Below are 50,455 nucleotides of genomic sequence, written 5' to 3'. Positions count from 1 at the left end.
TAGCCAGCTCAGATGCCGGAACCACTTCCTCGCCGGCGGCAACAGCGGTAAGGCTGCCTTCAATATATTGTTTCTTCCACTTGAACAACAGGCTGGGCTGAATACTATGCAGACGAGCCACATGAGACAGGGTCATACCTGGCTCCATAGCCTGTTGAATAATGGCGATCTTTTCCTGCGGAGTCTTACGTTTACGGCGCTCCTGTCCCAACAGTATTCCAGTCATCTCAAAATTAGAACCAGTATTAGACATATGTTTAAGCCTATCTCTTATTTTAAGATACATCTACTGTCTGGTGTTTCTTGGGGCCGCAGCAAGTGACGCCAGGAATAGCCATAATAAGCGGTGAGTAATCGGTCATAAAATCTATTATCTGAGCGGAGAATAACCGCTAGTGTAGCCATCTTTTACGCGCTTTGGCTAGCTGTTGTCGGCATCCTGCCTTGCATCGCGCAATCGCCTTCTTTAGACTAGGCGCGTCATTGCGCAGGGCATCATTGTCATGCCAGCCACGCTGTATCAATCTGAGATAAAACCATGTCTTATCAGTGTCCTCTCTGCCATCAACCGCTTGCTTATGCCAATCAACAGTGGCGCTGTGAACATAATCATCAATTCGATTGTGCCAAAGAGGGCTATGTCAATTTAATGCCGGTACAGCACAAGCGTTCTAAACAACCTGGTGACAGTGCCGAGATGATGCAGGCACGCCGCGCATTTCTTGATGCTGGCTATTATCAGCCTTTGCAGCAACGTGTGGCAGAACTATTAGCGACAGCCCTGCCTAACGAGGCCCAGGCGTTGCTGGATATTGGCTGTGGTGAAGGTTATTACACCTCCGCAGTAGCGGAGCGGCTAACTCAACAGGGTAGGGTGAAGGTGTATGGGCTGGATGTAGCCAAAGTGGCTATTCGCTCGGCGGCAAAACGCTATCCTGCCGTCGCGTTTTGTGTAGCCTCCAGCCATCGTTTGCCGTTTGCCGATCACTCTCTTGATGCGGTATTACGGATCTATGCTCCGTGTAAAGCCTCAGAACTGGCACGTGTCGTCAAGCCGGGTGGCGTAGTGGTAACGGTATCACCTGGGCCGCGGCATCTCTATCAGTTGAAAGGGATGGTCTATCAAGATATCAAGTTACACGCCGAACATCGGGAGCAACTGCCGGGTTTTAGCTGTGAATTGGCTGAAGCATTACGCTTTCCGATGGTATTGCCGGGGGCTCAGGCAGCTAATTTACTACAGATGACCCCCTTTGCCTGGCGTGCAGCCCCCGATGTACAGCGTAGCCTGGCGGATTCGGCGGCATTCCATTGTGAGACGGATTTTGCTATTTGCCTGCACCGCCGAACTGAGAGCAATCCGCAGCCAGAAACGGTGGATTAAGAGAGAAAGCCCATGTGATCCAGCAGTATATGGGTTCCGATACCAATCAGCACAATCCCGCCAAGGATTTCTGCCCGTTTACCTAGCAGTGGGCCAATATAACGACCAATCATCATCCCCAGGGTGGCCATAATCAGGGTGGCACAACCGATTGCCATGGCGGTATGGATAATGTTGACTTGCAGGAATGCCAGCCCGACGCCCACCGCCATCGCATCCAGACTGGTGGCGATAGCGGTGACAACCAACAACCAGAAGCCGTGGCGCTTGACCTTGTGCTCCTGTTCTAGCTGGCTTTTCGACCCTTCCACGATCATGCGAATACCCAGGATTAACAGCAGACCAAAAGCGACCCAGTGGTCCCATTCCATAATATATTGGCTGGCAAATAGACCGAAGCCCCAACCAATAAGGGGGGTAATGGCTTCAATAACGCCAAAGATCAGACCGGTACGGAGGGCTTCACGGAAACGAGGTTTATGTAGTGCGGCACCTTTGCCGATCGACGCCGCAAATGCGTCCATAGACATGCCAAAAGCCAAAATAAGCGTTGCAGAAAGGTTCATGCGGAAAAGTCTCGGTTGGGTAGCGCCATAGACACGTAAGCCATCCCCCAACCTACCGATGGTGTTACGTGTTTATGGTCTTGCCAACCTTTCGGCTGCCCGCACCACGTTTCAAACGAAACGAGCATGTTGATACGGGCGTTTCTCGCTATAAACAGCCAGAAACCGGCTACTCCCCAATAAGCGCGCTACTTTACCATACTCTTTTTACCACCGCCAACTTGATTCAGCCGCAGTAATTGCTGGTAATCAGCTGATATTAACCACGAAATGTTCGAACAGTAACCATAACGATACTTTGGTTAATCAAACATCAATAACCGTGCTGTTTTAACTTTCTAACTGATTATCAATAAAGAAATGGTATATCTTTTCCAAGTCATCTAATTGGATGACCTGTATCAGTAACCGTCGTTGTTCGAGATCGATGACTAAAACACCATCCTCCGACAGGTTCATCGCTTTGATACGCTGATAATCGATAAATGCGTTGGCATAGAAGAACCCTTGCGGTTTAAACAGCAGCTTCGGCCAGCGAATAAAAGAGATATAGATGGCAATCAATGCCAGGGAGATTAACAGATAGGTGGTCACCTGCGTCCCCTCGGTGACAATGTTGCGGTAGAGCAGAATCGCCAGCAAACCGACAAATATCACACAGTCCAGACGGTTACGGCGTTTTAATGCTATTTTTAGCAATGTTTTGCCTTTCAGCAGATTCATACCGAATTCGTCATACAGGGCATACAACAACATCAGAATAATGAACAACAGTAGTACGCCATCAGTCAGTGACATCTCAGACTCCATAAATAAAAAAACCGGGGGTTAACCCCGGTTGTCAATCATGGTGATTAAAGACCTAACAAACCAATCCAGTAACCGAAGATACCGATTGCGAAGAAGCCCATAATGATCCACAACGCATTAACCTTCTTGCGTAGCAGCCACATACAGCCAAAGGTTAACAGTAGCGGTACCAGGCCAGGCATCAGTTGATCAAGGATGGTTTGTACTGTGGTGATGTTAGTCTGCCCGGTTTGGTCGGTGATTTTTGACACCACCAACGGGATATTCACATGCGTCCACTTATTAACCAGTGCTCCCATAACAAACAGGCCGAGGATGGACGCCCCTTCCGTCAATTTTTGCAGGAAACCACCACCCATATCACTAACGATATCGATACCTTTACGGTAGCCATAAGCCACACCGTAATAACGCACCATCAGGCGAACCAGGTTAAATAAAACGAAGAACAGTAACGGGCCGAGCAGGCTGCCACTCATGGCAATACCCGCACCGAGAGCGGCAAAAACCGGCCGTGCCGTACCCCAGAAAATAGGGTCACCCACACCGGCCAGTGGGCCCATCAAGCCTACTTTGATACCGTTGATGGCGGCATCATCAATAGGAGCACCGTTAGCACGCTCTTCTTCCATTGCCATCGTCACACCGAGAACTGGCGCGGCAACGAACGGTTGGGTGTTAAAAAACTCCAGATGGCGTTTGATGGCTTGCTTACGCTCATCGTTGTTTTCTGGGTATAGCCGGCGGATCACCGGCACCATAGAGAAGCAGAATCCCAAGGCTTGCATACGCTCGAAGTTCCATGAACCCTGGAATAGGTTCGAGCGGATAAATACGCCACGAATATCAGCAGGCGTCAGTTTCTTTTGAGCTGTTGAATCAACCATTTCTTTCACCTATTCCTAGTCCAGTTCGTTATCGAGGTCGTTATTGGCGGGACCCGCTTGGACAGCCTGAGACTTGTTGTATTTCGGGCTGAGCTGGATATAGAGTACGGCCATCACCACGCCAATCACACCCAGTGCGACCAGGTTAAAGTCAGTAAAGGCAGCGGTAACGAAGCCCAAGTAGAAGAATGGCATCAGATAACCGGCACGCATCATGTTGATGACCATCGCGTAACCGACTACCACGATCATACCACCGGCAATATTCAGGCCGCCGGTAACCACTTCTGGGATAGAGTCAAGCAGGGCTTGAACAACGTCAGTGCCAACAGTGAGTGCAACAATCACTGCCGGAATCGCAATACGCATGGCTTGCATAAACAGGGCAGAGATATGCAGCCAAGTGATGGCCCGCAGGCTACCACGTTCTGCTGCACCGTCGGCGGCGTGTTGGAAAGCCACGGTGATGGTACGAACGATGATGGTCAACACCTGGCCTGCTGCTGCCAATGGGATGGCCAAAGCGATACCGGCACCGATATTTTGACCACCGGCAATAACCAGAATAGTCGAAATAATCGAAGCCAAGGCAGCATCGGGTGCCACTGCAGCACCGATATTCATCCAGCCCAGGGCGATCATCTCCAGCGTACCACCAATGATGATCCCGGTTTTCATATCACCAAGAACCAGACCGATCAGCGTACAGGCCACCAATGGACGGTGGAACTGAAACTCATCCAGGATAGACTCCATCCCGGCAATACATGCCACAAGAAACACCAGCACAATCTGAAGAGTAGTAATCTCCATTGCACTTCTCCTATAACCAAAGAGCTCTGAGTAAATAATTAACGACAAGCGCCATTAATTGAGTTTGTTAATCAGGTCCATCATTTTCAACTGGCTGTCCGAGGACACTTTACGGACTTCCAGTTCGATACCGCGATCGTTTAATTTCTTAAACGCCTCGATGTCTTTCTCATCAATGGAAACCGCGTTATTCACTTGAGTTTTCCCTTGACGAAATGCCATGCCACCGATATTGACTGACTTGATATCGACACCACCTTCCACTAAACGACACACGTCGGTAGGGTTGGTGAATAAAAACATCACCCGCTCACCGGCATATTTAGGGTTGTTCCAAACGCGAATCGCTTTTTCCACATCCACCACGTGCGCCGTCACTCCTGGAGGGGCAACCTGAGTCAAGAGCGTTTTACGCACATGGTCAGCGGCCACTTCATCACTGACGACGATGATACGGCTAACATTGGTTTCTTTGGTCCAGCGAGTGGCGACCTGCCCGTGAATCAGGCGATCGTCAATACGAGCCAAACCAATGATCATATGGTCTTCAGGGCCGAGAGGGCGCTGTGGTTGTGGGGCTTTTTTCTGTACAGGGGCAGGGGTACTGGGTTCTTCGATGGGTTTTTTCAGTGCTCTAACGCCGCCACGCCCGGTTTCCAATGCCAGGGCGACCAGCTCGTCAAAGCTGGGGTTATCATCCCGAGCCATAAAAGTTTCCACCAGCATCGGAATATTGACCCCGGTGATCACTTCATAGTGCTCTTTATCAACGGCGATACGGCTGGCGGCATTAAACGGACTCCCGCCCCAGGTATCGACTAGAAACAGGACGCCATTACTGGTATCGAGCTCGCTGATTTTCCCATTATATTTCTCAATTAACGTTTCAGCATTCTCACCGGGAACGAAATCTATATAGGCGGTATTATGCTGCTCGCCCAATAGCATTTCTGCTGTTTTTAGCAGTTGTTCTGCTGCAGTCCCGTGTGTGCCGATGATAATAGCTATTGCCACTCGCTACCTCCTTGATGAACTTAAAGCATGAATTACGCTTTTCACATTATCATGCTAGTCGTTACGACTGTGCTACAGATACATTATGGTAGAAAAACTCATTTCGTGTAGTTTCAAAAACCTATCAGAGCCCGCTCTCGTTAACGTGATTTATTTTATGGCATGAAAAAAATAAATTATGTGACATTGCTCAGCTATTGATAGAAGGATTAAGCCTTTAGGATTATATACCTACCGCCTACCATCCAGAGAGGCTAGTCACATTGTACTTTGATTGCCAAACCCCCACGTGAGGTTTCACGGTATTTGGCGTTCATATCTTTGCCGGTTTCATACATTGTCTCGATCACTTTATCCAGCGACACACGGGGTTCACTGGTGCGTCGCAGCGCCATACGGGCAGAGTTAATGGCTTTCACAGCAGCGATTGCATTGCGCTCAATACACGGGACTTGCACCTGACCGGCGACGGGATCACAGGTCAAACCCAGATTATGTTCCATACCAATTTCTGCAGCGATGCAAACTTGCTCTGGGCTGCCCCCCAGCAGTTCAGCCAAACCGGCTGCCGCCATTGAGCAAGCGACGCCCACTTCACCCTGACAACCCACTTCGGCACCCGAAATAGAGGCATTCATTTTATACAAGGTGCCGATGGCCCCTGACGCCATAAAGTAACGCAGCGCGATATCTGGGCTGACGGACTCGATAAAGTGATCGTAATACGCCAGCACTGCCGGCACTATGCCGCAAGCCCCATTGGTGGGGGCGGTGACTACCCGCCCACCGGCGGCGTTCTCTTCATTGACCGCCAGGGCAAACATATTGACCCAATCGATCACATTCATCGGGTCATTAGAGAGCTTGTCGGAAGAGACCAGCAAGCGGCGCAAGGCCGCAGCGCGACGAGGAACGCGCAGTGGGCCGGGTAGCAGACCTTCGGTGTTCAACCCGCGATCAATACAGGCGAGCATGGTTTGCCAGATAGTTTTGAAATAGGTATCGATATCCTGCTTGCTGCGTAGCGCCAACTCGTTCTGCAGCACCATCCCGGACAGCGAGAGGCCGCTGGCATGGCAGTGGGCCAGCATCTCACTGGCTGAATGGAACGGGAAAGGCACCGCAACTTCATCAGTTTCGGTTTTACCGAAGTGTTCTTCATCAACAATAAACCCACCGCCGATGGAGTAGTAAGTTTTGCTATAAATCAGTTGGTCGCCAGCAAAGGCGTGGAACTGCAGACCGTTTTCATGCAGTGGCAGGTTGTCACTACGGAACACCATGCCACTGTCCTGCGGGAAGTCCACTTCATGCAAACCGTTGGCCAGCATCAGGCGTTGGCGCTGCTTAACGTCCTGAACAAAACCGGGGATGCTATCAATATCGACAGTGTCCGGTTGGTTACCCGCCAGGCCAAGCAGAATGGCAATATCGGTATGGTGACCTTTGCCCGTTAACGAAAGTGAGCCATAAACATCAACGGTGATGCGTGTCACCGTGGCCATCAAGCCATGCTTAACCAGCTCGTCAACAAACTGTTTGCCGGCTTTCATTGGCCCGACGGTGTGAGAACTGGATGGACCGATGCCGATCTTGAACATGTCGAAAATGCTAATCATGTTAAAACTCCTATAGCGGCCTGTTGTTATGGTTATTTTGGTCAAAAACGATCGGCTAAGTTGATCGCATAAGTTGATCGCATAAGTTGATCGCAGTGCTTTTACATGCGGACCTGTTGGGCTAGACGGCGAATAATGGCGGCGGTAAGCCCCCAGATAAATTGGCTGTGATACCAAGAGAGATAAACCCGATGCGGGTGTCCTCCGCGCTGAATATCCAATGGATAATAACGAGAAAGCATCAGCGCCTGTTGGAGTGGTATTTCAAACACCGTGGCGACTTCATCTTGATTGGCGTGAAATTGGATATCCGGCGGTAGCAGGCCGATAACCGGGGTGACTTGAAAACCGGTACTACTATCAAGCGGTGCCAACTGACCGAGTATTTGTACTTTGTGCGGGGGAATAGCCACTTCTTCTTCCGCTTCACGTAATGCGGTGATAATCGGCGAGTGGTCGTCAATATCGGTTTTGCCCCCAGGGAAGGCGACCTGGCCTGCATGTTTACGCAAAGTATCAGCCCGACGAGTGAGCAACAACGTGGGTTCTGGCCGGCGAATAATCGGGATCAGTACGGCGGCGGGGCGTACCTGTTGATACCGTGATGACGCCTGTTCCTCCGGCAGTTGTAACTGAAAGCGGCGAATAAAATCAGCCAGTGGCAGCGGATTATCCTGATAGCTCATGAAACGGTAAACTCCCCCAGCAGTGGCAAGATACGGCCTACTTTATCAAAGGTTTCCTGATATTCCGCCTGTTCTTGGCTATCAGCAACAATACCGCCACCCGCAGAGCAGAATAGGCGGCCATGTTCAGTGAACAGTGTGCGAATGGTAATATTACTGTCCATGGTGCCACAGAAACTAATATAGCCAATACTGCCGCAATAGGCATTGCGTCGCTGTGGCTCCAGCTCTTCAATGATCTCCATGGCGCGCACTTTTGGCGCACCGGTGATAGACCCCCCCGGGAAGCAGGCGCGCAGTAACTCGCTGGCGGAAGTGCTCTCCGGTAAGGTGGCGGTGATGGTACTGACCAGATGGTGCACCGCTGGGAAGGGTTCTACCACGAACAGTTCAGGAACCCGTACCGTACCGGGCTGTGCTACCCGGCCGATATCATTACGCAGCAGATCAACGATCATCAGGTTTTCTGCCCGGTCTTTGGCGGAGTTAGCCAACTTTTGTTTCTGCTCTGCGTCCTGTGCGGCATCTGCCAGGCGTGGCAGGGTGCCTTTGATCGGGCGGGTCTGGATTTGCTGGTTGGCCAACCACAGAAAGCGTTCCGGTGACACGCTGAGTACTGCATTTTGCGGCAAACGCAGAAAAGCCGAGAAGGGCGCGCGGTTGCTAGCACTTAACTGGCAGAAAGCTTGCCACTCATCCCCTTGATAAGGGGCGGAAAAGCGTTGCGTCAGATTGATCTGATAACAATCACCACTCAGCAGATAAGCCTGGATGCGGCGAAACTTTTCACCATATTGCTGACGCGTCATATTGGCTTGCCAACGCCCGGTCAAGGAGAACGGCTCGGCAGCGTAACCGGGCTGCTGACTGAGCCACTGCCAACGCTGTTCCACATCACCATAGCTGAGCAGCGTCAATTTTTGCTGATGATGATCGGCGATTAAGGCCCAGTCATAAATACCTACCGCCATATCTGGCAAGGTGATATCCGCCTGTGCCCTTTGTGGCAGTGTTTCGATGCGTCGCCCCAAATCGTAACCGAATAGCCCTAAGGCTCCACCTTGAAACGGTAGCTCGCTATTCGCCGCGACAGTTATGCCCAGAGCATCGAGCTGCTGTTGCAGTAGTTTAAACGGGTCTTCTGGTGAGCAAATAGTGCCGTTTGGCTGCTGGATCTGGGTCACGGCACCCTGCGTGGTTAATGTCACCCGCGGGTCGGCCACCAAAATATCAAAACGGTTATGTGAGTGTTCGGCAAACCCGGAGTGAAGCAACATTGCCCATGGCTGTTGTGCTAATGGTGCAAACAGCGTTAGCAACGCTTCGCGGTGATAGGGCAACGATTTAAGATTAGGGGTGCTGACACTCATGGTATTCACTTTATCTGGCTAGTGGAAACGGTGTTATGGGTTAAGGTTGAGAACTAAATTCAGGCAAATGGCTGTTGGACTGCATCTTGTCTCAACTTGGGTATATAATCCATACCTATATTTTACTGGGGAGCAGCAGATGTTCGCAGGAATGCCATCTTTAAGTCACCAACAGCAGCAAGAAGCGGCTGAACGAATCCATGACCTGATGGAGCAAGGTATGAGCAGTGGCGAAGCCATTGCCATCGTGGCGCAAGAAATCCGCGAAGCCCATAAAGATGACCGGGTTACCCATCTGTTTGATGATGAACCGGATCAGCCAACAGTCAGTGACTATCTTGAAGAAGATGATGATACTGGCGAGGAGCATGACGACGATTAAATGGTCGTGATTTAATGGTATTGGGGGCGACATCCCGCCCCCAAATATCCCCGCATTATTCAAACCAAAGCGCAGGGGATAGTGATCACCACTTATGGCAATACTTTGATTTCCGCCGCTGCCTGTTTCGCTAGGGCTATTGCTTGTTCAATCTCAGGTGCGGTGGCCAGTGCCACCCCCAGGCGACGTGTGCCGTTGATTTCCGGCTTACCGAATAATCGCACCTGGTTGTAACCGCTGAGTGCGCGATTCAAACCCGTGAAACGGACATTATTGCTGTTAAGCTCCGGTAGAATTACGGCCGAAGCCGAAGGCCCGAACTGCCGGATGGTGTTAATCGGCAAGCCAAGGAAAGCACGGACGTGCAGTGCAAACTCTGAAAGATCCTGCGAAATAAGCGTGACCATGCCGGTATCATGTGGGCGAGGGGAAACCTCACTAAAAATCACCTCATCACCACAAACAAACAGCTCAACGCCAAACAGACCAAAGCCACCTAATGCCCGCACGATATTCTCGGCGATGGCTTGGGCACGACTCAAGGCCAGTGGAGACATTTGCTGAGGTTGCCAAGATTCCCGGTAGTCTCCCTCTTCCTGACGGTGGCCAATGGGGGCGCAGAAGTAGATGCCATCAATGGCATTAATGGTCAACAAGGTGATTTCGAAATCAAAAGTGACCAGCCCTTCAACAATCACCCGCCCACCACCAGCGCGGCCGCCTTGTTGCGCATACTCCCAGGCTGCACTCAATTGTTGTTGATCACGAATCAGCGTTTGCCCTTTGCCGGATGAGCTCATCACGGGTTTGACGATGCAGGGGTAACCTATTTCCGAGACCGCCTGCTGGAATTCCTCTTCATTACTGGCAAAACGGTAGCTGGAGGTTGGCAGGTTAAGGGTTTCGGCCGCCAGGCGACGGATACCTTCACGATTCATGGTGAGGCGAGTGGCCTCGGCACAGGGCACCACACGATGGCCAAGCTGTTCCAGTTCAACCAGCATATTGGTGGCGATAGCTTCAATTTCAGGCACGATATAATCGGGACGCTCTTGCTCGATCACCGCTTTCAATGCTTCTCCATCCAGCATATTAATAACATGACTGCGGTGTGCCACATGCATTGCGGGTGCGTTGGGGTAACGATCAACCGCGATCACTTCCAATCCTAAACGTTGGCATTCAATGGCCACCTCTTTGCCTAACTCGCCAGAACCGAGCAACATCACACGGGTGGCCGCAGGGCACAGGGCAGTTCCAATTGTTAACATAGTTTGGTACCTGGTTTTCTGTTGGGATTAATGAGAGTTGGAGCGCCGTCAGTATATACGAAAACGATTGCAAACCTGGTCTGAGCACATAACTGGCGATTTTGCACCGTCACGGAGAGATAACCCAGGGTATCAATCTGGAAATGACCTTAAATCTGTTATCATTAATACTCGAACCGCTGCTGACCATCACAGCGCCACTTTTTCACTGACTATAAGAGTTATTGCCGTGAGCACAGCTTCCTTTTCTTCCTTGCCATTACCCGCCGAACAGTTAGCCAACCTAAATGAACTGGGGTATGCCGAAATGACGCCGGTACAGGCCGCAGCCTTGCCCGCCATCCTGCAAGGGCAGGATGTGCGCGCCCAAGCCAAAACGGGCAGCGGTAAAACGGCTGCATTTGGTATTGGGGTGCTGGATAAAATCAATATTCCGCTGGTGGCGACGCAGGCGCTGATCTTATGCCCGACGCGTGAGTTGGCCGACCAGGTCAGTAAAGAGTTGCGCCGCCTGGCCCGTTTTGCACAGAACATCAAAATATTGACCTTGTGCGGCGGACAACCGCTGGGGCCTCAGTTGGATTCGTTGGTTCACGCGCCGCATATTGTGGTGGGTACACCGGGGCGGGTGCAGGAGCATTTGCGCAAGAAAACCCTGATACTGGATGCCATGCAGGTACTGGTGTTGGATGAAGCGGACCGCATGCTGGATATGGGGTTTGCCGACGAAATTGATCAAGTGATCAGCTATACCCCGGCGTCACGGCAAACACTGCTGTTTTCTGCCACTTACCCGTTGGGTATTGAGCGAATCAGTGCCCGGGTGCAGCGCACGCCATTCGACGTAGTGGTGGACGAGAGCGAGGAACTCACCAGCATTGAGCAACGTTTTTACGAAACCACCCGTGACCAACGGCTGGCACACTTGGTTGCGGTAATCCGACACTATCAACCCGCCTCTTGCGTGGTGTTCTGCAATACCAAACGGGATTGCCAGAGCGTCTATGAGGCGCTTGATGCCTATAATATCAATGCATTGGCACTGCATGGTGACTTGGAGCAGCGCGACAGAGACCAAATGTTGGTGCGTTTTGCCAACCGCAGTTGCCGGGTATTGGTAGCGACGGATGTGGCTGCCCGTGGTCTGGATATCAAAGAACTGGAACTGGTGGTTAACTACGAACTGTCATTTGACCCCGAGGTGCATGTTCACCGTATTGGCCGTACCGGCCGGGCAGGCTTAAGTGGCCAGGCGATTAGCCTGTGTACCCCGCAGGAAATGGTGCGAGTGCATGCCCTGGAGGAGTTTTTGTCCATGGCGGTCACCTGGGGCCAGGTGTCTGAGTTAAAGGGTGCTGCTGACGCTGCCCTTGAAGCGGAAATGGTCACCTTGTGCATTGATGGTGGGCGCAAAGCCAAAATCCGCCCGGGTGATATTCTTGGCGCGTTAACTGGGGATGCTGGTTTAACTGCCGCAGAAGTGGGCAAGATTGACCTGTTCCCGGTACACGCTTATGTGGCCATCCGCAAGGCCAGTGCCCGCAAAGCGTTACAACAACTGCAGCAGGGGAAAATCAAAGGTAAAAGCTGCAAAGTGCGGTTGTTGAAATAAAAGTGCGGTTGTTGAAATAGGCGCCGGGTTGGCATGATAAGCGCTATATACAAGTACAATCAAGTTACAGGTAGGCGGCAATCGAATGAATCCCTAGGAGCATAGATAACTATGTGACTAGGGTGAATGAGAGCAGCCAACAACGCTGTAGCTTGATTGGCGAAGAGTATGCGGGATGATTAAACCATGATAACACCACCAAAAGCACAAAAACGGCCTTACCCCATTACGGTCCATGGCGACACCCGCGTGGATAATTATTACTGGTTACGTGACGACCAACGGGAGGATGCTGAGGTTCTGGAATATTTGCAGGCTGAAAACGCCTATACCGCCGCACAGTTAAAACCGCAGCAAGCCCTGCGTGAAACGCTGTACCAAGAAATGGTGGCGCGAATTCCGCAGCAGGAACACTCCGTACCCTACGTAAAACGCGGTTTCCGCTACCAGACCCGCTATGAGCCTGGCAATGAATATGCGGTTTATCTGCGTCAGCCAGAGGCCACTAGCGAGCACTGGGAGACATTGTTAGATGGCAACCAGCGGGCGGTAGGCCACGAGTTTTATACCCTGGGTGGCTTGGAAGTCAGCCCGGACAATCAACGCCTGGCGGTGGCGGAGGATTTTTTATCACGGCGGCAATACGACATCCGCTTTAAACTGCTGAGTAACGCTAGCTGGGCAGAAGAGGTGTTAGCGAATACCGCAGGCAATTTTGAGTGGGCCAATGATTCAACCAGCGTGTTTTATGTGCGTAACCATGGGCAAACACTGCGCTCTTACCAGGTCTACCGCCATGTTATCGGCACGGATCCGCAGCAAGATGTTCTGGTCTATGAAGAGTTGGACGATACCTTCGATGTCAGCCTAGGGAAAACCACCTCTGAACGCTTTATCCTGATCTACATCAACAGCACCACCACCTCAGAAGTTTTGTTGCTGGATGCCGATTGCGCCGACGCGCCACCGCAGCTGTTTGTCGCTCGCCGTAAAGATCATGAATATGCCGTTGATCATTACCACCACCATTTTTACATTCGCTCCAATAAACAGGGCAAAAATTTTGGCCTTTATCAGAGCGATGTTCCTGCAGAGGATACCTGGCAGACGCTGATTGCCCCGCGTGCTGAAGTAATGCTTGAAGGGTTCAGTCTATTCCGCGACTGGCTGGTGGTGGAGGAGCGTACGGCGGGGTTAACGCAGTTGCGGCAAATCCATTGGCACAGTGGTGAAGATAAACCCATCACCTTTGACGATCCCGCTTACATGACTTGGTTAGAGTACAACCCCGATCCTGAAACAGCGCTGCTACGTTATGGTTATTCCTCTATGACCACACCCACCACCATTTATCAGTTGGACTTGGATAGTGGTCAGCGGCAGCAGTTAAAACAGCAGGAAGTGAAAAATTTCACCGCGCAAGATTACCGCAGTGAACGACTGTGGGTGACGGTGCGTGATGGGGTAGCCGTACCGGTATCATTGGTTTACCGTGTTGATCGTTTTACCCATGGGGCAAACCCGTTGCTGGTGTATGGCTACGGCTCTTACGGTTACAGTATCGACCCGACATTCAGTGCCAGCCGTTTAAGCTTGCTGGATCGTGGTTTTGTCTTTGCGTTGGCACATATCCGTGGTGGTGCGGAGTTAGGCCAGTGCTGGTATGAAGATGGCAAACTGTTTAACAAGAAAAACACCTTCAACGATTTTATTGATGTCACCAAAAACCTGGTAGAACGGGGATATGGCGATGCTAAGCAAGTGTTTGCCATGGGGGGCAGTGCAGGGGGATTGTTGATGGGGGCGGTGGTCAACCAAGAACCGCAACTGTTTAACGGGGTCGTTGCCCAAGTGCCGTTTGTGGATGTGGTGACCACCATGCTGGATGACACCATCCCATTAACCACTGGCGAATACGATGAATGGGGTAACCCCAACGACAAGGCCTATTACGACACAATGTTGCAATATAGCCCTTATGACCAGGTTAAAGCCCAGGATTATCCCGCTATGTTGATCACCACCGGGTTGCATGATTCCCAAGTGCAGTATTGGGAACCGGCGAAATGGGTGGCGAAACTGCGTGAATTAAAAACCGACGATCATCAACTGTTACTGTACACCGATATGGATGCTGGCCATGGCGGCAAGTCTGGGCGCTTTAAAGCCTACGAGGATATTGCGTTGGAGTACGCCTTTATTATTTCGTTAGCAGAATAGATATACTGATAGCCGTTGCCATTGATGTCGCAGTAATAATGGCTGCTGTTTAATGGCGACGGCTACATTTTCTTTTCAGCTTAATAAAGCGTTAATACTCGATGGGGGATTACTGGTGAATCAGGAATTGATCACCCGATGGGCTCCCTTTTTTGGCACGTTTATCAGCACGTTTTTCGGCAGGTGTTTTCGCCGGTTTTTTCTTCGCATTTTTCTTGCTATCCAATCCCTTACTCATGATGGCCTCTCTAATACCTTATGATTGGGTGGGTTGCTATGCCATTAACCCCCTTACCACCAGCAGAAGCAAGCATTAAAAAAATAAAAAATACAACGTGTTGTTAATCCACTGGTTATACTTTATCAAAATGTTCAAAACAAAGTGGCGGTTATATTTTGCGCCACTTCGGTTTTGATAAAAGCAGACATATCACAAGATGGAAATAGCATGGAACAATTGCGCGGTTTATATCCACCATTAGCAGCGTATGATAGCGGTTGGTTAGATACGGGTGATGGGCACCGAATCTATTGGGAATTGAGTGGTAATCCACAGGGTAAACCGGCACTGTTTCTTCATGGTGGGCCCGGTGGCGGCATTTCACCCAGCCATCGGCAACTGTTTGATCCACAACGCTATAACGTGTTGCTATTTGATCAGCGCGGTTGTGGCCGTTCTAAGCCCCATGCCAGCCTGGAAAATAACACCACTTGGCACCTGGTGGACGATATAGAAAGATTGCGCCAAATGGTGGGCATCGACCAATGGCTGGTGTTGGGGGGCTCTTGGGGTGCCACCTTGGCCCTGGCTTATGCGCAAACATACCCGCAACAGGTCAGTGAAATGGTATTACGCGGTGTTTTCACCCTGCGTCAACAGGAACTGAATTGGTATTATCAGGATGGTGCGTCACATATCTTCCCGGATAAATGGGCGCAGGTATTGTCCATCTTATCAGCAGAAGAGCGTAAAGATGTGATTGCGGCTTACCGACAGCGCTTGACCTCATCGGACCGCCAGATACAGCTCGAAGCAGCCAAATTGTGGAGCCTGTGGGAGGGGGAAACCGTGACACTGTTACCCAGCAGTACGGCGGCTACTTTTGGTGAAGATGAGTTTGCCTTGGCGTTTGCCCGCATTGAAAACCATTACTTTACCCATCAGGGATTTCTCACCAGTGATGACCAGTTACTGAAAAATGTCCCACTGATCCGCCATATTCCTGCGGTGATTATTCACGGGCGCTACGATATGGTCTGCCGGTTACAAAACGCTTGGGATCTGGCGCAGGCTTGGCCGGAAGCGCAACTGCAAATTGTTGAAGGGGCAGGGCATTCCACCAATGAACCGGGTATCCAGCACCATGTGATCCTGGCGACCGACCATTTTGCTGGCAAATAACCGCCAGCAAGCCACCATTATGGTTAGCGCGGTTATTTCACTTTGGGTTCGTAAGGCAGACGAGAGAATTTATGTGATTCGGCGCGATAGTGCGCTACACGTTGACGGAAATAATCACGCAGATGTTCTGGTTGCTCACGCTCCATCATCTCTGGGATCACCGGCATATTGTAGCGCTCTTTGAAGGCGACCCCGGATGCAGCCAGATCAACGTTGACCTTATCCATCTCATCTTTGGAAAGTTCAGCCAGATTGTAACTCATGGTATTCCTTCATTTGGCAATATCAAAACAGGCAGAAGGTAATCTACCCAAGTGCACTTGGCAAGTCACAAAGCGCAGTTTTACCCTCAGCCATAACTGAGTTTGCATTGTTACCAGCGACTTCACAGATTTGACCTAGGGTAGTCGTTGTAAATAGCAATCATTTTCATAATCAGGTATGTTGTGTTATCTACGATTCAACATGATAGCCATCCTTATCACCCAAATAATATCAAAAGGAATCATTATGTTAACCCAAGATATGGTCAGCAAGTTAAATGAGCAACTCAACCTGGAGTTTTACTCAGCAAACCTTTACCTACAAATGAGTGCCTGGTGTAGCAACAATGGCTATGAAGGGTCTGCCGGTTTCCTGAAAAAGCATGCAAAAGAAGAGATGCAACATATGCAGCGTCTGTTCGATTACGTGAATGACACCGGTGCTTTACCCTTGCTGGGAAGTATTGACGCTCCACCGGTAGAATTCGATTCACTGGCTGATGTTTTCCAGAAAACCTATCAACATGAGCAACTGATCACCGGCAAAATTAATGAGTTAGCTCACGCGGCAATAACCAGTCATGACTACTCCACCTTCAATTTCCTGCAATGGTATGTTGCGGAACAGCATGAAGAAGAGAAACTGTTTAAATCCATACTGGATAAGTTGGCTTTGGTGGGGAACAGTGGCAATTCATTGTTCTTTATCGATAAAGACCTGCAGAAAATGGCTGCCTTTGCACCGACCAGTAATAGCTAAATGAACTTATGTTGCAGCATGCGATATGCTGCAACTAATAATAAAAGGGTGTGGAATGTTCACTAAAATTCGCCTGCTTGGCACGATTGCTGTGCTGTCTCTCGGATTGTTTTCTCAACCTCTGTTGGCTCATGCGCATTTGAAAACGGTGGTCCCGGCGACCGGCAGCACCGTAAGCCCGGCACCGAAAGTGCTGACGCTGAACTTTTCTGAAGGTATTGAGCTTAATTTTAGTAAGGTCAAAGTAAGCGGCCCCGATAATCAGCTAGTCAAAACGGGCAAGTTGGTGCTGGCCCCTGATAACAACCAGCAGATACAGGTACCGTTTGAAACTGAGCTGACGGCAGGAAAATACCACGTTGACTGGCAGATTGTTTCTGTTGATGGTCATAAAACCAAAGGCCAATACAGCTTTACAGTAAACTGATCAATGACCCTGGCAACTTTGTTGGTATTATGTCGCTTTCTGCACTTTTCAGCGGTGATGTTGATATTCGGTTGCAGCCTGTTCACCCTGTTTTTGTCGCCACAGCGCACATCCCCCCTAGTTAACCGCCATTTCTACCCACTGCAGCGCATTGCTGTCTGGGTTTCCGCTTTTACGGCAGTATTGATGCTAGCAGTGCAAGCAGGCTTGATGGGAGACGGCTGGGGGGATACTTGGCGCCCGACTATTTGGTGGGCAGTATTAGGCACTACGTTTGGTAAAGCCTGGTGCTGGCAGCTGCTGTTTTCATTCTTGACGTTATTGGTGTTGTTGCTACAGGCTGCAAAGCGTGGCCCGGCATTGATGCTATGCGCACTCTTGCTGCTGCTCAATCTGGCGTTTGTTGGGCATGCCGTGATGCATAGCGGTGCGTTGGGCATGTTGCACCGTATTAACCATGCCGTGCATTTGCTTGCCGTAGGCTATTGGTTTGGCAGCCTAGTCCCCTTGTTGATCTGTTTGCGTTATCTTCCACAACCGCAGTGGCATAAGGATGTTGTGACCTCATTGATACGATTTTCCCGTTGGGGCCATGGCGCGGTGATTTTGGTCATCATTACCGGAGTGAGCAATAGCCTGATTATCTTGGGCCATTGGCCGCGGGAGATGAATTCTGCCTATCAGGGCCTGCTGTTATTAAAAATCGCCTTGGTGGCATTAATGGTCTTGGTGGCACTGGCAAACCGTTATGCAATCGTCCCTGCCATGCGCGCAAGACCCAAACTAGCACAAAGTGGCTTGGTAACAGGCTGTTGGTTGCAATTGATATTAGGGGCCTCGGTGCTATGGCTGGTGAGTCTATTGGGGACTTATTCTCCGGTATAACCCGCTACATCACTTGCAGCTTTGCACCGCTTGCGGGAAAATTAAATCAAATTGCAATTTAAGGCCATGATATGAAATCTATAGTTATGGGTATTGCCCTGCTGATCACCGCGACGGGTGCAGTGGCAGCAGATAAACTGGTGAATATCAGCAAACTGGAGTACGGCAAACAGTGGGCGTTTATCAAAGAAGAAGTGACGCTGCAATGCCGCAAGGGTGGGGCGCTATTTGTGCTCAATAACAGCACGCTAATGCAATATCCTCTTAATGAAATTGCTCAGGAGCAGGTAAAAACCGGCCAACAAAGGGCTCAACCACTGGCGGCGATCCTGCTGGATGACAGTGATCACCCGGGCCAAAAGATGAATGTGGAGCCCTTCCGCCAAAGAGCTCAACAGTTGTGTGAGGACTAATCAATCGGCTGGCTAAATAATGTCATAAATGTTTACAATTTGCTCACATTGTATGTCATTAATTTCTATCCGTTATTAACAATGACCGTGCATTTGGCTGGCAAAACAGAGGGGCTGGGCTACTCTTACAGTGCATGGCTGAACAAGTCGTGCATAATGCCAACTTTTAGCGCACGGCTCTTTCACAAGAGCCTTTCCCTAGACCGAATATAGGATTCGTATTCGGTCTTTTTTTATTCTATTGATTTACAATGATAAAAACCATCGATACACGAAATTCTTACGAATTTCTGTATTCGGTCTTTTACAACTGGGCTCATCGAGTTACAAACGGTGTAATTACAGGGGAATGAGGGTGCTCATGATTCCGTTTTTTAATTGCGCGCAGTATATACATCTGGAATAGTGACTCTTATTACGGTGTTTATTACTAAAGGAATTGGGGTATGAGTTGGGGCTATGCAGGGATATTTAACGTTACCAGGATAACAACGGGTATTTTGATAACTATTCTGGTCGGCATGAACACAGGGCACTCATACGCAGCAACACTCGGTGAAATGCAGGAACTCTACGCCAGCCAGAAGCCTGGAACAGTGGTTGTCTGCAAAGGTTTAACTGAAATTCATATAGGTCAGGCAGAACCTATTCGCATTGAAGACCTACAGACGGGGATAGTACTGGAGAACGAAGGTGACCGCATGGTGTTTGATGTAACCTACACTCGGAAGAGAGTCGGGGAACAGGACCCTTTTAGTACGGAAAGATACCGCCTGACGACAACGCTGGAAAAAACGCGCCAGAAAATAGCCATAGATCCCCAGACAATAGAGCTTTCATTTCCGCATGCACGCTCCCTTGAGGAAAAAATGCTTGCCATGATGAAAGAACAACCTGTTTTCTGGGAGGACTACAGTGTTTACCGTATCACAACATTGCTGGATTACCAGATACTACCCAGACCAGAGAAACCAGATGAAGCTGTGACGTACTGTACCAACCGGGCAGCATCACAAAAATGACCTGTAGCTGCCTGGCTGTAACCTGCAGCAGTGGGGCTAACGAATATTGCTGCATGTTAATTGCTGAATTCTTGCAAAATCAAACAATATCAGGCATATATATCGCAAACCTGATTTAATGACAGTAGTATAAATGTTTGAACTCTCACTTAGTGACCCAGATTCATGGCTAATCTATATAGTTTTTGGCTCAGTGTATTATTGGCCTATTACTCTTCTCTGTGCTTTAGGGGCATTAATTGGCGCTGCATTGCGCGTGAAATGGCTTACTTGGTTATGTGCAACGCCGCTTTGTGTATTCATTATCTCTGGGGCTATACTTTTACTTCGGATAGCGTCGGCTTAGATTTTCACCAAATACGCTAGGGAATATGGCTAGTTTTTCTGCGAGTATCGATGGACGGATATAGCGCTTAGGAGCGACAGACAGCCATTTACTCATTGCTGCTAGATTCGAGATTAATCATCTCTATTAAGATCATGGGAATGTCTATATAAGTCTATGACAGCACTATTACCGGTTTGATTAAATGCTAATCACGTATCCTTATTCACAGCATAACTACATTGGTGATTGGTTAAACCTGAGCTGAACGTCGGATTTATAAAGCTGACGCTCAGCGGAGTTAATAAAACCGACCTTAAAATTGGTGAAGTGACTGAGACTTTTCACCAATTAACAGATTTTCAGCAGTGAACTGAACAGAGCCACTTATCGCGAGCTGAAAGCAAGTCTAGCTGCAAAGCATAATAAGAGCCCACCAGTTGCACGATCCATGACTTTGATGACATGGCTTTTTTTCAGTATGCCGGATGCAAGCTGTGTGGAGATAATAAGGGTGACTGACCATAGGGTTCCGATCAGGACATGAATGCTGACAAGTATAAATGTCCAGATTAACGGGGAGTGCCCGGCAGGGATGAACTGAGGTAAAAACGACACATAAAAAATGCCCATCTTTGGATTGAGTACATTTCCCAGCATCCCTTTCACAAACCAGTTTCCGTTTGAAGATGTATGGCCATCATTCTCACTGAATGACGAGCGCGGGCGCATCAGAAGTTGTAAGCCTAACCAGCAAAGATAGACCGCCCCGCAGACCTTCAGAATTGTATAAGCAAGCTCTGAAACCGCAAGCAGGGCCCCGAGCCCGAGTGCGACAAGCGCACCCCAGATGAAACAGCCGGTATCAATTCCAAGAGCAGCCTGAAAAGCTTTCTTTCCCCCTTCGGCGCAGGCTGCCCGAAGGATGAGCGCAGTATCAAGACCTGGAGTGAGGGTAAGAAATAATGCTGCTAAAGAGAAAGCGAGAAGTGAGTCGGCGACAGACATTTTCTTTATCCGAAAGAGCGGATTTTACTTACCTATTTCTATTTGATCAACATCGTGCAAGATAACGTTAAAAAAACCACATAATACCCATCGGGCAACGGTCATTTTATCTCATCATTTTTAGCTTCTCGCACCACAAGACTCATTTGTGGCGAGATTCATAGGTTTGTCATGACATTTGAGGTCATGACGGGCCAGAAACGGCCAGAAGCAATCGCACCAACATAGGTGTCAATCCACAATAAAGAGTTTTGCTCCTTTGGTCGTTCTGGACTGATGTGGCTCCGCGTTATCACCAACCTGATAACTCATCCCTGCAGTTAAAATGAACTTACGACCATCTTCGAGCATTGTTTCTAGTTCACCTTCCAGGCAGAAAAGGATATGTCCTTTTTGGCACCAATGATCGGCAAGGTAGCCAGGGGTATACTCAACCATTCGTACCCGGATTTGATTCGGCTTTTCACCAAAGAATTGGGTGCGCCAGTAAGCACTGCCGGTTTCCCCTGGGTGCTCGACTCTTTCGATTTTACTCCAGTCGGTTGTGCCAAAAGCAAATGCATCAATATTCATTTAGTTGCTCCATCCATGAGTAAGATCTTTCACACTCAGATTAAAGTGCTTTAACGATACAATGAGTGCATATACAAATCAACGCATTAAATTTTTTATAGTAATAAACTTGAATGTAGCCTCTAACACTCACCTATACAGGGACTCTACACTAACGTATTAAAATAAGGCGAGCCTAGGAATCACCCCATTGGACAGCAATTGATAATAAATGATAGCATAACATCATTATAATGATGATAGGACTCGATTATGAAGATTAAAGCTACTATAGGTGCGATGTTTTCACTATTACTCGTTGGGTGTGATTTAGAGAAAGAACCAGAGCGATATTCTCCCATATTGACAAATTTTGCTACACAACATAACTTTGATTCACTACGGGGAAATATAAAATCGTTTAATCAAAAATTGGTTAAGGATGATGGTGAATTACTTAGTGAGGTTTCAGGTGTTTTATCAAAAAATGGCTGTGTGCAATCACTGAAGGCCAATATCCTATTCTTTGAATTACATGAAGATTTTATGATAGAAGGTGATTATTTAGTTGATGTTGAAAGTAAACAGAAAATAGCAAATGTAAATAAGGAATGTCGGCTTGTTGATACTGAAGTCTCAAAGTATGAATATAATAAAGATGGGCTTATTTCAAAAGTAACGACATTCGATCAGGGTTATGAATATATTGATTTTTACCAATACGATGATGACGGGCTACCTGCCAAAATAGATTCTGTTAACCCAAAAAGTACGCGAATGTTTTCTAGAAGTGAGAATAAAAAGAAAAGCTTTGATCAAACACTTCATTCAGTTTCTGAGGATAAAACAAGTGATACGGTAGAGAAAAAATGTGTTTATGATGATCACTATAATCCGGTTAAGTGTGACATAGTGGTTACTGAGGCTAACGGAGAGATTAAAAAGTTCAATATGATTTACAAGACCGAATACTATTAAGTGATAATGAATTAATTAAATGGAGCCTGTTTAATTACGGGTTCCCATATTCTATTTTTACATCAGTCGTGGTGCTAACATTGCCGTAAACCGTCTTTACCCTATGAAAAATACCCCTTATAGGGGAATGCATGAGGCGGTAATAAAATTTACCTACTTCACTTCAAACTGTTTTATACACCATAGCCTGACGTTAATGAACAGGTCAATAATATTCACTTTAGTTCTTTTAATTTTGAACTGGTACTCCAACCGATAGCAATCATGATCACCGAGCTTATGAGCCAAGGCCACTGAGAACCATTGAAGAAGTTACCGATCTGATGGCCCATAGTGATGCAGGTATAAATTGTTGCGAATAGGAACCAAACTCTAATAAATGATGCTTTACTCATGATATTTCCTTTTTTCGAAAGTTCAATCTGTTCAAGTCATTGTTCACATTGTAGTGATTTATCTGGCGATCCAACGGGCATCTAAAAAATGGCCTGTGTCGATCCTGAGTTGTTATCAGACATGATAAAACAGTTCCTTTGCTAATCAAATGCTGGAATTTTGTTCAGTGGTTTGCAGCGGTAAGAGTAGGCTAAGCCTTATGACTGTCACGTTTAGCGTTTCTGGTCACAATAAACAATGTTCGATAGACGTTAGGGGTAGTGTTGCGAAAATGATTAACAGGTGGGGGAGCCGCTCATTTGCCTCTGCACGTATTGCTTCCCTCTGTCGTATGAGCCCTGACGCTTTTGGCACCCAGCAAGCAGCATTTAAAGGCAACCTATCTTATCAGTCAACTCGACGTATTATGTCTATAAAATTGGCTAAAAATCATCAACATCCTAGAACGATGAAGAAGATAACTACTTATACGTGGGGGAACGGCAAAACAAAGGGAAGAAAGGACGGGCTTGGTGCAACCACCGGCAGCTAAAATGATTTCAATTTGTTGCTGGGCCCGCAGCTAAAATGTAGTAGCGGATTAACAAAAAATCAACAAAAAAATTATACTAATGAGTGTGAGCGATGTGGGTGATGCGTCTGTTGCTACGTTCCAAGGTGTGTATGCCAATCATGATGTCTTTTCGGTTGCCGCAGGGTGCACTACCACTGGGTTTAAACGCCCCCCTTGGTCGCGTGAAGAATTACAACTGGAGTGTCAACGGCACCAGCAGCGATTGGGTCAATCTGAAAGAGCTGGCAGTGATGTTTGTTGCTACGGGCAATGTGGGCTGGTGACAATGACACTTACCGATGACGCCAACGCACAAAGAGGGTGATTTTCCTTTGATTGATACCTTCAAGATAAGCAACTGGGTAATCAATAACCGGATCCTAGATCTACCCTGAAGGATGCCGATGCTTGGTGCACGGAGCAAGGCGCGAGCCTGCAAAGGTTATCGAACCTGATAAGCCGTAAATTAGGCGCTTGGTTTGGTATCAGAGGGGGGAAGTCAGGGCTTTGGGGGGAGTGGGGTGACATGGGCGCATTCGCAGAATCCAACTTCCTAGATAGCTATTACTGGACGTCCGAACCCACGCTAATACTGAACATCAGGTTGTTGACCTGAATAATAATTATGTTTTCCACCACGACGATGGCTACAAAATATAAGTGGTCTGCTATCAACAACTTTAACTGTTAAGGCTTGTTATCAAAATAATTTGAGCTGTTTGAAGTTAAAGAGATGCTGGGTTGAATCAAGGTTATCTTTCCCGATTAAAGCCGAATCGGAAATTATTCTATTTCTGTGGATTTTATAAAGCTCCCTAGTGTTTTTTCTCTATATACATCAAAGAAAAATTTTATAATCACATCGCCTTTAAATGTAAAAATGTCATTTAAGAAGTTATTTATTGATTCATGTAAAATAATAACATCATCATTGCTATAGAATGATACTTCAACGGACTCTGGTTCAAAAGCATCCCAAATATAGGAAATGTTATCTCTTGTGAATTTAATCTGCTCGTTGTTGACATATAATGTTGTATCATTGCTGCTTATGTCTTTTCTGATAAACTCATGAAAATCTTTATGTGTGATTTTTTCAATATCCATTGAGTAAATGCAATTAATTTCATCAAGGAACTCTATATTGAATTTCATTTTTATCTCCAGAAGTTATTTAAACTAGCCCGATAAATGTTCCAGTATCCTCGTTGTTTCAAAGACCGCGCCGACTTTAACTGACGACATCTATAACATTTCCATATTTTGGATTCTAATGAACCTGACTATGTGAGCGCAAAGCATTTCTCTCCCAGTTACTAAAATAAGCTGTCAGCGGTGCAAAACGGAACTGTACTTGAAACAAGGAAGTGAGGATCAGCGGTTTGGGATCAACCTAACGAGATCGCAGGAAATGTGCGATGGTTTGCATCGTCATTTTTGCCGTCGATGAATAAATAAAAGTGACGTCACACACGGCCATTAAAGCGCATCCAGAAGTTGTTCACGTGTATACGTGCGGCCTAACTCGATGTCTTTTTCAGATAACGTCATCAGTTTGAGTAACGCAATGCTTTCATCCCGACGAACCCGATCATCATAGGATTCAATAACGTAAGCAGGGCGGCCGTTTTGCGTCACGATCAGAGGCTCGCTCAAATCGAGTTTGGCCGCATTCTGTTTCAAGTAACTAATTGTTTCGGTTTTCATGATATCTCCTTCTTTACATCATCTGAATGAGTCTAAATATAGACTTAATAAAGTTCTATCACAAGCTATCTATGTACAACGGTTCTGTCGCATTAAGGTGTTGTCAGGTAATATGCTGTTCTGCTGTTTATAAACTTGTGATGTTACTTGCAGATGTCTCAATTTCGAAAAGCATTCAAACGCCTGTATTATCCCGTCGATATTATTGCTCTGTGTGTCCGCTGGTATCTGGCTTTCTCACTGCCTTTACGCAACCTCGAAGATATGATGGCGGAGCGCGGTATTCTCGTTGACCATTCCACGTTGCATCGTTGGGTTATCCGCTTGGTACCGCTACTGGATAAGCCCTATCGCCGACACAAGCGTACAGCGGGGCGTTGATGGCGAATGGATGAAACCTATAGCAAACAAAGACCAGTGGAAGTATCTGTACCGTGCGTTAGATACAGCAGGCCAGACTATCGACTTCCTACTGACGGCCAAACGAGGCGCCGCAGCTGCTTTGCTCTACTTTCGCAAAGCAATTCGTCATCATGGCGAAGCTGGCTAAGCAAACTGAGGGGCAACTCACCGCAATTTTGGCGATACAGACTGGCTAAAAATTATCGACATCATCGCTCAAGGCAAGTAAGATTTTGATGCCTGCCTGTTTTATGAGCTGCTGTCATTGTCATTGAAATAACAGCGGGTTAGAACAGCCACCGGCTTCAGTTTTTTCTCCAAATGTTATTCTAATAAAGGACAGGAAGGGAATGGAAATGAAAAAACAAATAACGACTATTTTCGCTGTTGCTGTTCTGGCTTTCTTAATGGGCGGCAATGCAGCCAATGCAGAAAACGTGGTAGCTAATGCCAACTCAGGGGTGGAGTATCCAACCAAGTTAGAAGGGCTGTCATCAAACAATAAATCGGACATTACATCAGATTTAACGGCGCTAGGGCAGATTATCAAAGCACACAATATTGATGTCATAAAAACACAAGATGAAATAAATTCAAGTGAGAAGGCAAAAGATACCACTGGATTGATCGCTGGGTTCAATAAAAGCCAAGCCATTATTATGGCATATAACGCTAAACTAACAGGTTTAACCATTAAAAGCCAAGAAGCACAAGACGTTATAGCGAAGATAGTGAAAATGAATAATATCAACAGTGAGATGTTTGAATTTATTATAAAATCAATAAAGAACGCACATGGAAATAAAGCGCCGCCACTTTCTCAAGATGAACTGACAAGGATGGAATCTCTTCATTACCAATCCATGGCTTTATTTGAGGGTTACTCAAAACAGATTGAGAAATTGAATCAAGAGCACGGTTTATGCCCGCCCGACGTCAAGGGTAAAGCCTGCTTTCTCTCCGCACTCGAACCGGAGAGTTGGTAGTAATGGTGGTGTTTTCTGTAACTATGATATTGTTTGGCCGTAAAGAGTGCTTTTCCGAATTTACATAACGCGAATGGATAGGAGGGATTGAAATGAAAAAATACCAAGACGAAACCGGACTATTTGAAGACTTTAATTTTAAGCTGGTTGTCATTAATTCATTATTAAAGCAATCACCCTTATTTGAGGGTGAGCTGAAAAAAATGAGTGAACTGTATGTCAATAACTATGAATGGTATAGCGATTTTGAACCCATCGAAGAAATGCTGCAGTACTTTAGTCAGCTGAAATTGCAGGATGAAGATCTGGCGAAGGTCACTACATTGTATTTTGATGGGGGCTCGAATATCTATTTCCATATACAACCCGATTGGGATGGCGAAGATGATTCATTTGATGTTCAATCAATCAAGGGATTTGAGGTACTAAAAAACCTGACCAGCGTTTCTTACGCTAGTATGTGCGATGAAATAATACTTCAACCATTTATAGAGAAAGGCATCAAAATAACTTAAGCGAATTAATGTTATTAAAAATATCTGCTAAACAGCGGATGATTAAATTTATCAGATACTCGACAGGGATAGCTAAATAGCTATCCCTTTAACCAGTTTGCTAGCAAGTTGGCAGGTAACCTGGCGCATAACTATGATACTTGCAAAATCGGATAAGATAGATGGTAAGCGTTGCGTAATCTCATCGTCAGCCTGAGCCTTATCTGCTGGTTTGTCTACTGGGTTACAGAACAGTTATATGTGAGTATATGTGAGTGTTCGATAATGCAAAGGAGGGGACGGGCCTGGTAAGGGGCGAGGTCCACGGACGTGTCTTGTATTAAAGCCAACACACAGGCAACTTGAAGCATGACGAATATAGCTATGGCCGTAAACTGCTTGCGATGATTATGTAATGAAATTGACATACTATGCCCTTACCATGATGCATTGAATTTCTTAATAAAAATGCACTCACTGGGAATCTACAATATGGAAATGAAACGTCATCGCCGGTGGCTTTGCGCCACGGCATTAATGCTCTCTTTAGCAGGTTGTGATAACGGAAGTAGTAACAATAGTAGCAGCGATAATAGCAACAATAATAAAACCGAAGATAAACATCTTTTTTTTCAGAGCCGCGCCTTTGATTTAGAGGCACACCGTGGTGGCTTAGGGTTGGTATCTGAAAGCACTATCGAATCGTTTAGTCATGCACTGGAAATGGGCGTCACTACGCTTGAGCTCGATGTCCATATTACTGGTGATGGTGTTGCTGTTGTTGGGCATGATAGGAAAATTTCCGACAAAAAGTGTCTAGACACTGGCCCAGCGTTCCCCAACGATCCCATGTACCCTTATGTGGGTCGTTATATTAAAGATCTGACATTAGCGCAGGTAAAAACGTTGGATTGTGGCTCCCTGCAGTTGGCAGCTTATCCCAACCAGCTTCAGGTTCCTGGAGCAAAAATGCCAACATTGCGGGAAGTCTTTGATTTAGTGAAGTTATATAAAGCTTCGAATGTGATGCTCAGCGTTGAAACCAAAGTGGAAGCAGGGGCACCGTGGGAAACCGCCCCGCGTGATGTCTATGTGCAAACGGTGGTAGACGAGATCCATCAATCCGGTCTAATCAATCAGGTTGTGATACAAAGTTTTGACTGGGGTGCCTTGATGAAGGTGCGGGAAATTGAACCCAAGCTACCGATTGTGGCATTAACTAATGGGCAGCAATTCCTGCAGGCTGGCATGCCGGGGCCATCTCCATGGTTGGGCGGAATTGATATTGATGATTTTAATGGTGACTTAGTGGCAGGGGCGAAATCATTTGGTGCTGACGCCATTTCCCCGGTGCATGGGGATCCGCAGAATGGCCATTATGGTGATAACGGCTATGTGCCATACACTACGGAAGATTTAGTAAAACGCGCCCATGACGCAGGAATCAAAGTGATCCCTTGGACCGTCAGTGATGTGCAAACCATGAACTATTTGATGGATATTGGTGTAGATGGATTAATTACCGACTTGCCTGATCTACTGCGTCAAGTGATGGAGCAACGTGGCTTGCCGCTGCCGCTGCCAGCGCCTGTCCCTGCGCCTCAAGGTTAAAATTACAGTTGCTGAAATACTCCGCTAGTTGTTGGCCACGCAATTGAAAATAGTATGGCAGACAGATAGACGCGCAGTGGTAATAAGGGTGTTGATGGTGTGAACCATCAACACCATTTAGCTGTAAACATTTTTGAAATAAACCCGCCTGCTGTGGCTTGAAGTCACGCTTTAATCACCGTGACGCCTTTTTCTTCAATACTACGGACCCAACTTTCATCGGTGTCGTTATCAACCACCACCATATTGATTAACCCGATGTCGCCAATAACAAATGGTGACGCGGTATTGATCTTCTCGGAGGAGGCCAACACGATCGTTTCCGCAGCTCTGCCGGAAAATGCACGTTTGATGCACGCTTCTTCATAGTCGCCAGTGGTTAATCCCGCCTCGGGATGAATGCCGGTGACACCCATAAAGAAAATATCGGCATGAATGTTACTGATGCCTTCGATGGTGGCCGCGCCGACAGTGACAATGGAGTGCTTGTACAGTCGCCCGCCAATCAAAATCACCTCAATGGACGGATGCTCTATTAGCCCCAGTGCAATGCTCGGGCTGTGGGTCACCACGGTGATGCACAGGTCGTCTGGGAGATAGGTAATGAGTTCTGACGTGGTGGTTCCGCCATCAATAATCACCACCTGACCTGAAGAAATCAGCTCAGCCCCTTTTTGGGCAACCTTCTTTTTAGCTTCTGTTTTTAAGGATTTACGCTCGGAAAATGTCGCTACGGCTGATGATGACGGCAAAGCGCCACCGTGCACGCGTTGTAAACGCCCTTCTGATGCAAGCTCGCGTAAGTCCCGCCGAATAGTATCCTCTGAGACGTCAAATCGAATACTCAGATCTTTCGAAAGAACCTGCCCGTCAACCTGCAGCTGTTCAAGGATGAGTTGTTTGCGTTGACTTGTAAGCATAAGGCTGTTCCTGATATTGCATGTTTTATCTTGATTATGCACGAAATTGCAGTTTATGATGATAACTCTACGTACAGAGGAGCCAGTATGCAACCAAAACGTGCAGAAATACGGATCGTCGACAGCAAGGATCTATCCGATGATTGGTATTCTCTAAAGAAATACACCTTTGATATTCAGCGGCGAAACGGTGAATGGCAGCGCCAGAGTCGCGAGGTTTACGATCGGGGTAACGGGGCCACGATACTGCTATACAACCGTAACAGGAAAACGGTGATCCTCACCCGTCAGTTTCGTTTTCCCGTGTTCATCAATGGCCACGATGGCTATCTGATTGAGGCGGCAGCAGGTCTTCTTGACAACATGGACCCTGAAAGCCGCATAAAAGCGGAAGCAGAAGAGGAAACTGGCTTTCGCATTTCCTGCGTTCAGAAAGTTTTCGAAGCTTACATGAGCCCGGGGTCGGTAACGGAAAAGCTCTACTTTTACATTGCTGAATATCATGCGGAAGACAAGGCAAGTGCGGGCGGTGGAATAGCGGCCGAAGGGGAGGATATTGAAGTGCTTGAGTTGCCCCTAGACGCTGCGCTTGCGGCAGTTGAAAGCGGTTTGATCGTTGATGGCAAAACCATCATGTTACTTTACCACGTAGCCCTGAAGGGGTTTTTCTGAGGTACCCATGACTAAACAACTGATTTTAATTGCAGGCCCATACCGTAGTGGAACGGGTGGCCAACAAGAACTTATTGATGCTAATCTCGCCCGGTTGGAAAACGCAGCACTGGCGGTATACCAGCGAGGGCACATTCCGGTTATCGGCGAATGGCTGGCGTTGCCTTTGGCGAGAGCGGCAGGTTCTAAATCTATCGACGATGAGATAGGCGAATCGATGATCTATCCGGTTGCCCACCGGCTTATTACAAAATGTGATGCCATTTACCGCATTGAAGGCGCTTCTAAAGGTGCCGATAGGGATATCGACGTTGCACGCCAGCATGGGCTCACTATTTATACCTGTTATAAAGACATCCCCTTAGCATGATTTGCCGTTCCACTGCCGGCAAATATCCCGGCAGTGTGAAGGAACACCGATGTGGTAGAGGAGTGGTCAAGAAATACCAACATGGGGATTAGCAGCATTGAGGGGGCAGACGTGCCGTGGGTTATGAAAAAACTGGCAGATAATATTATTGTTTTATTAGGTGGGCTTATTGGTGGTGCTGCCGTCTGGCTTACTTTGTTTTTTATTGTCTATTTTGACAGTTGGGCAAAAAGGTTACTGGCAATTTCTGCAATGTATTTATTTATCTATTTACTGGGTAAATTTATTGATGGCTTTAAAGCAAGATAAAAATCTACTGACTGGAAGTTGGTGCCTTGCTTTGCGGGTCAGAGGATCCGCCTTGCTGTGCGGCAAAAGCTATGCTGGTGCAAAGCAAAGATAACAGCGCTAATAGTGAACTATTGCATAAGGTTATTCATTTTATCTTGATGTTCAGGATGACAACGCAGTAATAACGCCTTCCTGCGGATTGCGTAGCAGAGCAACCTCACACCCGCGAAAGGTGTGAGGTTAATCAGGTTATTGACTGCTTATTACTGACAGCTCACTACTAATTACTTACTACTAACAGGCAGACCTGCGCCTTGGGTCGATGCCTGTGGCTTAACCAGCAGGGCAACTGACCACGCTGGGATGGTAATGCGGCCATCCTCGGCGATAACTAGACCGGATGCCAGCGAGTGGGTGCCTAAGTCCTGCTGGATAGTGCTCAGGCGAAGGTTGTTACCCACAAAGTCACTGATGGTTCTGGCTTCAGGGGCGGCGTTGATCACCACCACCAACGCATCGGCTTGTGGATCGAGATCCTGGCCAGCCTGGGTGCCGTCATCAAGGGTCATTACCAGCAACCCTAACTGTTGTGCTGCGCCAGTATTGCGGAAATCAACGCGTTTCATCACTTCACTGCCGCTGCCCAGGGTGATCAACGGGGAGGCGTGGCGTAACTGGGTGAGTTCCTGGTAGAACCCGGTCATTTGCGTGATTTCTGCGTTGCCAGGCGCGGCAACAGCCCCTTTTACCAGGCTAATGATTCCGTAGTTGATGCCGTCAACACTCTGACGCGGCATACCCACGTTGAAATTGTTATCCTGATAGCTGTAGTCAACGCGGTTATACCAGTCACCCGAGTCATAGGAGTCGCGGGTAAAAGATTTGGAGCGTAACAGTTCCGAACCTTGCTGGTCGAACGCCAGCCCTTGGCCCAGCAAGGTGGTGGCCAAAGAAACCGCCTGCATCCGCACACGGGTGGCCAAATCGGCCTCTGTGGCGGCCTTGTAGCTGATTATGTCCCACAGCGCCTGGTTGTCGTGTTTGGAAACATAATTGACGATTTCAGTAGGGTCGCTGGCGTAGCCACCGATGGCACCGTTATAGTCAATATCGCTACCTTTCTTCAGGTTACCGTCTTTGTCGATCAGCAGGAATTCGGCCAAATTACCCGCCATCCCCAGGCGCGTTAGATCCGCCAGATGACGCACGTTATCTTCGCTTAGTTGGGTTTGCTCGTTAGCCAAAACGCCCGCACCATTGCCCAGCCCCTGATTCTGCCGCAGAGCCTCTTTCTCATCAAAAGGGCCACCGCCGCGTACTGCATCCCGCAGACGGTCAGAGAAGGTACCAATGCCGGTGCCTTTCAGGTTGATTTGTGAGGCGATTTCAAAGCGATCTTCCTGCCCGGAATTCCAGCCTTCGCCAAAGAAGTAAACGCTAGGGTTGACCGCTTTGACTTTTTCACGAGCCGCGAGGATCTGCGCTTTAGGATGATAACCCATCAGATCGAAACGGAAGGCATCAATCTTGTAGTCTCTGCTCCAGACAACCAGCGAGTCTTCAATCAGCTTGGCGAACATCCGGTGTTCCGGTGACGAATCGGAACAGCAGGTGGCTGATTCCACGCTACCGCTCGACTCGTTCAAGCGCTGATAATACCAAGGTACGATTTTATCCAGCACCGAGGTGCGGTCGCTGGGGCCAGCAGCATTGGTGTGGTTATACACTACGTCCATAATCACGTTCATGCCCAACTGCTGCTTGAGGGTCTGCACCAGGGTGCGGAACTCTTTGATACGCTGCGTCCCTTCCGGGTTAGTGGCGTAGGAGCCTTCCGGCACTGTGTAGTGGAAAGGATCGTAGCCCCAGTTGTAGGAGTCGGTCTGTGATACGTAGCCGTTCAATTCCTGTACTTGCGGATTATCTTGGCTATCATCCGCTTTGAGCTGGTTCAGCACTTCGCTAATGGTCGAGGCGCTGTTGCAGTAATCAGCAAAACGGCTTTGCCGCACGGCGCTGTTCAACTCACACAAACGGCTGAAAGGCTGTGGCAGATCGGCCACTTTATCGGTGAACTCGTTAACCGTAGCCAGATCGAATATCGGTAGTAATTCAACGTGAGTCACGCCCGACTGCGCCAGTTGCTTGAGGTGCTTGACCATATTGCTGTCTTCTGCGGTGAGCGCCAGATACTTGCCACGCATGGCTTCAGGCACGGTTTGGTCCCAGGCAGAAAGGTCACGGATATGGGATTCATGGATCACCATGCGAGCAATATCAGCTTGAGTCGCCTGTGGATGAGGCATCTTCAGGCTGTCCCAGCCTTCGGGTTTCAAATCGCTGTCATTCAGGTCGACTACCTGGCTGTACTCGGAGTTGGTTGATAGGCTATGGGAATTGGGGTCGGTGACTTCATACTGTTCCACCTTGCGTGATTGCGGGTGGTAAACGGTGAGCGCGAAACGATAGAAGCTCCCTTTGAGATCGCTGCCACCCTGATAAGACCAGGCACCAGACTCGCTATCTCGTGTCATTGGCTGGCTGCCCATCACTTTTTTATCTGCGCCGTACAACACCAATTCTACCTGCTGGGCAGTCGGTGCCCACAGGCGGAAAGTAACCGCAGAACCATTCACCACAGCACCATATTCCAGCTTTTCGGCGGCGGCAGCAAAGCGGTCATCTAGCACACCGGCTGTCTGTACCAGAGTCGCTGAAGTGATCACCCCCTGTTTGTCGGTAGCAAGAGCGATGGTTTCACCGGTCAGCAATTCGTCGACATTGGCATTCCCCGGCAGCTTAAAGGCGGCATAATCGGCAAGGTGGGGAAAGCGCACGCGCGTCTCTTCGCTGAGGGTGGTGGGTGTTAGCGAGTAATAGCGGTCGGTGAATTCGCCATTGCTGTTAGCGGCGACTTTGCTGCTGTGGTTGTAGTAGAGACGAACAAACGGTTGATCTTTACCGGCTGGCCATAGCAGTGTCTGTTTATCCACCCAGTGTGCATTGGCCTGTGCCACACCAAAGGCGGCGCGGAAAGCTTCGGCGCGGGTGTCGTATAGGGTATTGCTGCCCGCAATCACCGAGACGGTACGGTCGGGGAAATCGCTGAACGTGAGGCGGATATCGGCATCAATCAGCTTTTTGACACCATCCCGCAGGATAAAGTTGATGCAACCGGTTGTTTTGTTTAGATCCAACACCCAGTATGGGCCGTACTGATCGCTACCTGTGGGGGTGTTACTGGTGTCATCCCAACCAGGGAGCGGTTCTTGCAGTGCATCGCAGGTGCTGTTATTCCATAGGAACAGGTTTTTCGTGCTGTTATCACCGGCGATTCCGCTGGTAACGGCGGCGATATCCACCAGATGGATCACCACTTGGTTGCCCTCAGCCACCCGAGCTTCACCGGGGACTGGGACGTTGGGTAAATGGGCGACGGGTTCCTGATTAATGGGTAACTCTTCCTGCTTCTTATCTGCATTGAAGTTACTGTTAGAGTCGTTATTGTTATCACAGCCGCTGAGTAATACCAGCGAACCGAAGAGTAGGGCATTAAAGGTAAGTTTACGCATTCTAAGTTCCCTCTACCCCTCGTCCTTCAAGTTGCCGGGCTATTGGCTGCACTGGTTACTCCGAATCACTGACTTGAGTTAGCTCATCGGGAGTTTCTCGTGTGCTGCCTAGCTGCTTCTTGAGATTGCGTGGGGATATATAAATTACGTAATAGGAAGTAACAATATGTAAAGCCTTAGCATTAGATATTGCAGCGCGGTGGGGTGCATCCTCCCGGCTGAAAAGGCTTGAGGCGTAGGGAGAAGGAGGAGGTTAAACCGTGCAGGGATGATGAAGTGTCTGCAGTTCAGCGTGATGGTATAAAACAAGATTCCCTGCCTGTTTAACCGCAGGCAGGGAAGAGGATTGCCGAGATCGATGCTCTGACCTTATTCTTGGCGGAGTAACAGCCCAATCGGCGGGATAACTTTAAGGGGTCACTTTTCTGAGTTGTTTTACATCAATCTCAACACGGTTTAAGCCTTTATCGACTTCACCTTGGATCTCAACCAAATCTTGTGGAGTAACGGTGACACCATTCCAGATTTTGTGGTCAATATCGACCTTAATGGTGCCGCTGGCATCTTTGAAGGTGTAATTATCGTCAGAGAGACGCTCAACGATATGGCCACGTAATTTAACCCAAGTGCCATCACGCTGTACTGTGGCGTTACTAATGGTCGTCACGTTACTGCTCTGATCAACAAACCCACCCGTCTGTGCATTGCTTTGCGGGCCAGAGAACCCACCTTGTTGTGCAGCCAAAGCCGTGCTGGTGCATAAAGCAAAAATAACAGCGCTAATAGCGAGCTTTTTCATGTTGTTATTCCTTTATCTTGATGTTCAGGATGATTAAATCGACATCTTGAACGGTTGGGTAACGCGAAAAATAAAGTAATTTCAGCGAGTTGAACGATCAGCAAATATGAGTGATATCAGCGATAAAAGTCATAGAGAGCGGTATCACCCCAGCGTCATTATTCTAATTCGCGTCTTTTCGCACTAACATCGGCCTCAATTCCTTGGCGGACATCCACCGGAATTTTAAGCGACTGGGCTAATGCATCCAGATAGCTGCGTTCCATAAAATGGTCGATATCAATCACCAGGCAACTGAGATAATAAACTTCTAACGCTTCATCTTCATTTTGCACGCTACTGGCAATCAGGTTCGGATCCAGCGGTTGCTCAATTGCCTGCTGCACCCATTGCTGAGCTTCATTGCCAAGCTGCAATTGTTCCAGGCTCTGTTGGATGGCTTGCTGCTCATTGGCATCAATATGACCATCGCTTTTTGCAGCAAAAACTAATGACTGCACCAAACGTTTGGCGCGCACATCGCTGGGGGTGCTTTGCAAGCCAAACTGCGGTTGTTCTTCATGCGACTCTTTCACACGCTGTTTATACTTGTTCCACAGCACGGCACCAACAGCGGCACTACCGCCGATAATCAGCGCATTTTTAGCATATTTGCCAACCATATTGCGTGATGATTTATTAGCCAGCAGAGCGCCCACTATTCCACCTAGTGCTGTTGGGGCTAACAACTTGGTGATACCTTCGGCACCCCCCATTGCATTAGCTTTATCGCCCAGAATCGATTGAATTTGCTGCATCCAGTTATTTTTCATTGCTGACCTCTAATACGGAAAAGTTCAGGTAGATAGACAGCGTAGCACAACGATTGTTCCTTACTGGGGAAGGATTACTGAATAAGGGAATAAAAGGGAGCAGGGCGGTTCGCTAAGGGGTAGACCCTGTGGGGCAACTATGGCGATAACACTGCGCTTAGCCATTATTTCTTCCTTATTGCATAGACTCAGGGCGCAAGCGAGATACCCGCTAACACCGGGGGCAAAGACATTCACAATGTCATGCCGCCGACCGAAGGTTTTCTTATCAGAGATAGGGTCAGATCACATTTGATAAAAAGCATGTTACCTGACGAGATCTTAATGCGACAGAGCCTTCTATATTGGTCATAATAGTGTCACAGTTGTGATCTATTTTGTGATTGTTTTTGTTATTGATTTTATTGAATAAAAGACTTGTTTTCGCTTGATATCGTTCGATAAGGAAAAATAACCATGAGTTTTGACGTGTTTATAAATATGAATAGGAATGAAAACAATGCGTATTCTAAATAAAAGACCTATCGCTTTCGCCCTGGTTGCATTATTTAATTCATTGCTCTTAATCGGGTGTGATAATACAAATACAAATACAAGTACAAATAAAGAATTAACGCAATCTACCTGGAAAATGCCTGTAGACGATGCGCCATTAGGTTATAGCGGGCTGTCTCAAACCATCACTAGCCAACCAGTCACTGCCGGAGTGACCTATTACCAGGTCAAACGTGGTGAACTGAGCGCGGACGAATACTGGACTGTCAATATAGGTTTTTATACCACGCCAGCTGCAGCACAAGCGGACGCTGATGCTATTAATGCTGCCGGTTTTACTACACGGCTCGATCAATCAGCGGGGACGAATACTTCTGGTGCAACGCTGGGCTACTATCTTTCTGTTGACCGGTTTAACACCCAGGATGAAGCTAACGCAGTGGCATCCCAAATCAGTGTAGCAACAGCAAACAAATACAAGCCGAGAGTAAGGAATACTGCACTCGCGGGTAATACCACCACAGGCCCTTGGATTATCAATATATTAGCTATCGAACCTGCGAAAACTACCGCTAAACTAAGCTATGAGTTACCCGGCGGCAACAATCTGGGGGGAGCGGGGGAGACTGTCTCTGCTGCAGCGCTAAGAGTCGGTGCATTAGCAGGAATGAACGCAGGATACTTCTCAAATATTAATCCATTTGGTTCACCGTTGCCGCCAAGATCACCTGTAGGTACAACAGTGGTGAACGGGCAATTAGTCGCTGCAGCCACTGGTGGGCGCCCAGGCGTTATGATTACCACCACCAGTGAGGGGCACCCGAAAGCCACCCTATTGCAGAAGCTATCTTCATCGACGATCTTAACGGACGACCAGAGTGTATCCATTGAAGTGAAAGATAAGAATCGTCCAATTTTAGGAACCGTAGTGAATTGCGGCACCCCTGCGCAAACCCCGACAACGCTATCAGCTCACGATTATGTTTGTAATAATTTCAATGATTTGAAGATGTACGACTCCCTCTTTCTCGGTGGGCTATCGTCAAATACCTTGGTCAACGCTAGCTACAAAGGGGATATTTATGAGCTGGTGGTTGATTCGACAAATACTGTGGTTGGTGGAGATGAAACATTAGGGACGCCAGCGCCTCAAGGGGGCTATGTACTCCAAGGGCTGGGTGATAGTGCCAAATGGCTTCGCGAACATGCAATCCCTGGCACCAAATTGACGGTAGTTGACCACGTTTATTCTGATGGGAAGGAGATTACTCTGGCACCCGGTATGTCAATTGTAGAAGCGGGCCCGACGTTGTCGGTGAGTAATTTGCTACAAAACGCCTGGGCCGAAGGGTTTTCACCCATAGTTAATGGCAGCGCAAATGCTGCCTCGGCAGGGATTGATACCAGTACATGGTATGAAGGCTGGGTAGTCTCCCGTAATGGGCGAACCGCTATCGGTGTTGGCGCTGACGGCACGATTTTGTTGGTTGAAATCCCTGGGCGACAACCCTATGTGAGTTTAGGAACTTCCATTCCAGAGACAGCGGCAGTAATGGCATGGCTTGGCGCTTCTTCATCCATCAACCTAGATGGCGGGGGCTCCAGCAATATGGTTGTCAACAGTGTCTCTGTAGGAGAACCATCGGATGCGACGGGTGAACGCGGTGTTGCTGGCACACTGATGATCACATCCCATTGAATTTGTTTGCGAGATATTTCTCACTTTAACCATAACTTGTCGGCTTGCGGGCTTTAGCAGTTGCGGTCAGTTTGCGAGATGAAGTACCTTGGCGTTTGGTATGCAAATGCCGTTATGGAACGGGCATAAAAAAGGAAATAGCCATGTATGATCTTCAGTCTATCGATTTACGCGAGTTAATTGAGATTCGTAGAAAAATTCATGCCCACCCCGAAGCAGCATTTGAGGAACAGCGTACCGCTACGTTGGTGGCGGATTACTTGCGCGCCTGCGGCTTGGATGAGGTGCATGAAAATATCGGTCAAACCGGGGTGGTTGGTGTGCTGCGCGGCGAAAGCTCAGGAAGGAGTATTGCCTTTCGTGCTGATATGGATGCGCTAATAATGCACGAAGAGAACGATCCGGCAGCTTGCCAGCATGTTTCGACGGTGACTAACCGCTTTCATGGTTGTGGCCATGATGGGCATACCACCATGCTGTTGGGCGCCGCCAAATATTTGGCTCGGCACCGCCATTTTGCTGGGACCCTGATCTTTATTTTCCAGCCTGCGGAAGAGGATTTAACCGGGGCACAAGCCATGCTGGTGGATGGTCTGCTCCAGCGCTTCCCCTTTGAAGAGATCTACGGCCTACACAATTACCCCAGCGTACCCAAGGGGGAGTTTCACGTTAACCAGAAAGCGACGCTTTCTGCGAGTGATACCTTTAACATCACCATCAAAGGCAAAGGTGGCCACGGTGCGGTGCCGGAAATGACTATCGATCCTATCGTGATGGCCGCACGTTTGATTAGCGATATTCAAACCATTGTCAGCCGTAACGTTAGCCCGCATCAGGCAGCAACAATCAGTTTTGGCACTATCCACGGGGGCAGCGCCCCTAATATCATCCCAGATTCTTTGACCCTTTCCGGCACGGTTCGCACCTACGATGCAAATGTCAGGGCACTGGTAAAGCAGCGTATGCAGACATTGGCCCAATCGTTGGCGCAGGGCTATGGTGGCGAGGTAGGGATAACGTTTAGCAATGGTTGCCCGCCGTTGATCAATGATCCGTTGTTGGCGGCAGAAACGGTGCAGGGGCTAAATGTGCTGCTGCCTGAACATCCCAGTTACTTGGTGAATACGCCAAAAGGGCCTTCAGAAGACTTTTCCTGCTATTTGGACCACGTTAAAGGGGTGTATGCCTTTCTTGGCCAGGGGGATACCCCAATGTGCCATCATCCAAAATATGATTTTGATGATGAGATTATTCCGCTCGGGGTCGCCTACTGGATCTCAATTGCTAAAAATCGTTTGACGTACCAGATCCTATAAGGCTGATTTTTATGGATGATAAATGTGATGCACAGCGTGGGGCGCGTCGGCGGGCGGTGGTGTCGTCGGTTACCAGTAATGCTTTAGAGTTTTACGATTCTACGGTTTATGCCTTCTTTGCCATTTACTTTGCCGGGCACTTCTTCCCGGCAGAAGATACCTTAACGTCGCAGATTTATGCCTATTTTGTATTTGGCATCAGCTATTTGGTCCGGCCTTTAGGTGGGATCTTGCTGTCGATTTACGCAGATAAAATTGGGCGAAAACCGCTTATTGTTTTGCTGATGTTAATCATGGGGTTCACTACGGGGGCGATTGGTTTACTGCCGACCTATGCGCAGATAGGTATTGCCGCCCCATTACTGCTGATCGCCATGCGCTTGCTACAAGCAGTGGCGGTAGGGGGGCTGTTTTCCAGTACGACAGCGTTTCTGATGGAGTATGCACCTGCAGAGCGGCGTGGTTTTTACGCCAGCATGCAAATGGTGGCGCAAGCACTGTCGCCGGTGTTAGCCAATATTGTGGCGTTGAGCCTGTTGTATCTGGTTGGTAGAGATGCGGTGATCGAAGTGTGGTGGCGTTTGCCTTTCTTGATTGGCTTCCTGACGGTGCCATTGGGCTACTACGTGCATAAGTATGTGAGCGAATCGCCAGACTTTAAGCGCTATACCCAACAAGCCAGCAAGCAGACAGCCCAGCAGGTTGCACCGCCTCTTTCGATGTCGCAAACTCTCAGGCAGCGGACAATTCTCCGGCAGATTATCTGTTGCATGGGCATTATTACCGTCGGCACTGTTTCGTTTTTTGGTGTCACCATCTATTTGCCAGGCTATGTGCAAACGTTACTGGGGCTTGCTGATATTCAGCGGACTTGGCTGGCCTTAACCGCACCGGCATGCGCCGCCTTTGGGGTGTTGAGCGGTGGTTTTTTCTCTGACAGCATTGGCCGAAAGCGCACATTGCAGGCGAGTGTGCTGTTGTATGCAATGGCGTTCTTTGGCCTGTTTTTCTACTTTTCCTTTGGGCATGCCAGTTACGGGTTTGCATTGTTCGGGTTTGCTATTTTGGGTTTTTGTATGGGGTTGCACTGGGGCGCAGTGCCGATTCTTCTTGCAGAATCATTCCCGATCCAAGTACGTGCTACGGCGATATCGATTCCTTACAATCTGACGGTGGTATTGTTTGGTGCGATGACCCCGACCTATTTGAAGTTATTGGAACGGATGTTTGGTAGTACGCCATACAATGTGTTGTTGTACATCGGGGCGAGTATTGTGCTTAGTTTGGCGGCGAGTGTATTTTGGCAACCCGCGGTTAAAGAGACGCGAATGGCCTAGATCTGCGGGCTTTTGTCGGCATATCCCCGTTATCTTGCAGGTGACTTGAGTGTTAGCTGGGTAACTCGTTCACCCTGCGGGCCAGCACAAACGCTGTTTGTTTAAGTCAGCCACTGACAGATGTGTCGCTCAGTGGCTGACAGCAAGCAAATCGACGCATTTTGGCTATAGAGAAGGAGCAGTTGTTAAGGATGCTGTTCATGATGGGGGGGATTTAAAATCCCCCGAACGCGGATTGGGTGCGGGATAACGGCGAACTGGTGATTGGTGGCGACTGGCTGATATTCCATAGGTCGTTAAACTCTTCCTCATTGAGGACTATTTCAATAAGGTCGCTACTAGTACACTGATCAAAATTCAAGCGAGCCATGGCCTCCGCACTCGTCTGGTACTCGGTATAACCTAGATAGCTGTCTTTGGCGGCAAGCGCTAGTTTTATCTCCTTGATACAGTCCGGGCTGGCTCCATCAGTACAAGCATCCTTCAGATTTGCATCGCTGATAATATTCTCTGCCATAAGGTCAAGCAGTCTGAATACTTCACTATCACTGATGGTGCCATTGGCCAGTTTAGCTTCTAGTTGTTCTTAAGAAGCAGCCAAACGCGGGTTTACAAATAGCATGCAGCCTGCCGCGAGCAAAGAGGGCAGGGCAAAGGCGATAAAATTCTGCTGTAGCGATAAATTCATATCGATTAATAACCCACCCGCGAATGGGCCGAGTATGGCACCGATTCGCCCGATACCCAGCCCCCATCCTAATCCCGTCGCTGTCATGCTACTGGGGTAAAAACGTGCCACATAAGAGGTGACAGCAATTTGAGTGCCAATGGTGCTGGCTCCGGCGATCACCAACAGCAGGTACAGCAAAACCATCGAGCTTTCAGTACCTAACAGAGCAATGGTCGCGGAGCCAAGTAGAAAGTAACCGAGCAAGACGCTTCTGCCACTGATTTTATCCATCAGCCAGCAACTGCTCAAGGCACCGGCAATGGTGCCCAAGTGTAAGGTGAACAGAAAAGAGAGGCTGGAGCCAAGAGGATAGCCCGCTTGTAACATCAGTTTAGGTAGCCAGGAGGTCATGCCATAGATCACATATAGTGACATAAAAAACACTAGCCAGAACATCAGGGTGCTTAATGTTCTGCCATCTTTGAACAGATCACCCAGCGTCATTTTTACCTGATCGGTGCTGATGACGGATTGGCTGAAAAACTGAGTGCCTGATGGGTAATGAGTGCTTGGGGTTATTTTTTCCAGGATCTCTTTTAAAGGGCGATGCTGGTTGGTCTTGATTAAAAAAGCCGCTGATTCAGGCAGGTGTTTGATCATCCAGGGTAAAAACAGGAGCGGAAAAATAGCTACATAAAATATCGATTGCCAGCCGAATAAAGGAATTAAGTAAATACCCAAGATCGCCGCCCACATGCCGCCAATCGAGTATCCACTGAACATCAAACCCACCATTAAACTGCGTTTGTTTTTAGGTGAATATTCGCTGGTGAGTGCAGTTACATTGGGCATAACGCCACCTAGCCCGATACCTGCAATAAAGCGACACCAACCAAATTGGGAGGCATTCAGGGTAAAACCACATAAAAAAGTAAATAAACTGAAAGTGATGACACAGAAGGTAATGACTTTCTTTTTACCGATCTTGTCAGAAAGAGAACCCAACGAAAGTGCACCGACCATCATACCTACCAGGGTATAGCTGCCTAATAGTCCCGCTTGTGTCGCGCTTAACCCCTACTCGGCCATTAATTTCGGCAAGATCACACCCAATACCGCTAAATCATAGCCATCAAAAATAATAATATAGGCGCACCAAAAAATAGTCAGACGGTGAATAGATTGAAATTTTGCCTGGTCGATGATGGGTGTAATATCAACGCTGTTTATCTCTGCTGGAGGCATAAAATATTCCTTGGCATAATTAAATTATATTTAAAAATAGGGAGTATGTTCTTTGGCCCTTCCATGGATCTGATCAATTAACTGGAAACAAAACGCTCAAAATAGATCTTATGCTCGGCTACAGCCTGGCTGGATAGCCACTGGCCAAAGTCCATGCAACTGGCAGTGCCTCACGCACACGCCCCCAGCAGTTCACTGAGCGGGCTCTTCAGCCGCCGTGTTTGTGCATCCAGCAAAGCGGTTTCCAACGCACATTTGGCAAAACGGTTACCCTGTACTGATTTGCGTAACTGGGCCATGGCTTGGGCTACCTGGCTGGCCTCGGTGCCTATCAGTAGCGGAGCCAGATAGGTATCAATATTGACCTTGACGCTTTCGGGGCTTTCTTCGCCATAACTCAGGCCACCGTTGGTAGTGGCTTCCCCTCAGCCTTCGATATCGTCGTCACAAAGTACGTGCACCAAGACCAGGGTTTGCACATTGACAGTGGCGACAGAAAGCTGATGAGGGCGGATTACCGGGACATCTAGCAGCAGTGTTTCAATGCTCTTGAGCATACTTTTACAGTATCAAACTTGGCAGTTTAGGGTGTTTATGACCATATATCTGACCTGGGCTTGCCGTCTAACACCTTTTTTGTATGATGCTAATACTTTTTAAGTATAAAGAAATCGAGGAGAGCATGAAAAAGGGTTCTGTCGCATTAGCGTAGTGAAGTTAGCAACAGTTGCGCTGGCGGCTATTTAGGCAGCCAACAGATAAAATGTTTCATCATGAATGTCGTGAGTACATTGATTTTGTGAAAAGATTGATTTTGTGAACATATTGATTTTGTGAGTATATGGGTGTCGTGAGGGTAATGGTCTCTGCTGGTCTGTAGGGCGCTTATCAAGGCGGTAACGGGCCAATACATTGACCACCCATTCAACATTATCCGCCAAAGACTATATTAATGGTGAGTATGGCATTTGCTTAATTAATTATTATTTTCAATATATTACATGTCATTATACTCAAGCGTGTAAAATACCACTAAACCACTGCCTATTTATGGGTGTTTTTATTAATTAAGTCATAGAGGTAAGTGATAGAAAGGCCGAGATCCTTGGCAATATCTTTTACCCACTCTTTTGATTCTGGCCTGGCCTGCATTCGGCGAATGGCTTGCTGTTGCAGCTCCTCACTTATCGTCTTGATGACAGGGGAGTATTTCCAGATTTGATTCTTACGCGCGTTTTCAGAAGAGCGTTCCCTCAATAATGAAGAGGTAGTCTTTTTCCTGTCAGATTTTTTGTAGGCAATGGCCATCAGCCTGATTTGCTCATCAGGGACTAAGTCTCCCTTTCTTATACGCTCTTTTGTGACCTCACTGCATCTTCTTCGGTGCGTGATGCTGGCCAATGCCTGGTGCCTGGGAATTCTCCATTTCTCGCGATATTGCATTAATGTCATCTCGTGGGCTCTATTGACATGTGGTGCTAAAAAATCAAAAAATTTGCCACATTCCAAGCATTTTACTTTGTTCAAGTCAGTGTCATCATTTATTTTCATAAACGTTTCTTTAGTGTGTTAAACCTATCAAACAGTGTAGCACAGTAAAATGTTATGCATTTTAGCCAAATATTATTGGTCTGTGATGGGTTTGTATTATTATTGTTTATATCTTGATATTAAATAATTTTTACTGGTTGGAATATCTGAAAAACGAACTGGATATGGGTATCTGCTTAACCAAAGAGCGCCACAGGAACGTCTCTCATCAGGCTTTGAATCGATAACGATTTATCATGATTTTTTATAATACTGTAGCCATTTCCTTTGACTATCATTGAGTCGAACAGAAACATTCAAACCAGCGTTGGCTGTCTGGGGCGAAGCGGTTAGATCAAGTTTTAACACTATTTGCCTTCAACATTGGCCTTCAATATTGGCCTCAAAATTGGCACTCAAACCCTACAGGCATTTTCTTTGCCGATAATAACAATTAGTGACATCTCACACACTACGGCATCCGTTTTGCAGGCTACACTAGATAAGAGTTAAATGTATTAAATATCAAAATGATAACTGCATTTATCATAGGTGATAACAATCAATAAGGACAAGTCGATGGCGAAACAGACACAATCACTCACCCGTGAGCAGACCGGTCGCTTGTTGGCGGTTTCCCGTGGCGAAGCGGTGGCCGACATGATGATTGAAAATGTCCGCATTCTCGATTTAATCAACGGTGGAGAAATAGCGGGGCCGATTGTTATCAGCGGTAATACCATTGCCGGTATTGGCCCAGCCTATCAAGGGGCTGCAGCACTTCAGCGTATTGATGCACATAATGCGATTGCAGTGCCGGGATTTATCGATGCGCATCTGCATATTGAATCCAGCATGATGACCCCAGTGACGTTTGAAAGTGCGACGTTACCATTGGGAGTTACCACCATTGTTTGTGATCCCCATGAAATCATCAATGTGATGGGGCAAGCGGGTTTGGCGTGGTTTTTACGCAGCGCAGAACAGGCCAGGCAAAATCAGTTTATTCAAATCAGCTCCTGTGTGCCGGCACTGGCGGGGTGCGATGTTAACGGCGCAGAGTTTCCGGTAGAGCAAATGCAGGCCTATCATGACCACCCCCATGTGCTTGGGCTGGCAGAAATGATGGATTACCCCGGCGTGATTGCAGGAAATAGCGCGATACTGGATAAGCTAGACACATTTCGTGATTTGACGCTGGATGGTCACTGCCCGCTGCTCACCGGTAAAGATCTCAATGGCTATATTGCCGCAGGTATCGAGAACTGCCATGAAACCTTACTGCGGGCAGAAGGCCGGGAAAAGCTCTCTCTGGGGATGGCGTTGATGATCCGCGAAGGGTCTGTGGCCCGCAATCTGGATACGTTGGCACCGTTGATCAATGAATTTAACAGCCCGCAATGTATGTTATGTACCGATGATCGCAACCCTTGGGAGATTACTCACGAAGGCCATATTAATTCGCTGATCCATCGCTTGATCAATCAACATCATATTCCTGCACATGTGGCTTATCGGGTTGCCAGTTGGTCAGCGGCACGGCATTTTGGCCTTAAACGCCTGGGGCTGCTGGCACCCGGCAAGCAGGCGGATATCGTATTACTGGATGACCTCAACCAAGTTTCTATACGCCAAGTGATTATCAGGGGCGAGCGACTGAACAATGAAGAGTTACAATCTACCCGGCAACAACGTCAACAGCTCACTCAACCGCCATTGCAGAATACTATTGATCGGCAACCGGTCACTGCTGCGGCGTTGACGCTGCCATTGACCACCGGCCACCGCTACCGAGTTATTCAGGTGGTACCCAATGAATTAATCACCCATCAGCAGCAGGCGGAGTGGTTAGGTGATAGGTTTAGCCTGCCTGATATCTGCCGCATCGCGGTGTTAGAGCGCTATGGCAAAAATCATCCGCCAGCCTTGGGGTTATTACAGGGGTTCGAGCTACAACAAGGCGCACTGGCAGCCAGTGTGAGTCATGATAGCCATAATCTGGTGGTGATTGGTCATCGGCCAGAAGAGATGGCACTGGCCATTAATCAATTGATTGAGTATGGCGGGGGGTTGTGTGTAGTGAATAATCATCAGGTCCAGAGCCATCTGGCGTTACCCATTGCTGGCTTGATGAGCGATCTATCAACAACAGAGATTGCTCAATCCATCACTGAGCTTAAGGCGGCTTGCCTGGCATGTGGCATTAAACTTAATGAGCCCTTTATCCAGATGGCCTTTCTTTCACTGCCGGTGATTCCCGCGTTGAAATTAACCAGCATGGGGTTATTTGATGTCACACAATTTCGCTTTGTGGAAACGCCGCTTTAATACCGACGATAAGGGTACTGAGGGGGTGGCAGTGCTTGATACTGTGGGCAGCAGCCAGGGCAGCCAAGCCAGTGGCAATGTTCAATGACGCCGGTAGAGAGATAACCGGCAATATGCTGGCACTCCGCGACCTCTATAAAATTCAAATCTATCACATACCATAATGATAACTGACGAGTCGCCATTGGCAGTGTCAGCGGCTAGAGTCCGTGTTGGTTGGCTTGCAAACAAGTACCCGGCAGTCTGCGCTATCCCCAAATTTGTCAGCGAAAAACACAGTTTTCTGTAGGTCTAACAACGTCTCGTAGGCAACATTATATCTTGATAACTTATATTTCCTTTGCTGCTTAAGAGTGCCATGTCAACTAAGTTGTCTCAAATTGAGACAGTAGTTGATGTAAAATGAATCAAATTGGTAATTTAATCGATTGCGTTGGGTGTTATTTATGCATGACTAACCGGAAATGTTATTTTTAGCAAAAGATAATGTTAATAATATCTAAACTGATCAATACCCATCTGTGATGGCTTTCTCATTTAATTATATCTCTCCCTGATATCACCAGGTTGCCACATTCCCTTGCACAAAATATGCATACACTTTTCTAGTCTGAGAACAGCCTAGTGTGATTCTGGCCCGAATCCAACAGCGTGTTAATTGGGTGCTTTGTTCAATCACTGCCAGGTTATGACCTTCAGCAAGAGTTAAAAGATCAGATGTTGAGTACATCAATTGTAAGGGAGGGATATACCCAAGTTTATTTAAGTTGCAGATTTTCGCTGAGGCAGCGGCCCGAAAGGGTAAGTCCAGGAGGGGCAGTGTATCGCAGTGAACAGCATTGCAACATGAAGGATGATGGGTATGTCCGCTCTCGAATCGTAGCCCATAGGTTGAACACCCTGAATTGGGCCGTAAAGGAGTGATGTCTAATGACCAACATGAATGACGTTTTGCCGAACCAAAAGACGCAAGCGATTGAACAAGCCGTTGATAAACCCATTGATAAAGTAGAAGAGATTTTACCCTTTGCACACTTATTTACCTTGGGGCTGCAACATGTGCTCGTCATGTATGCAGGGGCAGTCGCCGTGCCCTTGATGATTGGTGGCAGTCTGGGGTTAGATAAAGCGCAAATAGCCTATTTGATCAGTTCCGATCTATTCTGTTGTGGCATTGTGACCCTGTTGCAATGTATTGGTATTGGGCGCTTTGCGGGTATCCGTTTGCCGGTCATTATGTCGGTGACCTTCGCTGCCGTGACCCCCATGTTGGCCATTGGGGCTAACCCGAACATCGGCTTGACGGGTATTTTTGGCGCCACCATTGCCGCTGGTGTAATTACCACATTAATGGTGCCGCTTATGGGGCGCTTAATGTGCCTGTTCCCCACATTGGTTACCGGAATAGTGATCACCTCTATTGGGCTAAGTATCGTGCGGGTGGGGATTGACTGGGCTGCTGGCGGTCGGGGGAATCCCAATTATGGTCACCCTGCCTATATCGGTGTCTCGTTAATGGTGCTGGTCTTTATTCTGCTTATCACACGTTTCAGTAAAGGCTTTATCTCTAATATTTCGGTACTGTTGGGTATCGCCTTTGGTTTTGTGGTAGCGCTTTTTATGGGCGAGGTCAGTTTTGCCGGTTTGGACAATGCAGATTGGTTTGCGGTGGTGCGCCCCTTTGCCTTTGGTTGGCCAACCTTTGATGCTGCTTCCATTGTCACCCTGACGATCGTGATGCTGATCGTATTTATTGAGTCGATGGGCATGTTTATGGCGTTGGGTGAAATTGTTGGCCGCCCGACCACCAAACCGGATGTAATACGTGGGTTACGGGTTGATGGTATAGGAACTATCATCGGCGGCATTTTTAATACTTTTCCGCATACCTCGTTCTCACAAAATATCGGTTTAGTCAGTATCACGCGGGTCTCCAGCCGTTGGGTATGTGTTATGGCCGGGGTTATTTTGATACTGTTCGGTCTGATCCCGAAAATGTCTATTGTTGTGGCTTCCATTCCCCAGTTTGTATTAGGGGGGGCCGGTATCGTGATGTTTGGTATGGTCTTAGCCACCGGAATCAAAATCCTCGCCAGGGTCAACTTTAACGCTAACCGTTATAACGCCTACATTGTTGCTATCAGTCTGGGGCTTGGCATGATCCCGGTAGTAGCAGGTGATTTCTTTAACCAGATGCCGCAGTCTTTGCAACCGCTGTTACATAGCGGCATTTTGCTTTCATCAGTCGCTGCAGTGGTGCTGAATCTGTACTTCAATGGTTATCACCCAGAGAAAAAACCAGAAGAAGATGATGTCAATAATGCGGAAGATGCAGAAGGTGCGGTACAAAATTGATTAAGGTTTTTAGACCCGAATAGTCGCGATATTGCGGCCCTACGGGGCCGCTACGCGTCGTTTAGCGGTAAGGTTATCCCCATGTTTAAAACGGAGTGATAATTGACCAGCGGAGCCGCATATTATGGACTGCAATGAGAAAAGCCACCTGCAAGCGCTGATGCTTTCAGGTGGCTTTTTAACTCACCCATCCTAAGGAACCTGGCTTAGGCCTTTATTGTTGCGTTTGGCCTAGCTTGCTGAGTAACGCAGTAATATCAACAGGGTCGATATTATCCGGCTGCAGATAGGATTTTGCGTACTCATGCCAAACACCTGATTGTAAAAAGAGCATAAACAACTCGCGGTCCAGATGGTTTTCGTTCGCCATATTAGTCATGATGTTGAGTGATTCTGACAATAGCTTGCCGGGTTTGTAAGGTCGGTCAGCGGCGGTGAGGGCTTCAAACACGTCGGCGATAGCCATTATGCGCGCTGGAATACTCATTTGCTGGCGGGTCAATTGATAAGGGTAACCTTTGCCATCCATACGTTCATGGTGCCCTCCCGCAATGGTGGCAACATTCGCCATGGTGTGCGGGAACGGCAATTTTTTCAGCATCACAATGGTTTGGATAATGTGCTCATTAATTTTGTAACGCTCTTCTTCATTCAGGGTGCCTTTCCTGATACTCAGGTTATAAATCTCCCCGTGGTTATACAATAAAGTCGGCTCTTTTACTTTGAAGTTGTAACTCTCGGGTAAGCGATTCTTGTCATCCCGATAAACAACATGTTCTTCTTTATCCGCCAGTAGTTTTTCCTGCACCGGCAGGGTGATTGCTGGGCGGCGTTTTTTCCGTGCCTGCTCTTCTAATGCTACACCGGCACTATCATCAAGGGTGCGAGTCCATGAGTATTGCGCAATTTGTTGAATACGGGCGACTACACTGTCAGAGAGAAACTCACCACCCACATTAGATTGGGCAATAAAGTAGAAATCCTCATCCAATTGCTGCAGTTCATCACGTAACTGCTGCTCTTCTTGGGGTGTTGCCGCAATTACCGCGTGCTGGCGCAGGTAGTTAATCTCTTTTTCGCGCTTCAGAACTTCAAAGCGCATACGCACTTCATGAATGCGGTCATAAATCATCTCCAGCTTGGTCGCTTTATCCACCACCGCTTCTGGTGTGGTGATTTTCCCGCAGTCATGTAGCCAACTGGCGATGTGTAACTCCTCCCATTCA

General features: G+C 47.9%; 47 protein-coding genes and 3 pseudogenes (1 of these 50 running past the window's edge). 24 read left to right on the top strand and 26 right to left on the bottom strand.

The genetic code is table 11. The annotated features are described in order from the left end of the window. Positions 1–226, bottom strand: a 226-nt coding sequence (locus IO95_RS11485) for a transposase (protein ID WP_152554936.1), incomplete at its 3' end; no start/stop codon positions are given. A gap of 312 nt (positions 227–538) precedes the next feature. On the opposite strand from IO95_RS11485, the gene rlmA reads away from it, so the two are divergent. Then, positions 539–1,384 (top strand): 23S rRNA (guanine(745)-N(1))-methyltransferase, encoded by an 846-nt coding sequence (rlmA, locus tag IO95_RS11480; protein WP_023491831.1) that lies wholly within the window; start codon positions 539–541, stop codon positions 1,382–1,384. On the opposite strand, the gene mntP is transcribed toward rlmA, so the two are convergent. From mntP to pabB, 8 genes are all read right to left on the bottom strand, one after another. Continuing rightward, a complete protein-coding gene (gene mntP, locus IO95_RS11475; RefSeq protein ID WP_023491829.1) occupies positions 1,381–1,950 on the bottom strand; it encodes a manganese efflux pump MntP in 570 nt (189 codons plus the stop codon). The two genes, rlmA and mntP, sit on opposite strands and share 4 nt — an antisense overlap. A gap of 330 nt (positions 1,951–2,280) precedes the next feature. Next, a complete protein-coding gene (locus tag IO95_RS11470; RefSeq protein WP_023491827.1) occupies positions 2,281–2,748 on the bottom strand; it encodes a DUF986 family protein in 468 nt (155 codons plus the stop codon). 56 nt (positions 2,749–2,804) lie between these two features. After that, on the bottom strand, positions 2,805–3,647 hold the full coding sequence (locus IO95_RS11465) for a PTS mannose transporter subunit IID (protein ID WP_023491826.1): 843 nt from the start codon (positions 3,645–3,647) through the stop codon (positions 2,805–2,807). Between the two features lie 15 nt (positions 3,648–3,662). Continuing rightward, positions 3,663–4,460 carry a PTS mannose/fructose/sorbose transporter subunit IIC gene (locus tag IO95_RS11460; RefSeq protein ID WP_023491825.1) on the bottom strand — a complete coding sequence of 266 codons (798 nt, stop codon included), beginning with the start codon at positions 4,458–4,460 and terminating at the stop codon, positions 3,663–3,665. Positions 4,461–4,514: 54 nt separating this feature from the next. Further along, complete coding sequence (gene manX, locus IO95_RS11455; RefSeq protein WP_023491824.1) at positions 4,515–5,474, bottom strand: PTS mannose transporter subunit IIAB; 960 nt, start codon at positions 5,472–5,474, stop codon at positions 4,515–4,517. A gap of 254 nt (positions 5,475–5,728) precedes the next feature. Beyond that, positions 5,729–7,093, bottom strand: coding sequence for an L-serine ammonia-lyase (gene sdaA, locus IO95_RS11450; protein ID WP_023491823.1), 1,365 nt, complete (start codon positions 7,091–7,093; stop codon positions 5,729–5,731). A 101-nt stretch (positions 7,094–7,194) separates the two neighbouring features. Continuing rightward, positions 7,195–7,779 carry a CoA pyrophosphatase gene (locus IO95_RS11445; protein WP_023491821.1) on the bottom strand — a complete coding sequence of 195 codons (585 nt, stop codon included), beginning with the start codon at positions 7,777–7,779 and terminating at the stop codon, positions 7,195–7,197. Next, a complete protein-coding gene (gene pabB / locus IO95_RS11440) occupies positions 7,776–9,149 on the bottom strand; it encodes an aminodeoxychorismate synthase component 1 (RefSeq protein WP_023491819.1) in 1,374 nt (457 codons plus the stop codon). Before pabB ends, IO95_RS11445 begins: the two co-directional genes overlap by 4 nt. A 139-nt stretch (positions 9,150–9,288) precedes the next feature. On the opposite strand from pabB, the gene IO95_RS11435 reads away from it, so the two are divergent. Then, positions 9,289–9,531, top strand: a complete 243-nt coding sequence (locus IO95_RS11435) for a YoaH family protein (protein ID WP_023491818.1) — start codon at positions 9,289–9,291, stop codon at positions 9,529–9,531. 92 nt (positions 9,532–9,623) lie between these two features. Here IO95_RS11435 and purT read toward each other — a convergent pair whose 3' ends face one another. Beyond that, complete coding sequence (purT, locus tag IO95_RS11430; protein WP_023491817.1) at positions 9,624–10,802, bottom strand: formate-dependent phosphoribosylglycinamide formyltransferase; 1,179 nt, start codon at positions 10,800–10,802, stop codon at positions 9,624–9,626. A 229-nt stretch (positions 10,803–11,031) separates the two neighbouring features. On the opposite strand from purT, the gene dbpA reads away from it, so the two are divergent. Further along, positions 11,032–12,414: an ATP-dependent RNA helicase DbpA gene (dbpA, locus tag IO95_RS11425; RefSeq protein WP_023491816.1), complete on the top strand. Its 1,383-nt coding sequence runs from the start codon at positions 11,032–11,034 to the stop codon at positions 12,412–12,414. Positions 12,415–12,600: 186 nt separating this feature from the next. Further along, entirely contained in the window at positions 12,601–14,634 is a 2,034-nt protein-coding gene (locus tag IO95_RS11420) for a S9 family peptidase (RefSeq protein WP_023491815.1), read from the top strand. A 109-nt stretch (positions 14,635–14,743) separates the two neighbouring features. Here IO95_RS11420 and IO95_RS26325 read toward each other — a convergent pair whose 3' ends face one another. Then, the gene (locus IO95_RS26325) at positions 14,744–14,872 is read right to left on the bottom strand and encodes a hypothetical protein (RefSeq protein WP_023491814.1); all 129 of its coding nucleotides are present in this window, start codon (positions 14,870–14,872) and stop codon (positions 14,744–14,746) included. A 210-nt stretch (positions 14,873–15,082) separates the two neighbouring features. Here IO95_RS26325 and pip point away from each other — a divergent pair, with 210 nt between their 5' ends. Next, complete coding sequence (gene pip, locus IO95_RS11415) at positions 15,083–16,036, top strand: prolyl aminopeptidase (protein ID WP_023491813.1); 954 nt, start codon at positions 15,083–15,085, stop codon at positions 16,034–16,036. Positions 16,037–16,068: 32 nt separating this feature from the next. Here pip and IO95_RS11410 read toward each other — a convergent pair whose 3' ends face one another. Beyond that, positions 16,069–16,299, bottom strand: a complete 231-nt coding sequence (locus tag IO95_RS11410) for a DNA polymerase III subunit theta (RefSeq protein WP_023491812.1) — start codon at positions 16,297–16,299, stop codon at positions 16,069–16,071. A gap of 247 nt (positions 16,300–16,546) precedes the next feature. Here IO95_RS11410 and ftnA point away from each other — a divergent pair, with 247 nt between their 5' ends. The 5 genes from ftnA (at position 16,547) to IO95_RS11385 (ending at position 19,806) form a co-directional block, all read left to right on the top strand. After that, complete coding sequence (ftnA, locus tag IO95_RS11405; RefSeq protein WP_023491811.1) at positions 16,547–17,059, top strand: non-heme ferritin; 513 nt, start codon at positions 16,547–16,549, stop codon at positions 17,057–17,059. 55 nt (positions 17,060–17,114) lie between these two features. Further along, positions 17,115–17,486, top strand: a complete 372-nt coding sequence (copC, locus tag IO95_RS11400; RefSeq protein ID WP_023491810.1) for a copper homeostasis periplasmic binding protein CopC — start codon at positions 17,115–17,117, stop codon at positions 17,484–17,486. A 3-nt stretch (positions 17,487–17,489) separates the two neighbouring features. Next, positions 17,490–18,371 carry a copper homeostasis membrane protein CopD gene (copD, locus tag IO95_RS11395; RefSeq protein WP_023491809.1) on the top strand — a complete coding sequence of 294 codons (882 nt, stop codon included), beginning with the start codon at positions 17,490–17,492 and terminating at the stop codon, positions 18,369–18,371. 71 nt (positions 18,372–18,442) lie between these two features. Then, positions 18,443–18,784 (top strand): YebY family protein, encoded by a 342-nt coding sequence (locus IO95_RS11390; protein WP_023491807.1) that lies wholly within the window; start codon positions 18,443–18,445, stop codon positions 18,782–18,784. Positions 18,785–19,230: 446 nt separating this feature from the next. Beyond that, the gene (locus tag IO95_RS11385; protein WP_037385367.1) at positions 19,231–19,806 is read left to right on the top strand and encodes a hypothetical protein; all 576 of its coding nucleotides are present in this window, start codon (positions 19,231–19,233) and stop codon (positions 19,804–19,806) included. Positions 19,807–20,518: 712 nt separating this feature from the next. Here the strand turns inward: IO95_RS11385 and IO95_RS11380 are convergent. Both IO95_RS11380 and IO95_RS11375 read right to left on the bottom strand, forming a co-directional pair. Beyond that, the gene (locus IO95_RS11380) at positions 20,519–21,139 is read right to left on the bottom strand and encodes a LysE family translocator (RefSeq protein WP_023492696.1); all 621 of its coding nucleotides are present in this window, start codon (positions 21,137–21,139) and stop codon (positions 20,519–20,521) included. A gap of 231 nt (positions 21,140–21,370) precedes the next feature. Continuing rightward, entirely contained in the window at positions 21,371–21,712 is a 342-nt protein-coding gene (locus tag IO95_RS11375; protein WP_023492697.1) for a DHCW motif cupin fold protein, read from the bottom strand. 252 nt (positions 21,713–21,964) lie between these two features. Here IO95_RS11375 and IO95_RS11370 point away from each other — a divergent pair, with 252 nt between their 5' ends. Together IO95_RS11370 and IO95_RS25605 are read left to right on the top strand one after the other, a co-directional pair. Next, a complete protein-coding gene (locus tag IO95_RS11370; RefSeq protein ID WP_037385364.1) occupies positions 21,965–22,669 on the top strand; it encodes a YnfC family lipoprotein in 705 nt (234 codons plus the stop codon). Between the two features lie 1,068 nt (positions 22,670–23,737). Then, positions 23,738–23,902 carry a hypothetical protein gene (locus IO95_RS25605; protein ID WP_160165617.1) on the top strand — a complete coding sequence of 55 codons (165 nt, stop codon included), beginning with the start codon at positions 23,738–23,740 and terminating at the stop codon, positions 23,900–23,902. A 499-nt stretch (positions 23,903–24,401) separates the two neighbouring features. Here the strand turns inward: IO95_RS25605 and IO95_RS11350 are convergent, their stop codons facing one another. Then, positions 24,402–24,773 carry a hypothetical protein gene (locus IO95_RS11350; protein WP_023492793.1) on the bottom strand — a complete coding sequence of 124 codons (372 nt, stop codon included), beginning with the start codon at positions 24,771–24,773 and terminating at the stop codon, positions 24,402–24,404. Positions 24,774–25,097: 324 nt separating this feature from the next. Further along, positions 25,098–25,325, bottom strand: coding sequence for a type II toxin-antitoxin system Phd/YefM family antitoxin (locus tag IO95_RS11345; RefSeq protein WP_023492792.1), 228 nt, complete (start codon positions 25,323–25,325; stop codon positions 25,098–25,100). 153 nt (positions 25,326–25,478) lie between these two features. On the opposite strand from IO95_RS11345, the pseudogene IO95_RS24090 reads away from it, so the two are divergent. The 4 genes and pseudogenes from IO95_RS24090 to IO95_RS11325 form a co-directional block, all read left to right on the top strand. Beyond that, positions 25,479–25,866 (top strand): annotated as a pseudogene (locus tag IO95_RS24090) (IS6 family transposase); the annotation flags it as partial. A 211-nt stretch (positions 25,867–26,077) separates the two neighbouring features. Continuing rightward, positions 26,078–26,713 (top strand): hypothetical protein, encoded by a 636-nt coding sequence (locus tag IO95_RS11335; protein ID WP_023492790.1) that lies wholly within the window; start codon positions 26,078–26,080, stop codon positions 26,711–26,713. A gap of 92 nt (positions 26,714–26,805) precedes the next feature. Beyond that, positions 26,806–27,228, top strand: coding sequence for a hypothetical protein (locus tag IO95_RS11330; RefSeq protein WP_037385359.1), 423 nt, complete (start codon positions 26,806–26,808; stop codon positions 27,226–27,228). Positions 27,229–27,699: 471 nt separating this feature from the next. Next, entirely contained in the window at positions 27,700–28,818 is a 1,119-nt protein-coding gene (locus IO95_RS11325) for a glycerophosphodiester phosphodiesterase (protein ID WP_023491753.1), read from the top strand. Between the two features lie 164 nt (positions 28,819–28,982). Here IO95_RS11325 and IO95_RS11320 read toward each other — a convergent pair whose 3' ends face one another. Then, positions 28,983–29,738: a DeoR/GlpR family DNA-binding transcription regulator gene (locus IO95_RS11320; protein WP_023491752.1), complete on the bottom strand. Its 756-nt coding sequence runs from the start codon at positions 29,736–29,738 to the stop codon at positions 28,983–28,985. An 87-nt stretch (positions 29,739–29,825) separates the two neighbouring features. On the opposite strand from IO95_RS11320, the gene IO95_RS11315 reads away from it, so the two are divergent. Genes IO95_RS11315 through IO95_RS11305 form a run of 3 tightly spaced genes read left to right on the top strand, consistent with a single transcriptional unit; the run spans position 29,826 to position 31,089 of the window. Continuing rightward, positions 29,826–30,410, top strand: a complete 585-nt coding sequence (locus IO95_RS11315; protein WP_023491751.1) for a GDP-mannose pyrophosphatase NudK — start codon at positions 29,826–29,828, stop codon at positions 30,408–30,410. Between the two features lie 7 nt (positions 30,411–30,417). Continuing rightward, a complete protein-coding gene (locus IO95_RS11310) occupies positions 30,418–30,780 on the top strand; it encodes a DUF4406 domain-containing protein (protein ID WP_023491750.1) in 363 nt (120 codons plus the stop codon). 51 nt (positions 30,781–30,831) lie between these two features. Then, a complete protein-coding gene (locus IO95_RS11305; RefSeq protein WP_023491749.1) occupies positions 30,832–31,089 on the top strand; it encodes a hypothetical protein in 258 nt (85 codons plus the stop codon). Between the two features lie 266 nt (positions 31,090–31,355). Here IO95_RS11305 and pulA read toward each other — a convergent pair whose 3' ends face one another. The 3 genes from pulA to IO95_RS11290 form a co-directional block, all read right to left on the bottom strand. Then, the gene (pulA, locus tag IO95_RS11300) at positions 31,356–34,643 is read right to left on the bottom strand and encodes a pullulanase-type alpha-1,6-glucosidase (RefSeq protein WP_023491747.1); all 3,288 of its coding nucleotides are present in this window, start codon (positions 34,641–34,643) and stop codon (positions 31,356–31,358) included. Between the two features lie 409 nt (positions 34,644–35,052). Next, a complete protein-coding gene (locus IO95_RS11295) occupies positions 35,053–35,442 on the bottom strand; it encodes a YgiW/YdeI family stress tolerance OB fold protein (protein ID WP_023491746.1) in 390 nt (129 codons plus the stop codon). Between the two features lie 158 nt (positions 35,443–35,600). After that, the gene (locus IO95_RS11290) at positions 35,601–36,254 is read right to left on the bottom strand and encodes a tellurite resistance TerB family protein (protein ID WP_023491745.1); all 654 of its coding nucleotides are present in this window, start codon (positions 36,252–36,254) and stop codon (positions 35,601–35,603) included. A gap of 631 nt (positions 36,255–36,885) precedes the next feature. On the opposite strand from IO95_RS11290, the gene IO95_RS11285 reads away from it, so the two are divergent. The 3 genes from IO95_RS11285 to IO95_RS11275 all read left to right on the top strand — a co-directional run bounded on the left by IO95_RS11285 (position 36,886) and on the right by IO95_RS11275 (position 41,101). Beyond that, positions 36,886–38,448, top strand: coding sequence for a phosphodiester glycosidase family protein (locus IO95_RS11285; protein WP_200874170.1), 1,563 nt, complete (start codon positions 36,886–36,888; stop codon positions 38,446–38,448). 143 nt (positions 38,449–38,591) lie between these two features. Further along, on the top strand, positions 38,592–39,764 hold the full coding sequence (locus IO95_RS11280; RefSeq protein WP_023491743.1) for an amidohydrolase: 1,173 nt from the start codon (positions 38,592–38,594) through the stop codon (positions 39,762–39,764). Positions 39,765–39,775: 11 nt separating this feature from the next. After that, complete coding sequence (locus IO95_RS11275; protein WP_023491742.1) at positions 39,776–41,101, top strand: MFS transporter; 1,326 nt, start codon at positions 39,776–39,778, stop codon at positions 41,099–41,101. A gap of 214 nt (positions 41,102–41,315) precedes the next feature. On the opposite strand, the gene IO95_RS11270 is transcribed toward IO95_RS11275, so the two are convergent. The 5 genes and pseudogenes from IO95_RS11270 to IO95_RS11255 all read right to left on the bottom strand — a co-directional run bounded on the left by IO95_RS11270 (position 41,316) and on the right by IO95_RS11255 (position 44,567). Next, positions 41,316–41,654 carry a DUF6862 domain-containing protein gene (locus IO95_RS11270; RefSeq protein WP_369794349.1) on the bottom strand — a complete coding sequence of 113 codons (339 nt, stop codon included), beginning with the start codon at positions 41,652–41,654 and terminating at the stop codon, positions 41,316–41,318. 33 nt (positions 41,655–41,687) lie between these two features. Then, positions 41,688–42,836 (bottom strand): annotated as a pseudogene (locus tag IO95_RS11265) (MFS transporter); the annotation flags it as partial. 12 nt (positions 42,837–42,848) lie between these two features. Continuing rightward, positions 42,849–43,016: a hypothetical protein gene (locus IO95_RS25810; RefSeq protein ID WP_023491737.1), complete on the bottom strand. Its 168-nt coding sequence runs from the start codon at positions 43,014–43,016 to the stop codon at positions 42,849–42,851. Positions 43,017–43,186: 170 nt separating this feature from the next. Continuing rightward, positions 43,187–43,573 (bottom strand): annotated as a pseudogene (locus tag IO95_RS11260) (hypothetical protein). A 487-nt stretch (positions 43,574–44,060) separates the two neighbouring features. Continuing rightward, positions 44,061–44,567 carry a MucR family transcriptional regulator gene (locus IO95_RS11255; RefSeq protein WP_037385350.1) on the bottom strand — a complete coding sequence of 169 codons (507 nt, stop codon included), beginning with the start codon at positions 44,565–44,567 and terminating at the stop codon, positions 44,061–44,063. A gap of 558 nt (positions 44,568–45,125) precedes the next feature. On the opposite strand from IO95_RS11255, the gene adeD reads away from it, so the two are divergent. Further along, on the top strand, positions 45,126–46,874 hold the full coding sequence (adeD, locus tag IO95_RS11250) for an adenine deaminase (RefSeq protein WP_023491735.1): 1,749 nt from the start codon (positions 45,126–45,128) through the stop codon (positions 46,872–46,874). Between the two features lie 939 nt (positions 46,875–47,813). Further along, entirely contained in the window at positions 47,814–49,229 is a 1,416-nt protein-coding gene (locus IO95_RS11245; protein ID WP_051791212.1) for a nucleobase:cation symporter-2 family protein, read from the top strand. 214 nt (positions 49,230–49,443) lie between these two features. On the opposite strand, the gene IO95_RS11240 is transcribed toward IO95_RS11245, so the two are convergent. Continuing rightward, positions 49,444–50,455, bottom strand: partial view of an HD domain-containing phosphohydrolase gene (locus tag IO95_RS11240; protein ID WP_023491733.1) — the 3' portion only. 1,910 nt of this gene lie beyond the right edge of the window; the window shows 1,012 of its 2,922 coding nt (coding positions 1,911–2,922); the start codon falls outside the window, past its right edge; the stop codon is at positions 49,444–49,446.

The organism is Serratia sp. DD3 (genome assembly GCF_000496755.2).
This window is presented reverse-complemented; position numbering and strand designations above follow the sequence as displayed.

Bases quoted from the DNA above. Each gene is read 5' to 3' on its own strand.
- IO95_RS11325 (WP_023491753.1), top strand. From the start codon at position 27,700: ATGGAAATGAAACGTCATCGCCGGTGGCTTTGCGCCACGGCATTAATG.
- IO95_RS11285 (WP_200874170.1), top strand. From the start codon at position 36,886: ATGCCTGTAGACGATGCGCCATTAGGTTATAGCGGGCTGTCTCAAACC.
- pabB (WP_023491819.1), bottom strand. From the start codon at position 9,149: ATGAGTGTCAGCACCCCTAATCTTAAATCGTTGCCCTATCACCGCGAA.
- IO95_RS11255 (WP_037385350.1), bottom strand. From the start codon at position 44,567: ATGAAAATAAATGATGACACTGACTTGAACAAAGTAAAATGCTTGGAA.
- ftnA (WP_023491811.1), top strand. From the start codon at position 16,547: ATGTTAACCCAAGATATGGTCAGCAAGTTAAATGAGCAACTCAACCTG.
- IO95_RS11375 (WP_023492697.1), bottom strand. From the start codon at position 21,712: ATGAATATTGATGCATTTGCTTTTGGCACAACCGACTGGAGTAAAATC.
- IO95_RS11330 (WP_037385359.1), top strand. From the start codon at position 26,806: ATGAAAAAATACCAAGACGAAACCGGACTATTTGAAGACTTTAATTTT.
- IO95_RS11350 (WP_023492793.1), bottom strand. From the start codon at position 24,773: ATGAAATTCAATATAGAGTTCCTTGATGAAATTAATTGCATTTACTCA.
- IO95_RS11290 (WP_023491745.1), bottom strand. From the start codon at position 36,254: ATGAAAAATAACTGGATGCAGCAAATTCAATCGATTCTGGGCGATAAA.
- IO95_RS11465 (WP_023491826.1), bottom strand. From the start codon at position 3,647: ATGGTTGATTCAACAGCTCAAAAGAAACTGACGCCTGCTGATATTCGT.
- purT (WP_023491817.1), bottom strand. From the start codon at position 10,802: ATGTTAACAATTGGAACTGCCCTGTGCCCTGCGGCCACCCGTGTGATG.
- IO95_RS11370 (WP_037385364.1), top strand. From the start codon at position 21,965: ATGAAGATTAAAGCTACTATAGGTGCGATGTTTTCACTATTACTCGTT.
- copD (WP_023491809.1), top strand. From the start codon at position 17,490: ATGACCCTGGCAACTTTGTTGGTATTATGTCGCTTTCTGCACTTTTCA.
- IO95_RS11310 (WP_023491750.1), top strand. From the start codon at position 30,418: ATGACTAAACAACTGATTTTAATTGCAGGCCCATACCGTAGTGGAACG.
- IO95_RS25810 (WP_023491737.1), bottom strand. From the start codon at position 43,016: ATGCCTCCAGCAGAGATAAACAGCGTTGATATTACACCCATCATCGAC.
- IO95_RS11295 (WP_023491746.1), bottom strand. From the start codon at position 35,442: ATGAAAAAGCTCGCTATTAGCGCTGTTATTTTTGCTTTATGCACCAGC.
- IO95_RS11445 (WP_023491821.1), bottom strand. From the start codon at position 7,779: ATGAGCTATCAGGATAATCCGCTGCCACTGGCTGATTTTATTCGCCGC.
- IO95_RS11280 (WP_023491743.1), top strand. From the start codon at position 38,592: ATGTATGATCTTCAGTCTATCGATTTACGCGAGTTAATTGAGATTCGT.
- IO95_RS11335 (WP_023492790.1), top strand. From the start codon at position 26,078: ATGGAAATGAAAAAACAAATAACGACTATTTTCGCTGTTGCTGTTCTG.
- IO95_RS11410 (WP_023491812.1), bottom strand. From the start codon at position 16,299: ATGAGTTACAATCTGGCTGAACTTTCCAAAGATGAGATGGATAAGGTC.
- adeD (WP_023491735.1), top strand. From the start codon at position 45,126: ATGGCGAAACAGACACAATCACTCACCCGTGAGCAGACCGGTCGCTTG.
- IO95_RS11345 (WP_023492792.1), bottom strand. From the start codon at position 25,325: ATGAAAACCGAAACAATTAGTTACTTGAAACAGAATGCGGCCAAACTC.
- sdaA (WP_023491823.1), bottom strand. From the start codon at position 7,093: ATGATTAGCATTTTCGACATGTTCAAGATCGGCATCGGTCCATCCAGT.
- IO95_RS11420 (WP_023491815.1), top strand. From the start codon at position 12,601: ATGATAACACCACCAAAAGCACAAAAACGGCCTTACCCCATTACGGTC.
- IO95_RS11385 (WP_037385367.1), top strand. From the start codon at position 19,231: ATGAGTTGGGGCTATGCAGGGATATTTAACGTTACCAGGATAACAACG.
- IO95_RS11435 (WP_023491818.1), top strand. From the start codon at position 9,289: ATGTTCGCAGGAATGCCATCTTTAAGTCACCAACAGCAGCAAGAAGCG.
- pulA (WP_023491747.1), bottom strand. From the start codon at position 34,643: ATGCGTAAACTTACCTTTAATGCCCTACTCTTCGGTTCGCTGGTATTA.
- IO95_RS11315 (WP_023491751.1), top strand. From the start codon at position 29,826: ATGCAACCAAAACGTGCAGAAATACGGATCGTCGACAGCAAGGATCTA.
- IO95_RS25605 (WP_160165617.1), top strand. From the start codon at position 23,738: ATGATGTCTTTTCGGTTGCCGCAGGGTGCACTACCACTGGGTTTAAAC.
- copC (WP_023491810.1), top strand. From the start codon at position 17,115: ATGTTCACTAAAATTCGCCTGCTTGGCACGATTGCTGTGCTGTCTCTC.
- IO95_RS11470 (WP_023491827.1), bottom strand. From the start codon at position 2,748: ATGTCACTGACTGATGGCGTACTACTGTTGTTCATTATTCTGATGTTG.
- IO95_RS11390 (WP_023491807.1), top strand. From the start codon at position 18,443: ATGAAATCTATAGTTATGGGTATTGCCCTGCTGATCACCGCGACGGGT.
- pip (WP_023491813.1), top strand. From the start codon at position 15,083: ATGGAACAATTGCGCGGTTTATATCCACCATTAGCAGCGTATGATAGC.
- rlmA (WP_023491831.1), top strand. From the start codon at position 539: ATGTCTTATCAGTGTCCTCTCTGCCATCAACCGCTTGCTTATGCCAAT.
- IO95_RS11380 (WP_023492696.1), bottom strand. From the start codon at position 21,139: ATGTCTGTCGCCGACTCACTTCTCGCTTTCTCTTTAGCAGCATTATTT.
- IO95_RS11460 (WP_023491825.1), bottom strand. From the start codon at position 4,460: ATGGAGATTACTACTCTTCAGATTGTGCTGGTGTTTCTTGTGGCATGT.
- IO95_RS26325 (WP_023491814.1), bottom strand. From the start codon at position 14,872: ATGAGTAAGGGATTGGATAGCAAGAAAAATGCGAAGAAAAAACCGGCG.
- mntP (WP_023491829.1), bottom strand. From the start codon at position 1,950: ATGAACCTTTCTGCAACGCTTATTTTGGCTTTTGGCATGTCTATGGAC.
- IO95_RS11275 (WP_023491742.1), top strand. From the start codon at position 39,776: ATGGATGATAAATGTGATGCACAGCGTGGGGCGCGTCGGCGGGCGGTG.
- IO95_RS11245 (WP_051791212.1), top strand. From the start codon at position 47,814: ATGAATGACGTTTTGCCGAACCAAAAGACGCAAGCGATTGAACAAGCC.
- IO95_RS11320 (WP_023491752.1), bottom strand. From the start codon at position 29,738: ATGCTTACAAGTCAACGCAAACAACTCATCCTTGAACAGCTGCAGGTT.